At 68.5% G+C, this 57,671-nt stretch carries 45 protein-coding genes (2 of these 45 cut by a window edge); 16 read left to right on the top strand and 29 right to left on the bottom strand.

The features are described 5' to 3' along the window. The 4 genes from ISP17_RS02065 to ISP17_RS02050 form a co-directional block, all read left to right on the top strand. Positions 1-10, top strand: the 3' end of a protein-coding gene (locus tag ISP17_RS02065) for a GatB/YqeY domain-containing protein (RefSeq protein WP_404629853.1). 437 nt of this gene lie to the left of the window's left edge; only the last 10 of its 447 coding nucleotides appear in the window; its start codon lies off the left edge, out of view; it ends in the stop codon at positions 8-10. A gap of 111 nt (positions 11-121) precedes the next feature. Further along, positions 122-292 carry a DUF1328 domain-containing protein gene (locus ISP17_RS02060; protein WP_404629852.1) on the top strand — a complete coding sequence of 57 codons (171 nt, stop codon included), beginning with the start codon at positions 122-124 and terminating at the stop codon, positions 290-292. A gap of 138 nt (positions 293-430) precedes the next feature. After that, positions 431-2,164, top strand: coding sequence for a DNA primase (gene dnaG / locus ISP17_RS02055; protein ID WP_404629851.1), 1,734 nt, complete (start codon positions 431-433; stop codon positions 2,162-2,164). A 38-nt stretch (positions 2,165-2,202) separates the two neighbouring features. Further along, the gene (locus ISP17_RS02050) at positions 2,203-2,823 is read left to right on the top strand and encodes a DedA family protein (RefSeq protein WP_404629850.1); all 621 of its coding nucleotides are present in this window, start codon (positions 2,203-2,205) and stop codon (positions 2,821-2,823) included. Between the two features lie 46 nt (positions 2,824-2,869). On the opposite strand, the gene ISP17_RS02045 is transcribed toward ISP17_RS02050, so the two are convergent. Further along, positions 2,870-5,362, bottom strand: coding sequence for a CehA/McbA family metallohydrolase (locus tag ISP17_RS02045; protein WP_404629849.1), 2,493 nt, complete (start codon positions 5,360-5,362; stop codon positions 2,870-2,872). Between the two features lie 189 nt (positions 5,363-5,551). Between ISP17_RS02045 and ISP17_RS02040 the strand changes: the two genes are divergently transcribed. Then, entirely contained in the window at positions 5,552-6,541 is a 990-nt protein-coding gene (locus ISP17_RS02040; RefSeq protein WP_404629848.1) for a bile acid:sodium symporter family protein, read from the top strand. 185 nt (positions 6,542-6,726) lie between these two features. On the opposite strand, the gene mgtA is transcribed toward ISP17_RS02040, so the two are convergent. From mgtA to ISP17_RS01980, 12 genes are all read right to left on the bottom strand, one after another. After that, a complete protein-coding gene (gene mgtA / locus ISP17_RS02035) occupies positions 6,727-9,381 on the bottom strand; it encodes a magnesium-translocating P-type ATPase (protein WP_404629847.1) in 2,655 nt (884 codons plus the stop codon). 156 nt (positions 9,382-9,537) lie between these two features. Beyond that, on the bottom strand, positions 9,538-9,708 hold the full coding sequence (locus ISP17_RS02030; protein ID WP_404629846.1) for a hypothetical protein: 171 nt from the start codon (positions 9,706-9,708) through the stop codon (positions 9,538-9,540). 313 nt (positions 9,709-10,021) lie between these two features. Further along, the gene (locus ISP17_RS02025) at positions 10,022-11,329 is read right to left on the bottom strand and encodes a TolC family protein (RefSeq protein ID WP_404629845.1); all 1,308 of its coding nucleotides are present in this window, start codon (positions 11,327-11,329) and stop codon (positions 10,022-10,024) included. Continuing rightward, positions 11,326-11,637 carry a DUF3240 family protein gene (locus ISP17_RS02020; RefSeq protein ID WP_404629844.1) on the bottom strand — a complete coding sequence of 104 codons (312 nt, stop codon included), beginning with the start codon at positions 11,635-11,637 and terminating at the stop codon, positions 11,326-11,328. The genes ISP17_RS02025 and ISP17_RS02020 overlap by 4 nt, the downstream gene beginning before the upstream one ends. A gap of 10 nt (positions 11,638-11,647) precedes the next feature. Further along, positions 11,648-14,710, bottom strand: a complete 3,063-nt coding sequence (locus ISP17_RS02015; protein WP_404629843.1) for an efflux RND transporter permease subunit — start codon at positions 14,708-14,710, stop codon at positions 11,648-11,650. Between the two features lies 1 nt (position 14,711). Then, on the bottom strand, positions 14,712-15,761 hold the full coding sequence (locus ISP17_RS02010) for an efflux RND transporter periplasmic adaptor subunit (protein ID WP_404629842.1): 1,050 nt from the start codon (positions 15,759-15,761) through the stop codon (positions 14,712-14,714). Positions 15,762-16,160: 399 nt separating this feature from the next. Then, positions 16,161-17,582: a sensor histidine kinase gene (locus tag ISP17_RS02005; RefSeq protein ID WP_404629841.1), complete on the bottom strand. Its 1,422-nt coding sequence runs from the start codon at positions 17,580-17,582 to the stop codon at positions 16,161-16,163. Then, entirely contained in the window at positions 17,566-18,231 is a 666-nt protein-coding gene (locus ISP17_RS02000) for a response regulator transcription factor (protein WP_404629840.1), read from the bottom strand. Before ISP17_RS02000 ends, ISP17_RS02005 begins: the two co-directional genes overlap by 17 nt. Before the next feature lie 21 nt (positions 18,232-18,252). Further along, positions 18,253-19,158 carry a heme o synthase gene (locus tag ISP17_RS01995; protein WP_404629839.1) on the bottom strand — a complete coding sequence of 302 codons (906 nt, stop codon included), beginning with the start codon at positions 19,156-19,158 and terminating at the stop codon, positions 18,253-18,255. Then, complete coding sequence (locus tag ISP17_RS01990) at positions 19,155-20,321, bottom strand: COX15/CtaA family protein (RefSeq protein WP_404629838.1); 1,167 nt, start codon at positions 20,319-20,321, stop codon at positions 19,155-19,157. The genes ISP17_RS01995 and ISP17_RS01990 overlap by 4 nt, the downstream gene beginning before the upstream one ends. Then, positions 20,321-20,917 carry a hypothetical protein gene (locus ISP17_RS01985; protein WP_404629837.1) on the bottom strand — a complete coding sequence of 199 codons (597 nt, stop codon included), beginning with the start codon at positions 20,915-20,917 and terminating at the stop codon, positions 20,321-20,323. The genes ISP17_RS01990 and ISP17_RS01985 overlap by 1 nt, the downstream gene beginning before the upstream one ends. Further along, on the bottom strand, positions 20,914-21,666 hold the full coding sequence (locus ISP17_RS01980) for an SURF1 family protein (protein ID WP_404629836.1): 753 nt from the start codon (positions 21,664-21,666) through the stop codon (positions 20,914-20,916). Before ISP17_RS01980 ends, ISP17_RS01985 begins: the two co-directional genes overlap by 4 nt. 59 nt (positions 21,667-21,725) lie before the next feature. Here ISP17_RS01980 and ISP17_RS01975 point away from each other — a divergent pair, with 59 nt between their 5' ends. Then, entirely contained in the window at positions 21,726-21,941 is a 216-nt protein-coding gene (locus tag ISP17_RS01975) for a twin transmembrane helix small protein (protein ID WP_404629835.1), read from the top strand. Positions 21,942-22,111: 170 nt separating this feature from the next. Here ISP17_RS01975 and ISP17_RS01970 read toward each other — a convergent pair whose 3' ends face one another. From ISP17_RS01970 to ISP17_RS01950, 5 genes are all read right to left on the bottom strand, one after another. Further along, entirely contained in the window at positions 22,112-22,999 is an 888-nt protein-coding gene (locus ISP17_RS01970) for a cytochrome c oxidase subunit 3 (protein WP_404629834.1), read from the bottom strand. A gap of 97 nt (positions 23,000-23,096) precedes the next feature. Beyond that, on the bottom strand, positions 23,097-23,219 hold the full coding sequence (locus ISP17_RS01965; RefSeq protein WP_404629833.1) for a hypothetical protein: 123 nt from the start codon (positions 23,217-23,219) through the stop codon (positions 23,097-23,099). Between the two features lie 48 nt (positions 23,220-23,267). Further along, complete coding sequence (gene ctaD, locus ISP17_RS01960) at positions 23,268-24,881, bottom strand: cytochrome c oxidase subunit I (protein ID WP_404629832.1); 1,614 nt, start codon at positions 24,879-24,881, stop codon at positions 23,268-23,270. Between the two features lie 63 nt (positions 24,882-24,944). After that, positions 24,945-25,883: a cytochrome c oxidase subunit II gene (coxB, locus tag ISP17_RS01955; protein WP_404629831.1), complete on the bottom strand. Its 939-nt coding sequence runs from the start codon at positions 25,881-25,883 to the stop codon at positions 24,945-24,947. A gap of 20 nt (positions 25,884-25,903) precedes the next feature. After that, the gene (locus tag ISP17_RS01950; RefSeq protein ID WP_404629830.1) at positions 25,904-26,386 is read right to left on the bottom strand and encodes a DUF2244 domain-containing protein; all 483 of its coding nucleotides are present in this window, start codon (positions 26,384-26,386) and stop codon (positions 25,904-25,906) included. A gap of 280 nt (positions 26,387-26,666) precedes the next feature. Between ISP17_RS01950 and putA the strand changes: the two genes are divergently transcribed. Both putA and ISP17_RS01940 read left to right on the top strand, forming a co-directional pair. After that, complete coding sequence (gene putA / locus ISP17_RS01945) at positions 26,667-29,906, top strand: bifunctional proline dehydrogenase/L-glutamate gamma-semialdehyde dehydrogenase PutA (protein WP_404629829.1); 3,240 nt, start codon at positions 26,667-26,669, stop codon at positions 29,904-29,906. 105 nt (positions 29,907-30,011) lie between these two features. Then, positions 30,012-31,421, top strand: coding sequence for a coniferyl aldehyde dehydrogenase (locus tag ISP17_RS01940; RefSeq protein ID WP_404629828.1), 1,410 nt, complete (start codon positions 30,012-30,014; stop codon positions 31,419-31,421). A 77-nt stretch (positions 31,422-31,498) separates the two neighbouring features. On the opposite strand, the gene ISP17_RS01935 is transcribed toward ISP17_RS01940, so the two are convergent. Further along, positions 31,499-33,001 carry an OmpP1/FadL family transporter gene (locus tag ISP17_RS01935; protein ID WP_404629827.1) on the bottom strand — a complete coding sequence of 501 codons (1,503 nt, stop codon included), beginning with the start codon at positions 32,999-33,001 and terminating at the stop codon, positions 31,499-31,501. A 270-nt stretch (positions 33,002-33,271) separates the two neighbouring features. Here ISP17_RS01935 and ISP17_RS01930 point away from each other — a divergent pair, with 270 nt between their 5' ends. Continuing rightward, entirely contained in the window at positions 33,272-33,565 is a 294-nt protein-coding gene (locus ISP17_RS01930) for a YcgL domain-containing protein (RefSeq protein ID WP_404629826.1), read from the top strand. Between the two features lie 73 nt (positions 33,566-33,638). Continuing rightward, a complete protein-coding gene (locus tag ISP17_RS01925; protein WP_404629825.1) occupies positions 33,639-37,049 on the top strand; it encodes an ankyrin repeat domain-containing protein in 3,411 nt (1,136 codons plus the stop codon). A gap of 54 nt (positions 37,050-37,103) precedes the next feature. Here the strand turns inward: ISP17_RS01925 and ISP17_RS01920 are convergent, their stop codons facing one another. Next, positions 37,104-38,939, bottom strand: coding sequence for a monovalent cation:proton antiporter-2 (CPA2) family protein (locus tag ISP17_RS01920; protein ID WP_404629824.1), 1,836 nt, complete (start codon positions 38,937-38,939; stop codon positions 37,104-37,106). Between the two features lie 97 nt (positions 38,940-39,036). On the opposite strand from ISP17_RS01920, the gene ISP17_RS01915 reads away from it, so the two are divergent. Continuing rightward, complete coding sequence (locus ISP17_RS01915; protein WP_404629823.1) at positions 39,037-39,822, top strand: glutaminyl-peptide cyclotransferase; 786 nt, start codon at positions 39,037-39,039, stop codon at positions 39,820-39,822. Positions 39,823-39,989: 167 nt separating this feature from the next. On the opposite strand, the gene ISP17_RS01910 is transcribed toward ISP17_RS01915, so the two are convergent. The 6 genes from ISP17_RS01910 to ISP17_RS01885 form a co-directional block, all read right to left on the bottom strand. Continuing rightward, on the bottom strand, positions 39,990-41,492 hold the full coding sequence (locus ISP17_RS01910; protein WP_404631393.1) for a tryptophan halogenase family protein: 1,503 nt from the start codon (positions 41,490-41,492) through the stop codon (positions 39,990-39,992). Positions 41,493-41,539: 47 nt separating this feature from the next. Next, the gene (locus ISP17_RS01905; RefSeq protein WP_404629822.1) at positions 41,540-42,556 is read right to left on the bottom strand and encodes a cupin-like domain-containing protein; all 1,017 of its coding nucleotides are present in this window, start codon (positions 42,554-42,556) and stop codon (positions 41,540-41,542) included. Beyond that, a complete protein-coding gene (locus ISP17_RS01900) occupies positions 42,549-43,253 on the bottom strand; it encodes a SapC family protein (RefSeq protein WP_404629821.1) in 705 nt (234 codons plus the stop codon). Before ISP17_RS01900 ends, ISP17_RS01905 begins: the two co-directional genes overlap by 8 nt. 120 nt (positions 43,254-43,373) lie before the next feature. Then, positions 43,374-46,451: a TonB-dependent receptor gene (locus tag ISP17_RS01895; protein WP_404629820.1), complete on the bottom strand. Its 3,078-nt coding sequence runs from the start codon at positions 46,449-46,451 to the stop codon at positions 43,374-43,376. A gap of 149 nt (positions 46,452-46,600) precedes the next feature. Next, positions 46,601-47,590 carry a porphobilinogen synthase gene (gene hemB / locus ISP17_RS01890; RefSeq protein ID WP_404629819.1) on the bottom strand — a complete coding sequence of 330 codons (990 nt, stop codon included), beginning with the start codon at positions 47,588-47,590 and terminating at the stop codon, positions 46,601-46,603. 88 nt (positions 47,591-47,678) lie between these two features. After that, positions 47,679-48,764 carry an ABC transporter ATP-binding protein gene (locus ISP17_RS01885; protein WP_404629818.1) on the bottom strand — a complete coding sequence of 362 codons (1,086 nt, stop codon included), beginning with the start codon at positions 48,762-48,764 and terminating at the stop codon, positions 47,679-47,681. 133 nt (positions 48,765-48,897) lie between these two features. Between ISP17_RS01885 and ISP17_RS01880 the strand changes: the two genes are divergently transcribed. The 4 genes from ISP17_RS01880 (at position 48,898) to ISP17_RS01865 (ending at position 52,543) form a co-directional block, all read left to right on the top strand. Continuing rightward, positions 48,898-50,250, top strand: a complete 1,353-nt coding sequence (locus ISP17_RS01880) for a GH1 family beta-glucosidase (protein WP_404629817.1) — start codon at positions 48,898-48,900, stop codon at positions 50,248-50,250. Between the two features lie 81 nt (positions 50,251-50,331). Beyond that, positions 50,332-51,351 carry a glucokinase gene (gene glk, locus ISP17_RS01875; protein WP_404629816.1) on the top strand — a complete coding sequence of 340 codons (1,020 nt, stop codon included), beginning with the start codon at positions 50,332-50,334 and terminating at the stop codon, positions 51,349-51,351. A 73-nt stretch (positions 51,352-51,424) separates the two neighbouring features. Further along, complete coding sequence (locus ISP17_RS01870) at positions 51,425-52,108, top strand: HAD family hydrolase (protein WP_404629815.1); 684 nt, start codon at positions 51,425-51,427, stop codon at positions 52,106-52,108. A 93-nt stretch (positions 52,109-52,201) separates the two neighbouring features. Further along, positions 52,202-52,543 (top strand): hypothetical protein, encoded by a 342-nt coding sequence (locus tag ISP17_RS01865; RefSeq protein ID WP_404629814.1) that lies wholly within the window; start codon positions 52,202-52,204, stop codon positions 52,541-52,543. Positions 52,544-52,555: 12 nt separating this feature from the next. Here the strand turns inward: ISP17_RS01865 and ISP17_RS01860 are convergent, their stop codons facing one another. From ISP17_RS01860 to secB, 3 genes are all read right to left on the bottom strand, one after another. Then, a complete protein-coding gene (locus tag ISP17_RS01860; protein ID WP_404629813.1) occupies positions 52,556-55,579 on the bottom strand; it encodes a DEAD/DEAH box helicase in 3,024 nt (1,007 codons plus the stop codon). A 102-nt stretch (positions 55,580-55,681) separates the two neighbouring features. Then, complete coding sequence (locus ISP17_RS01855) at positions 55,682-56,707, bottom strand: NAD(P)H-dependent glycerol-3-phosphate dehydrogenase (RefSeq protein WP_404629812.1); 1,026 nt, start codon at positions 56,705-56,707, stop codon at positions 55,682-55,684. Between the two features lie 7 nt (positions 56,708-56,714). After that, positions 56,715-57,224, bottom strand: a complete 510-nt coding sequence (gene secB / locus ISP17_RS01850; RefSeq protein ID WP_404629811.1) for a protein-export chaperone SecB — start codon at positions 57,222-57,224, stop codon at positions 56,715-56,717. A gap of 325 nt (positions 57,225-57,549) precedes the next feature. Here secB and rpmB point away from each other — a divergent pair, with 325 nt between their 5' ends. Next, positions 57,550-57,671, top strand: the 5' portion of a protein-coding gene (rpmB, locus tag ISP17_RS01845; protein WP_404629810.1) for a 50S ribosomal protein L28. 115 nt of this gene lie beyond the right edge of the window; only the first 122 of its 237 coding nucleotides appear in the window; the start codon lies at positions 57,550-57,552; its stop codon lies off the right edge, out of view.

Genomic DNA, 57,671 nt, shown 5'->3' with positions numbered 1-57,671 from the left:
GGCCGGCTGAGGCGACCGGCCCGTGCACCCTTCTGATGCACGGCCTTCACGGCTGGCCCCGTACAAAGACGCTCGTTGATTCCGTGCCGCCCTGGGCGGCCACCAATTCAGGGAGTGACACATGCTCAAGTGGGCCATCATCTTCGCCATCATCTCGCTGGTTACCGGCCTGCTCGGTTTCCGCGGCGTGTCAGGCGCCACCGCCACCATCGCCAAGGTGCTGTTCGCGATCTTCGTGATCCTGTTCCTGATCGCTCTGCTCGCCTTGATCGGCGTATTCCACATACTCTGACCACGCTCCGTCGCGATGCGAAAAAGGCGCCGCCAGGCGCCTTTTTCGTGGCGGCATGCCACCCGGGTCCGACAAGACCTCGTGGCTCAGGAAAACGGGGTCAACGACGCGCCGCCCAGCGGCTAGACTAGCCAGTCCATGCGCGGCCGCATCCCAGACAGCTTCATCGATGAACTGCTCGCCCGCGTCGACATCGTCGACGTAATCGAGCGGCGCGTGCCGTTGAAAAAGGCCGGACGCGAATGGACCGCCTGCTGTCCGTTCCACGACGAGCGCTCGCCCTCGTTCTACGTCAGCCCGGCCAAGCAGTTCTATCACTGCTTCGGCTGCGGCGTGCACGGCAGCGCGGTGAAGTTCCTGATGGAGTACGAGCGGCTGGAGTTCCCCGACGCGGTGGAGGAACTGGCGCAGTCGGTCGGCCTGACCGTGCCACGCGAGGGCGGCCGCGACGAGCGCCCGCGCGAGGACAAGACCGACCTCTACGCCCTGCTCGACGCCTCCGCCAGCTGGTACCAGCAGCAGCTGCCGAAGAGCCCCGAGGCGCAGGCCTACTGCAAGAAGCGCGGGCTCGACGCCGACACCATCGCGCGCTTCCGCCTCGGCTGGGCGCCGGCCGGTTTCGATGGCGTGATCAAGGCGCTGGGCACCAGCGACAAACGCCTGCAGCTGCTCAACGAAGCGGGCATGGTCGCCAGCAACGAGCGCGGCAACAAGTACGACCGCTTCCGCGAGCGGCTGATGTTCCCGATCCTGGATCGGCGCGGCCGGGTGATTGCCTTCGGCGGTCGCGTGCTGCAGAGCGAGCAGGGTCCGAAGTATCTGAACTCGCCCGAGACGCCGCTGTTCCACAAGGGCCGCGAGCTGTTCGCGCTGTGGCAGGTGAAGCAGGCCAACGCCAAGCTCGAGCGCATCGTGGTGGTCGAGGGCTACATGGACGTGATCGCCCTGCACCAGGCCGGCCTGCCGATCGCAGTGGCCACGCTGGGCACGGCGACCACGCCGGAGCACACCGAGGTGCTGTTCCGCGCCGCGCCCGACGTGGTGTTCTGCTTCGACGGCGACCGCGCCGGCCGCGCCGCGGCGTGGAAGGCGCTGGAGTCGGCGCTGCCGCGATTGCGCGACGGGCGGCAGGCGTATTTTCTGTTCCTGCCCGACGGCGAGGATCCCGATTCGCTGGTGCGCAAGGAGGGTAAGGACGGCTTCGAGAAGCGCATCCGCGAGGCGATGCCGCTGTCGGACTACTTCTTCAACGAGCTTTCGCACGACGTCAACATGAGCAGTCTCGATGGCCGCGCACGCCTGGCCGAGCGTGCCCGTCCGCTGATCGCGAAACTGCCGGACGGCGCATTCCGCGACCTGATGGCGCAGGAGCTGGAGAAGCGCAGCGGTGCGCGCGCCACGTTCGAGACGCCGGCCGTGCAGCGCGCCGTGCAGCGGCCCGTGGCGGTGCAGCGCTCGCTGGTGCGCAGTGCGATCGCATTGCTGCTGGCACAGCCCGGCCTGGCCGACCAGGTGGTGCGACCGTATGGCTTCCTGCGGCTGGACAAGCCCGGCGTGGAGCTGCTCGCCGAGCTGATCGACCTGGCCCGCTCGCGCCCCGGCATCAACCCGGCCTCGCTGGTGGAGCACTACGCCGAGCGCTCGGAGTATCCGGCGCTGCAGAAGCTGATGGCGGCCGCCGCCGTGGGCGAGCCGGAGACGCAGAAAGTGGAGTTCTTCGAAGCGCTGGCGCGAATGGAGCAGCAGGCGGTGGCGCAGCGCCGCGACGCGCTGGTGGCAAAGAGCCGCGAAGGCGCACTGAGCGATGCCGAGAAAACCGAGCTGCGCGAGCTGCTGGCGGCCAAGCGCGTGCCGACGGCCGCGGCCGAGTGATGCGGGAGTGAGGATGCGGTATCGACAAGGGAGTGCCGATGGAACTGCTTGAGCGGCTGATCGGCATCTTCGCCGAGCACGGCTACGCGTCGGTGTTCATCGCACTGCTGCTGTGCGGCGCGGGCGTGCCGCTGCCGGAAGACATCACCCTGGTAGCCGGCGGCGTGATCGCCGGGCTGGGCTACGCCAACGTGCACGCGATGGTGGGCGTGACGATGGTCGGCGTGTTGCTGGGCGATGCGTCGATGTTCCTGCTCGGCCACCACTTCGGCGCGCGCATCCTGCGCCTGCGCTTCTTCGCCTGGCTGCTGCCGCCGGCGCGCTACGCGAAGGTGCAGCTGAAGTTCGAGCGCTACGGCAACCGCATGATGTTCGTGGCGCGATTTCTGCCCGGCATGCGCACGGCCGTGTTCATCACCGCTGGTGCCACGCACCGCGTGTCGTTCTGGCGCTTTCTGCTGCTGGACGGGCTGGCCGCGCTGATCAGCGTGCCGCTGTGGGTGTACCTGGGCTATCTCGGAGCCGACAACCGCGACTGGCTGGCCACCTGGATCCATCGTGGCCAGGGCAGCCTGTGGATCATCGGCGGGGCATTGATCGCGATTGCCGCGGCGCTGTGGTGGCGCCACCGCCGCCGGCAGTGCGACGACCGCTGCTGAAGCGCGTGCGGGAGGCGCCATGGGGGCCTCCCGCACGATGGATCGCTTACCGGGTCTTCACGCTGACGTCGTCGATCACGAACGAGGTCTGCAGCGAGCTGTCCTCCACCCCGTAGAAATTCAGCTGCACGGTCTGCCCCTTGTACGCGCCCAGGTCCAGCGTGCGCAGCACGTAGCCGCTGGACGCGTTGGCATTCGAGTACGTGGCGAGCGTGACGTAGCTGCCGGCGGCGGTGATCAGCTGCACCTTGAGCGTGTCGTAGGCGGTGCTGCCCGACTCGGCGGTGTCGACGTGCAGGTAGAAGCTCAGCGTGGCCGACGTGACGGTGGAAGGAATCGTCACGCTCTGGCGCACGTAATCGGTATGGGCGGAGCCGTAACCGTCGAGCCAGGCCTTCCAGCTGCCGGCGTGGGCCGCTTCGCTGGTGTCGCTGGTGATCACGCCGCTGGTCTGCGTCCACACCGTGGCACCGCTCTCGAAGCCGCCGTTGCCGATCAGCTCGGTCGTGCCGCCGCCCGTGCCACCGGTACCGTTGGACACGCTGAAGCTCACCGTGCTGCTGGTGCCCACGTTGCCGGCCGCGTCATAGGCCTTGGCGACTAGGCTGTGCGATCCGTCGGCGAGCGTGGTGGAGTCGACACTGGCGCTGTACGGCGAGCTGGTGTCGGTGGCCTTCAGCGCACCGTCGACGTAGAACTCCACCTTGGTCACGCCGACGTTGTCGCTGGCACTGGCCGACACCGTGATCGTGCCGCTGGTACCGCTCTCCGACGCGCTCACTGTCGGCGGCGTGGTGTCGCCACCGCCGCCGCCACCCGAGCCCTCGGTCACCCACACCGGTGCCGACCACAGGCGCAGGCCGTCGTCCTGGGTGATCTTCGCGTAGTAGAAGTGATCGCCGGTGCCGGGCGTGGTGGTGGTGGTCGCCGTCTGCGACAGCGTGCTGACCGTGCCGTTGCTGCCCGGCACGCCCTCGAACACCTCCACCCGCTGCACCGTGTGGCCGGAGCTGCTGGCGTAGTTCACGGTGAGCGTCAGCGGGCCCGAGTTGCTGAAGCGCTCACCCATCACGTGGCCGTTCGCGGTGAGCACGATCTGCGCGGTCTTGTCCTCGGTAGCGAACACGCGGCGCGCGCGCAGCGCATCGAGGAAGTTCGACGAACTTAAAGCCGTGCCGCTGGGCAACAGCACGCCGGTGCGGTTGGTGAAGCTGGCACCCCAGTTCGCGCAGTGGTTGTCCTGGTCGGAGCTGGGCGCAACGTGATAACCGCGCTCGAGGATGGTGTTGAAGGCGGTCTCGTAGCTGCTGCGGCTGGTCTCGGTCTCGGTGGTGTTGCTGGAGAACGCCGAGCTGTTGAGCACCTCGGCCAGCACCATCACCGCATCGCCGTCGGCGGTGTAGCCGAAGTTGGTGCCACTGACGATGAACTGGCCGGTGCTGGCCGGATGGTTGAACTGGCCGATCCAGCCGTTCGTGTGCATCAGCGTGTACAGCGAGGCGTAGTCGCTCTTGGCCGTGAACACGTCGCCGATCAGCTGGTTGGAGGAGTTGTACTCCCACTCCAGCAGGCTCGGCGTGTTGAAGATGTTCATGTGGCCGCCGTTGCTGATCACACCCCACTCCAGGCCGTAGATGGCGAGGAAGTTGCTGTGTGCGGCGTTGAATGTGCTGGCGGCCTGCAGGCCCGACTGGAACAGATTGTGCGCAGTGGTCGGACTGGCCGACGTGTTGGTACCGGTCGAGCCGTCGTACATGTGGTTGTGCTCGGACGTCATCAGGAAGTCCAGGCCTTCGTTCATCGCGTACTGGTACGCGTCGGCCGGACCGTACGGTGCACTCTGCGGCGCCTGTGCATCCTTGCAGGTGGACACCACGCCGCCGCCGTCGCTGTGGTTGGTCTGGCTGTGCAGGTTGCCGTAGTAGATCGTGTAAGGCAGGCCGCCGGTGGTACTCACCGACTGCATGGTCGCGGCCTGGGTGGTGACGCCCTGGGTGGCCGGCCGGTGCATCGGCAGCGCGTGGAACGCCGGCATCGCCGGCTTCGCCACGCTGCCCACCATCACGTCGTAGCGCTGCTGCTCGATCAGCTCCGGCGCCCTGGCCTGGGCCAGCGCCAGCGCCTGGTTGGCCAGGCCGGAACCGATGCGGGCGATCACCGTGTCGTCCAGCGCCAGCGCGCGCAGGCGCACCGTGTAGTAGCCCGGCGCCAGCGCGGCGCGCTGGGCATCGCGGCCATCCCAGTTCATTCGCACCAGGCTGTCGCGCGCCTTGGCCAGGGTGGTGCTGCCCCGCCAGTGGCGACGCACCTGGCCGCTGGCGTCGAGCACGTCGACTTCCCACGCAATCGGCGTGCCCGGCGCGGCGCCGGGATATTCGAAGTGCAGGATGATCGGGCGCGCGGCGGTGGCCGAGAACGGCACCTGCAACGCCACGCCGAATTCCTGATGATCCGGCAGCGGCATCGTCGCCAGCGCCGGGGTACAGAACACCGCACCGGCCAGCACGAGGCTGCCGGCTATCCAAGATTTCTTCTGCATGACTCCCTTTCCCCTACGTCAATGTAAGAATTTCCCCCCGCGGCGTTATATGGCAGGCCTACGTGGCGCCGGTATGACCAAAGTTCCTAGGACTCCCGCAAGGGTTTGCGCTTTGGCGCCAGCGCGCGGTCTGCGCGCTGCGCCGACGGCCGGATAGACTCGCGGTTTTGCCAAACGCATCACGAGCGCATGCGCCGCCTTCCCATCGATCCGTTCACCCAGGCTCTGCTGGTCACCATCGCACTGGCCTCGCTGCTGCCGTGCCGCGACGGGTGGGCCGTCGCCTTCGATCGCATCACCGATGCGGCGATCGCGCTCCTGTTCTTCCTGCACGGGGCCAAGCTCTCGCGTGCGGCGGTGCTGCACGGCATGACCCACTGGCGCCTGCACACCAGCGTGTTCGCCTGCACCTTCGTGTTGTTTCCGTTGTTCGGCCTGCTGCTGCGGCCGCTGATGGGCGTGCTGCTGACGCCGGCGCTCACCCTCGGCGTGCTCTACGTATGCACCCTGCCCTCCACCGTGCAGTCGTCGATCGCGTTCACTTCGATGGCCGGTGGCAACGTGCCGGCGGCGGTGGTCAGCGCCTCCACCTCCAGCCTGATCGGCACCGTGCTGACGCCGCTGCTGGTCGGGCTGACGGTAGTTGCGCACAACGGCGGCCACGGCTTCTCGTGGCACGCGGTGGAGAGCATCCTCACCCTGCTATTGCTGCCGTTCGCAGCCGGGCATCTGCTGCGCCCGTGGATCGGCCACTGGGTGGATCGTCATCGGCCGCTGCTGCGTTACACCGACCAGGGCACCATCCTGCTGGTGGTCTACACCGCCTTCAGCGCGGCCGTGGTGGAGGGGCTGTGGAAGACCACGCCGCCGCTGGCGCTGCTCGCGACGCTGGGCGTCGACGCGCTGCTGCTGGCGCTGGTGATGCTGGTCACCTGGTTCGGTTCCGGCGCGCTGAAATTCGCGCGCGAAGACCGCATCACGATGTTCTTCTGCGGCTCGAAGAAGAGCCTCGCCACCGGCGTGCCGATGGCTAAGATCCTTTTCGTCGCGCTGCCCGGCGGGCTGGGCGGCATCGTGCTGCCGCTGATGATCTTCCACCAGCTGCAGCTGATGGTCTGCGCGATGATCGCCCAGCGCTTCGCGCGGGGCGCTCCCGTGGCGGATGCCGGTACGCATTGAGCGAGTGAGTTACGGCGCTGTCGACGCCTCGCCGGCCGCCTTGAGGACGTCATTCCCGCGAAAGCGGGAATCCATTTTGACCTTCAGCAAGAGCAACTATGGATTCCCGCTTTCGCGGGAATGACGTCCGAGAAGGACCGAACACCCTTGGCGTAAATGCCACCATCCAAACGCGCGACCGCGCGCTACAGCCAGCGCCCGTAGCGCCGGATGTACAACCGCTTCACCAGCTGGGTCAGCACGCTGTAGCTGACCAGGGTCAGCACCAGCCAGCCGAAGTAGGCCGGCGGCAGCGGCACCATGCCGAGCTTGGCGCCGACCACGGTGAACGGGATCACCAACCCCAGCGTGATGATCGCCGCGGTGAGCGCCAGCACCGGCGCCGAGGCCATGCTCTGCAGGAACGGGATGCGCCGGGTGCGGATCATGTGCACGATCAGCGTCTGCGACAGCAGACCCTCGATGAACCAGCCGGACTGGAACACCGCCTGGTGCGCCGGCGAGTTCGCGCCGAACACGTGCCACAGCAGCCAGAACGTGGTGATGTCGAAGATCGAGCTGATCGGTCCGATGCAGGCCATGAAGCGGCCGATGTCGCTGGCGTCCCACTTGCGCGGCTTGCGCAGGTATTCCTCGTCCATGCGGTCGAACGGAATCGACAGCTGCGACACGTCGTACAACAGGTTCTGCACCAGAATCTGCAGCGGCAGCATCGGCAGGAACGGCAGGAACGCGCTGGCGATCAGCACGCTGAACACGTTGCCGAAGTTCGAGCTGGCGGTCATCTTGATGTACTTCATGATGTTGCCGAAGGTGATCCGTCCCTCGATCACGCCCTCCTCCAGCACCATCAGGTTTTTCTCCAGCAGGATGATGTCGGCCGATTCCTTGGCGATGTCGGTGGCGGTGTCCACCGAGATGCCCACGTCCGCCTCGCGCAGCGCCGGGGCGTCGTTGATGCCGTCGCCGAGAAAGCCCACCGTGTGGCCCTGACGCTGCAGCGACTTCACCACGCGCGCCTTCTGCAGCGGCGACATCTTGGCGAACACCGTGGTGCGCGCGACCAGCGAGTCCAGCGCCGCGTCGTCCAGCGGCTCGATGTGCTTGCCCTGCGCCGAGTGCTCGACGTCGAGCCCGACCTCGCGGCAGATCTTGCGCGTCACCGCCTCGTTGTCGCCGGTGATCACCTTCACCGCCACGCCGTGCTGGTGGAGCGCGCGGATCGCGGTGGCGGCGGAGTCCTTCGGCGGATCGAGGAAGGCCAGGCAGCCCACCGCGGTCAGCCCGGCCTCGTCGGCCACGCCGTAGGGACGCCCGGCCGCCGGCTGGGTGCGGATCGCCACCACCAACACGCGCAGGCCGTCCTCGTTGAGCTCGCGCGTCATCGCCTTGATCGCGGCGCGGCGCTCCTCGCTCATCGGCTCCACCACGCCGCCGATGCGCGCGTGGTCGCAGATCGCCAGCATCTCCTCCACCGCGCCCTTGCACACCAGCAGGTGGTCGCCGCCGCGATCGCCCAGCACCACCGACATGCGCCGGCGCTGGAAGTCGAACGGGATCTCGTCCACCAGCCGGTACATGCCGGCGGCGGGCTCGAGGTCGCGGTGCTCCAGCACCGCCTTGTCCATCAGATTCTTCAGGCCGGTCTGGAAGCGGCTGTTGAGGTAGCCGAACTCCAGCGCCTCGTCGGACTGCTCGCCGTCGAGGTCGAGGTGGCGCTCCAGCACGATCTTGTCCAGCGTCAGCGTGCCGGTCTTGTCGGTGCACAGCACGTCCATCGCGCCGAAGTTCTGGATCGCGTTGAGGCGCTTGACCACCACCTTGCGCCTGGACATCGCCAGCGCGCCCTTGCCGAGGTTGGCAGTGACGATCAGCGGCAGCATCTCCGGGGTCAGGCCCACCGCCACGCTGAGCGCGAACAGCAGCGCCTCAAGGAAGTTGCCCTTGTCCCACCAGTTCAGCGCAAACACGATCGGCACCATCACCGCCATGAAGCGGATCAACAGCCAGCTGACCGACTTCACGCCGCGGTCAAAGCTGGTCTGCACGCGCTGGCCGCTCAGGCTGTGCGAGATCGAGCCAAGGTAGGTACGCCCGCCCGTGGCCACCACCAGCGCGGTGGCCGTGCCGCTGATCACGTTGGTGCCCATGTAGCAGACGCTGGGCAAATCCAGCGGATTGGCCGAACCCGCGTCGAGCAGGTCGCGGCCGCTGGGCGCGGCCTTCTCCACCGGCAGCGACTCGCCGGTGAGGATCGCCTGACTGATGAACAGGTCCTTGGCGGCGAGCAGGCGCAGGTCGGCCGGCACCATGTCGCCGGCGGCCAGGTGCACGATGTCGCCGGCCACCAGCTCCAGCACCGGCACCTCGATCCGCTCGCTGTGGCCGTCCGAGGCGCGGCGGGTAACGCTGGCGGTGTTGCGCACCATCGCCTTGAGCTTTTCCGCCGCCTGCGAGGATCGGTATTCCTGGGTGAAGCTCAGCAGCACGCTGATGCCCACCATCACCATCACGATGATCGGACCGGTGAGGTCGCTGGCGTCGGTGGCCAGCTGCACCGCGGCCAGCGACAGCAGCACGATGATGAACGGGTTGAGGAACGCGTGCAGCAGCTGCCGCGACCAGTGCGGCGGCTTCTCGTGCGACACCTCGTTGGGGCCGTCGGCCTGCAGGCGCGCCTGGATCGCGTCCTCGTCGAGGCCGTCCAGTCCGGTGCCGAAGGTGGTGAACAGTGCGTCGGTGGCACGCCAGGCTTCGGCCGCGGCGGCGACGTGGAAAGGAGCCTGGGTGGACTTGCCCGCGGTCTTGCGCGCCGCGTGGGAAAGGGGCTGCCGGGTCATCGGGAAACTTCCGTCGTTGCAGGTCTGCGAGGCGCCGGAAGCCGGGAAACGATCAGCTGGCTGGCGGCACGAGGGAATCTGGCCGCGGTCGCAGATGCGATCGCGGCGAGGTAGACCATGGCGGGGGCCAGCCCCGGCGAATGACCAGCGCGCGCATCAGCCCAGGCTCGGCAACGCGGTGGTGGGAGCGCGTTCGTTCGAACGCACAGGCGCGGCATCGCGCGGCGCGGGCACGGTAACGACATAGACACGGCGGTCGCGGCGGCGACCGGCGAACAGCGGCTGACGCAGTGCGCGCCAGCGGAAGGAATCGCGAAGGAGCTTCATCGGCCCATCTCCTCGGTAACGGTGCCTGCTGGCACCGGCAGGAGTGGGCCGGCCTTTCCCTAGTGGAAAGCGCCGGCCGACCGCAGGCGGTCGCCGCAGGCGTTCGACTTGTTTTGCGTCGCCGGCACCCGATGCTCGCGGGTGTCGACGTTGCGACTAGGGTAGACGTCCATATGCCTTGGTTTGGTCGGACTGGGTGTGCCGCATCGGCGCAGCGCGCCGGAGGGCGCGCGCATTGTTGTGCTGCAGCAGGGAGCTGTCAATCCTCGCGACAGCGAAAGTTGTTGCGCCGCGCCGCCGGCGTCGGGCGACCTCACGGCATGGCGGGCAAGGCCGGCAGGTCATGCGGCGTTGTCGCTTCCGCGGCGGCATCGTGATCGTCTTCCCCGTCATGGCGATGCCACATCGCATGGGCGTCCACCTTGACCCGGGTGACTGCCTCGATCGCATCGATCTCGGCGCGCCCGGCAGCGATCGCCGCCTCCTGCGCGGCGCGGCGTGCGAGCAGCACCTCGTCCAGCGCGATCTCGCCCAGCGCATGGCCGCGCTCGGTCTTCTGCGCGTTCGCCTCGGTGGCCGCGCTGGCTTCCTGCTGGCGCTGCCAGATGGTGTAGCTGGCCCGGGCCATCGCCACCGCCTGGCGAGCGTCGCGCGCCACGTCGCGACGGGCCATCGCCAGCTCGGCCTCCGCGCCCATCGCATCGGCACTGGCTGCTGCCGCCTCGGCCGAGCGGTAACTTCCGCCGAGCGGAATGGAGAGCGTCACGCCGAAGGCCCGCTCGCGCCCGCCGCGATCGCTGAGCATGCGCAGGCCCACCGACGGATCGGGCAAGCGATCGGCGCGTGCCCGGCGCGACTGGGCATCCTTCTGCCTCGCCAGCGCGGCCGCGGTGCCGATCTCGTGGCTGCGCTGCACGATCAGCTCGGACCAGGCCTGGTCGCCGCCTTCCAGCGCGACCGGGGCCGGCGGCAGGTGCACGCGGTCCGGCAGCGGCAGCTCGGGGAAGGCGCTGCTCAGCGCCAGGCGCGCCGTCTGCTCGTCCGCGGCGGCCTGCGCTGCCGCGGCGCGCGCCTGCGCCAGCGCGGCGTCGAGCGCGGTGAGGTCGCGCCCCGCCGCATCGCCCAGTTGCACGCGACGCGCCAGGCTCGCGCGCTCGCGCTCCCACAACGCCACTTGCGAATCGCGCAGGCCGACCGCGGTGGCGGCGCGTTGCCAGTCCGACCACAGCGCCAGCAGTTGCCGGGCGGCGGCATGGTGGGCGTCCTCGAATGCGAGGCTGGCCGCCTCGCGTCCCGCCGCGCCGATCTCGCGATCGAGCCGGGCCTTGCCGGGCCAGCGCACGCCGCGGGAGAGATCCACCTCCCACTCGCGATAGCGCCGCTCGCCCTCGATCCGGCGGGTCTGCGGGATCACCGTCAGCTGCGGCTCGTGCGAGCCGACGCGCCGCATGCGCTCCTCCGCCTCGGCGCGGCCCAGCACCGCGGCGGCCGCGCGCACTTCCGGCGTGGTCCCGATCGCGCGCAGCACCAGATCCTGCGACGGCAGCGAGGTATCCGGAGCCGTCTGCTGCGCATGCGCCGCCATGCCGACGAGCAGCGAAAACCACCACAGGCGCCTCATGCCAGTTCTCCCATGCTCTCCACCGGTTCCACCCACCAGCGCAGGCGACTGTGCGCCAGGCGCGCGTCGAGGGCAGCCAGCACGCGGGGTACGTCGTCCGCCGGCAACACCATCCACACCTGCAGGCGATCGATGCGGCCGCGCACGCGTTCGTGCGCCGTGGCCTGGTCGAAACCCTCACCGTGACCGGCCACCATCGCCGTGGTGAAGCCCGGCAAGGCGGGCCGCAGGTCGAGCAGGATCTCGACCACGGTCTCCTCCAGTTCGCGTGCGGCGAGAATCGTCAGCCGCTTGAGCATCTGCGTCATGCGCCCTCCTTCAGGATTCGCCGTAGCGGCGGAACAGCACGGGAAGCAGCAGCAGGGTCAGTGCCGTGCAGGTGACCAGGCCACCGATCACCACGATCGCCAGCGGGCGCTGCACCTCCGAGCCGGGACCGCTGGCGAACAGCAGCGGCACCAGTCCGAACGCGGTGATCGTGGCGGTCATCATCACCGGGCGCAGTCGTCGCAGGGCGCCCTCGCGCACCGCCTCGGGCATGCCCAGGCCCGAGGCCCGCAGCTGGTTGAAATACGTCACCAGCACCAACCCGTTGAGCACCGCGATACCGAGCAGGGCGATGAAGCCCACCGATGCGGGCACCGACAGGTACTGCCCGGTGAGCCACAGCGTGACGACGCCGCCGACCAGCGCGAAGGGCACGTTGCACAGGATCAGCACTGCCTGGCGCATCGAGCCGAGGGTGAAGAACAGCACAAGGAAGATCAGCCCCAGCGCCACCGGCACCACTACCGCCAGCCGGGCCGCGGCGCGCTGCTGGTTCTCGAACTGGCCGCCCCAGGTGACGCGGTAGCCCGCCGGCAGGTGGATCTGCTGCTGCACGCGGGCGCGCGCCTCGTCGACGAATCCGACCAGGTCGCGGCCGGCGACGTTGGCCTGCACCAGCGCGAAGCGCTGGCCGTTTTCGCGGCGCACCTGCACCGGGCCGGTGCCCGGCTCGATCGTGGCGAGCTGGTCCAGCGGCACTTCGCCGCCGTCGCCGCGCGCCAGCGTGAGGCGTTCGAACTGCGGCAGCGTGCGCGCCAGCTCGGCGCTGCCGCGCACCAGGATCGGGGTCCGCCGCTGCGCTTCGAGCACGGTGCCCGCGCCCTGCCCTTCGAGCTGGCCGCGCAGTTCGTCCTGCACCGCGGTCACGTCCAGCCCGTGACGGCCGGCAAGCTGGCGATCGACCTCCACGCGCAGATAGCGCACGCCCTCCTGGGTCTGCGCGATCACGTCCTGGCTGCCCGGGGTCGCCTGCATGATCGCGGCGATGCGGTTGGCGAGCTGGTTGAGCGTGGCCAGGTCGGTGCCGAATACCTTCACCGCCACATCGCCGCGGCTGCCGGTGAGCATCTCGGACACGCGCATCTGGATCGGCTGCGTGAAGCCGTACTCGACCCCGGGGAAGTCGGCCATCACGGTGCGCAGCTGGTCCTCCAGCCAGGCCGTACTGGGCTCGCGCCAGGACGAGCGGGGCTTGAGCTGCAGGAACATGTCGGTCTCGTTGAGGCCCATCGGATCGAGACCGAGTTCGTCCGAGCCCAGCCGCGCGATGACGTGCTCCACCTCGGGCAGGCGCGCCTTGATCGCCCGCTCGATGGCGAGATCCTGGTCGCGCGAGGCCTCCAGGCTGATCGACGGCTGCTTGACCAGCTGCACCAGCATGTCGCCCTCGTCCATCGTCGGCATGAAGGTCTTGCCGGTGCCCAGGTAGGCCAGCGCGCCCAGCAGCAGCACCACGCCGGCAGCGGCGGCCAGCACCCGCGCGTGGCCGAGCGACCAGTCCAGCAGCGGGCGGTAGCCGCGTTCGAGTTGCCGCATCACCCACGGCTCGGCGTGCGCGCGCTCGCGCAGCAGCATCGAGCACAGCACCGGGATCACCGTCAGCGAGAGCAGCAGCGAGGCGCCCAGCGCGAACACGATGGTCAAGGCCACCGGGGCAAACAGCTTGCCCTCCAGCCCCTGCAGGGTGAGCAGCGGCACGAACACCAGGGCAATGATCACCATGCCGGCGGTCACCGGCCGCGCGACTTCCACCACGGCGCGATAGATGCGGTGCAGGCGCGGCAGCGCGGTGGCGCCGGCGCGAGGCGTCAGCTCGCTGACCGTGTTCTCCACCACCACCACGGCGGCGTCCACCAGCATGCCGATGGCGATCGCCAGGCCACCGAGGCTCATCAGGTTGGCGCTCATGCCGAACAGCTGCATCAGCAGGAACGTGCACAGCGCCGCCATCGGCAGGGTCAGCGACACCACCAGCGCGGCGCGCACATCGCCCAGGAACAACAGCAGCAGGATCACCACCAGCACGGTGGCCTCGATCAGCGCATCCTTCACGGTACCCACGGCGCGCTCGATGAGCACGCTGCGGTCATAGAACGCCTCCACCCGCACGCCCGGCGGGAAGCTGGCCTGCAGCTCGGCAAGCCTGGCCCGCACCTGGCCGACCACGCGCTTGGCGTCCGCCCCGCGCAGGCCCACCACCAGCCCCTCGACCGCCTCGCCCTGCCCGTTGCGGGTGACCGCGCCATAACGGGTGAGGCTGCCGTAGCGCACCTGCGCCACGTCGCCCACGCGCACCGCCACGCCATCGCGGCTGGCCACCACCACCTGGCGCAGGTCGTCCAGGCTGCGCAGCGCACCCTCGGCGCGCACGATCAGCGCGTCGTCGCCGTCGCGCAGGCGGCCGGCGCCGTCGTTGCGGTTGTTGCGCTGGATAGCGTCGATCACGTCGCGGAAGTGCAGGCCGCTGGCCGACAACCGCGCGCGGTCGGGCACCACCATGTAGCTGCGCACTTCGCCGCCGAGCGCGTTGAGATCGGCCACGCCGGGCACGGTGCGCAGCGCGGGGCGGATGGTCCAGTCCAGCAGGGTGCGCCGCTCGGCCAGGCTGAGGTCGCCGCCTTCGAGGGTGAACATGTACATGTCCGACAGCGGCGTGGCGATCGGCGCCAGCCCGCCGGAGATGTCCGGCGGCAGCGAGCCGGCCGCCGCCGCGAAGCGCTCCGCCACCTGCTGGCGCGCCCAGTAGATGTCGGTGCCGTCGCGGAAGTCGAGGGTGACGTCGGCGATCGCGTACTTGGCGGTGGAACGCAGCACCAGCGCATCGGGAATGCCCAGCAGCTCCATCTCCAGCGGCGTCACCACGCGCGTCTCGACTTCCTCGGGCGTCATGCCGGGCGCCTTGAGGATCAGCTTCACCTGGGTCGGCGCGATGTTCGGATACGCATCGATGGGCAGCTGCACGAACGCCCAGCTGCCGGCCACCGCCAGCGCCAGCGTGGCGAGCAGCATCAGCAGACGCTGCGACAGCGCGAAGCCGATCAGTCGGCGCAGCATCTCACTGGCCTCCCGCCGCGACCGCATCGAGCGCGCCGGCGCCGCGCACCACCAGCTCGGCACCGGCCGCGAGCGGACCGCGGACCACGCTCTCGCCCTCGGCGGTATGGCTGAGCCGCTCCACGGTGACCGCCGCGAAACCCTTGCCCTGCACCACGTAGACCCGGGCGACGCCGTCGCGCTCGACCACCGCCGACGACGGCACCTGCCACGCCCCGGCCGGCGCCGGCAGCATCAGCGTGGCGCGCGTCTGCTGGCCGATCAGCAACGCGCCAGCGACCACCTCGGCGCGTACGCGCACGCTCTGGCTGGCCGGATCCACGGCGCCGCCGATCTCGCTCACGCGCCCCTCGCCGCCGCCGTCGACACGCACCGGCAAGCCCGGGCGCAGGGCGGCCGCTTCGCGCGCCGGCACGCGCAGCTCCAGCATCACCCGATCGCCGCGTGCCAGCACGTAGGCCTTGGCGAACATCGCCACCGGCTCGCCGAGCTGCACGGCACGCTCCAGCACGCGGCCGTCGATCGGCGCCCGCAGCTCGTACACGCCCGGCTCGGTGCCGGCTGGCGCGTCGGCGCGCGCGGTTTGCAATTCGTGCAGTCGCGCGGCCGCCGCATCGCGGCGCGCGGTACCGGCCTGCGCGCGCGCGTCGGCGATGATGCCCTCGGCCAGCAGGAGACGGTCGCGCTCGGCCTGCGCCTGGGCCACGCGGTATTCGCCGCGCGCCGCGGCGAGGTCGGCGCCCAGCGTCATCGCCTCGCGACTGCGCACGCGCGCCAGCGGCTGGCCGCGGCGAACCGGCTCACCCTCGCGCGCCAGCACCTCCACCACCACGCCGGCATAGGGCGCCGTGACCACCGCACTGTCGCCGAGCGGAATGCGCACGGTGGCCGGCAGTCCGTCGAGCGGCACCCGGGTGGCCGCCTGCACGCGTGCGGTGCGGATATCGAGCGCCTGCCGCTGCGCGGCGGTAAGTACCTTCACGGCATCCGCGGCGATCGCCGGGGACGCGGCGAGTGCGGACAGCAGGATCAGCAGCGGCCAGCGGCGCATGGGATGGCTCCATCCGGGCAGAAAGGTCCTGCGATGGTGGAGCGCGAAACTTCAAGGAGGCTTAAGGATGCCCTGATCAACCAGACGTAGGCGGCATGATGTTCAAAAGGCCGGCAGAGTGTGTCGCGAGGCGCCGGGCAGACTGGCCGTCTGTCCAAGCCTCGCGGCGCAGCATGGCGGCCTTTTGAGCATCACCCTTTGATGATGAAACTCAGCCGGTTTGGGCCGGCTCTGTTTGTCCACAGGCCTTCCTCGCTCCTCAAGGCCGTGACCCTCCATGGTCACTCCCCGCGTGCGGTGCGCCGGCTCAACAGACGGCCAGTCTGCTCTCGCCGTCGCCCCTGTGGCCTGCGAACAAACAGAGCCGGTGACGCCTGCGCCTGATTGATCAGGGCATCCTCAAGAGCCGGCCGCTTCCGGCAGGACCACCGGTCGCAGGGGGCCGAGCGCGGCCCACAGCACGCCCTCGGCGAGGGAAAAGCGCAGCGTCAGACCCAGCAGCTCGGCCAGCGTGACCGACAAGGCCAGCCCCAGCCCACCGTGCTGGCTCGCTTCGCGCGCGGCGGACTTGCGCCAGAAGCGCTCGCCGAGCCGGGCGAGATCTTCGGCGGACAGGCCCGGGGCCGGGTTGCCGATGCGCACCGTCCAGCCGTCCGCACGCGACGCCAGCTCGACCTGCACCACCGCCCCGGATGGCGCGTACTCCGCCGCGTTGATCAGCAGGTTGTCGACGATGCGCTCCAGCAGCGCCGGGTCGGACACGATCCAGCATTCGTCCGGCAGCTCGCTGACCAGCGAAACCCGGCGCTTGGCGGCCGTGCCGGACGCCAGCGCCAGCGCGCGACGCAGGAGCTCGACCAGTTCCAGCGGCTCCATCTGCGCCTGGTCCATGCCGGCCTCGTAGCGCGACAGCGCCAGCAGGCCGTCGATGCAGCGCTGCATGCGGTCGATCGAGCCGAGCGCATCGCGCAGCACCGGCGAAGGCGGCGTGCCGCCGGCCAGCTCCACCGCCATGCGCGTTTCGGCCAGCGGCGTGCGCAGTTCGTGCGCGACATCGCGCGCGAACCGGCGCTCACGACCCACCGCAGCCTGCAGGCGAGCGAAGGCGGCGTTGAGGGTGAGCGCGAACGGGCGCAACTCGCGCGGCAGCTCATCGGCCGGGAGCGGCTCGACGTCCGGTCCGTCGTCGTCGCGGCGGCGCGCGCGATCGGCAAAGGCGAACAGCGGGCGCAAGCCGCTGCGCACCGCCAGGATCGACAGCAGGGCGGCGAGCAGACCCATGCCGATCACGCCGCTGACCAGGGCCAGATGAACGTGCCGCTCCAACTGGTCGATCTGCTCGCGCTCCTCGGCCACCACCAGGGTGGCGTCATCGATGCTCCCGGGCAGGGCGAAGCGCAGGCCCACCGCGCGACCGCGATGCCCGTCCGGCAGGCGCAGGTCGTAGAACAGCGGCGCGTTGGCCGGCACCGCGGCCGGGGGGGGCGCCAGGTTGCGGGCCGTGTTGCTGGCCGAGCTGAGCAAGGTGCGGCCGCGGGCGTCCCAGATCTGCAGGAAGTCGGTGTGGCCACCGGTGGCGTACTCGGGACTGAGCTCATGCAGCTCCTGCCAGGCGTCGTCGCGCGGATGCGCCTCCAGCAGCACCACCACGCCGCGCGCGCGCGCCAGCAGGGTCTGGTCCAGGCGGCCGAAGATCTGCCGGTCGATGCTGTAGTCGAGCAGCACGAACAGCGCGAGCATCAACGTCCCCAGCCCGCCCAGCAGCAGCACCAGCAGGCGGGCGCGGATCGAGCCGAGCAGCACGTTACGCAGCCACGACATACCCGAACCCGCGACGCGTCTCGATCAGTTCGTGGATCCCGGCCTGCGCCAGCTTGGTGCGCAGCGTGCTTATCAGCACCTCGATCACTTTGTCCGAGGCCTCGCTGCGCGCGTCGTACAGGCCCTCGAACAGGGCGCTGCGCGACAGCACGCGCCCTCGATGGGTGAGCAGCATGTCGAGCAGCGCGTACTCTTTGGGCGAGAGCGGCAGCGTGACCTCGCCCACGCGGGCGAGGCGCGCACGTGGATCCACCTCCAGCGCGCCCGCCCGCAGGACCACCGCGGAGGTGTCGCCGCGGCGCATCAGCGCGTGCAGCCGGGCCAGCAGTTCGGCGTAGGCGAACGGCTTGACCATGAAATCGTCGGCGCCGAGATTGATCACGTCCACCCGATCCTCCACCTGCCCGCGTGCGGACAGTACCAGCACGCGCGGCCGCTCAGGCCGGCCGTGCAGCCAGCGCAGCACCGCCCAGCCGCCCACCTTGGGCATCATCAGGTCGAGCGTGACCACGTCATAGCGATACGCGGCCAGGAAGTGCATCGCCTGCTCGCCGTCGACGGCGACGTCCACCACGTGGCCGTCGCGCACCAGCGCATCGCGCAGGTCGCGGCCCAGCGTGGGGGAATCTTCGGCGATCAGCAGGCGCATCGTTCCTCCGCGCGCCGGCGGTCAGCCGGCCGGCTGGAACACCAGGCTCGATGGCGCCCCTGCGGGCAGCAGCCAATGGTCGGCCAGCAGGAACGCGAACAGCGCCATCAGGTAGACGATGGAGTAGTTGAACACGCGCATCGGAAAGAAGTCGTCGGGCGGGTTCAGCAGGCGGATCGCGTAGTACAGGAATACCGCGTCGAGCACGATCGCGCCGCCGAGGTAGACCAGCCCGGTATAGCCGGTGATCGCCGGCAGCAGGGTCACCAGCACCAGCAGCACGGTGTAGAACAGCACGTGCCAGCGCGTGTAGACCACGCCGTGGGTCACCGGCAGCATCGGCACCTGCGCGCGGGCGTAGTCGTCGCGGCGGAAGATCGCCAGCGCCCAGAAATGCGGCGGCGTCCACACGAAGATGATCAGGCACAGCTGCAGCGCGAAGGCATGCAGCTCGCCGGTGACGGCGGTCCAGCCCAGTACCGGCGGAATCGCGCCGGCGAGGCCGCCAATCACGATGTTCTGCGGCGTGGCGCGCTTCAGGTAGGCGGTGTAGACCAGCGCATAGCCGATCAGACCGCCAAAGGTGAGCACGGCGGTGAGCAGGTTCACCAGCAGCGCCAGCACCAGCATCGAAGCCACGCCCAGCAGCACGGCGAATGCCAGCACCTGATGCGCGCTGAGCGCGCCGGTCGCCAGCGGCCGACGTGCGGTGCGCGCCATCAACTTGTCGATGCGCTCGTCGATCAGATGGTTGAACGCCGCCGCGGAGCCCGAGGCCATCCAGATGCCCAGCGTGCCGAACACCAGCGAACGCCACGGCGGCAGGCCGGGCACGGCCAGGAACATGCCGATCACGGCACAGAACACCAGCAGCGCGACGACGCGTGGCTTGGTCAGTTGCAGGTATTCGCGGACGTGGGCAGTCATCCGCGAGATTCTACCAGCGGCGAGCCGTCCGGCCGGCGCCGCTGGGTGCGCGCGAGGGTGGCGAGCAGGGTGAAAAGCAGCACCGCGGCCACGCCATTGTGCGCGGTGGCGACCCACAGCGGCAGGCCGAAGTGCACGTTGCTGATGCCCAGCAGCACCTGCACCACCAGCGCCACGCCGATCGCGATGCCGAGCCCGCGCAGGCCGGCGCGCGCCGTCTTGTGCGAGAGCCAGCCGAGGTAGCAGAACACCACCAGCGCGCCGATGCGGTGGACGATCTGGATCGCGCTGCGCGCGGCCATGTCGAGCACGCCGCCCTCGTAATTCACGCCGATGCCGCGCCAGAGCACGAAGCCTTCCTTGAAATCGGTGGCTGGCATCCACTGGCCCAGGCATTTCGGGAAATCGGTGCCGCAGGCCAGCGCGGCATAGTTCGACGAGGTCCAGCCGCCCAGCGCGATCTGGCACGCCAGCAGCACCACGCCGAAGATCACCGCCTTGCGCAGCGCCGCGTAGCGGTCGTCATCCGCCCCCACGCCGGCGTAGCGCAGCGCCGACCAGGCCAGCAGAGAGAACGTGGTGAGGCCGCCGAGCAGGTGGCCCATCACCACGATCGGCTTGAGCAACAGGGTCACCGTCCACATGCCGAGCATGGCCTGGAAGATGATCACCGCCAGCGCCAGCACGCTGGCGCGCCAGGCGCCGGGACGGCGCAGGGTGAACGCCGCCATCAACGGCAGGCCGATCGCCAGCACCGAGATCACCGACGAAATGGTGTACGCACCGCGCATGTACAGCGCCACGCCCACCGCCGCGAGCACGGCACCGGCCAGCACCGCCAGCGCGTTCCAGCGTTGCCGCCAGGCGGCGATCAGCGCCATCGCGAGCACGGCAAAACCCAGCGTGCCGGCGAGGATGCGATGCACCTGCTCGCGCCAGGCCTTGGAGTCTTCGAACGGGCGCTCGGGGTAGGCCGCATCGGCCTTCGCCACCTCGTGCACCGCGGTGGGCCAGGTCGCCTTTCCATAGCAGGTGGGCCAGTCCGGACAGGACAGCCCGGCGTTGGACAGGCGCACGAAGGCACCGAACATCACCAGGCCGAAGGCGAACAGCGCGGCCAGCAGGGCAAGGCGACGGAGCACGAGAGTGGAGCGCGGCGTCATCAGCGGATCACCTTCTGCAGGTCCTTGCGCAGGCCGGTGGTGTCGAACCCGGCCGGATACAGCGACAGCGCGGTGCCGTTGGATTCGACCAGCACGGCGCTCACGCTGTCAGGCGTGGTGGGCGCGAACGCGGCGAGCTTGCCGTCCACGTCGCTGCCCAGCAGGTAGGAGGCATCCGGATTGGCGCCCAGCGCGACGCGCCCATCCTTCACCGGCTCGTTCGCTGGCGGCGTGCCCAGCAGCAGCAGGCGCAGCCGCGGCATGTTGCGCGCCAGGGTCACGCGGGCGGCGGCCATCTTGGTCAGCGTGTCCACGCAGCGTGCGGCGCACCCGGGTCCGACCAGGGCGATCAGGGTCAGCCGTGGCTGCGTGTCGCGCCAGGCGTAGGCGCTGCCGTCGGCAAGCTTCACCGTTACCGGTTCGGCGACGAAATTGCGCTGCGGCATGATCGGCAGGCCGTTGCCCTTGCCCTGCGGCTGCCAACCGGAGACGGTGAGGATGGCCGCGGCGATGATCGGCGCGGCGAACACCGCGGTGATCAGCAGCAGCTTGGCGCGACTGGCGCGCTGCGCGTGATCGGGAGCAGGGACATTCATGGCGTGCGACTCGTGCTGGAACGCGCCCGGGGGCGGCGCTTGCGGTGGAGCACCAGGAAGATCACCACCGCCGCCACGGCGAAGGTGAACCACTGGAACGCGTAGGCGCGATGCCGCGAGGGCGGCATCGCGGAGAAATCGAGGGTGTGCTTGCGCACGTAGATCGCCGCCGGATCGGGGTCCAGCGCGAGCAGGCGCGGGTAGAGCGGGCGACCCAGATCGCGCGCCACCTGGGCTGGATCGAGGTAAATGGTCTTTTTCGGGTACGTGCGCTGCTGCGCCAGCGCATCGCCGCCCATCTCCAGCGCAACGCCCGGCGGCGGCACGTACAGGCCCTGCACGGTGACGTCGCCCGCCGGCAGCGCCGGCACCTGCGGCGCGGTGTCGGTACCGTTGCCCGGCAGAAAGCCCAGGTCGACCAGCAGCAGTCGTTCGTGCCCGGCCCGTTGCAGCGGCGCATACACTTCGACGCCGCCGAGTGCATCGTGCTTCGGATTGTCGAGCAGGTAGATCCGGCCGGGCAGGTATCGGCCGCTCAAGCGCACGCGCGGATACGCCGTTTCCGGCGGCGTCGAGGCCACCGGATCGAAAGCTTGCAGGGGCGCCGTGGCCGATGTGGCATAGCGCCGCAGAAGCGCTTCCTTCTCGTCGGCTCGATGCAGCTGCCACAAGCCCAGACGCACGAAAAGCAGCGCGCCGGCGACGGTCAGTGCGACAGACCACCACGCGGGACGACGCAGCGCGCTCACTCGGTTGCTCCGAGGGAGCGGGCTATACTCGCAAAATCGTCGTTTTTCGAGTCAGTCACGTGGAAACCGTCTACAAATATGCGCTGGTCATCATGCTGTTCGTGGTGCTGTTCAACCTCGGCCAGGCGCTTTACTTCATGATGACCGACAAGGAAAACAGCAAGCGCACCGTCTGGGCGCTGACGCGGCGCATCGGCCTGTCGGTGCTGCTGATCCTGATGGTGATGTTCGGCATCTGGATGGGCTGGCTGCACCCGCACGACGTCAATCGCTGATCGTTGGCCGCCCATTCTAGCGGGCGGCCTGCATGGGCAGCTCCACTGCGTCATTGCGCCCGTGAATCGCCGCCTCCGCCAGGCTTCCCAGTCTTGGATATCTCAAGAAAAAAGGCCCGCCTTTTGGCGGGCCTTTTCGTTCTCGAACCGATCGCCCGCAGGCCACTGGCTCAGAGGATGTAGACGAACATGAACAGGCCCAGCCAGACCACGTCCACAAAGTGCCAATACCACGCCACGGCCTCGAAGCCGAAGTGGTGCTCCTTGTTGAAATGACCCTTCGCCACGCGGAACCAGATCACCGCCAGCATGATGGTGCCCAGCGTCACGTGCATGCCGTGGAAGCCGGTGAGCATGAAGAAGGTCGAGCCGTACACCCCGCTGTGCAGCGTGAGGTTCAGCTCCTTGTACGCCTCCATGTACTCGTGCGCCTGGCAGTACAGGAACACCGCACCGAGCAGGACCGTGAGGCCGAGGAACACCAGCACCTTGCCGCGATGGGCGGACTTCAGCGCGTGGTGCGCAATGGTCACGGTCACGCTGGAGGTCAGCAGGATCAGCGTGTTGAGCAGGGGCAGGCCCCACGCCGCCACGGTCTGGAAGTGACCGCCGATGGCCTGCGGGCCGTTGCCGCCGGCCGCACCCCAGCCGCCGGTGTAGGCCGGATAGAGGAACTGGTTGGTCAGTACGCCATGGCCTTCGCCGGCCAGCCACGGCACCGAGAACATGCGCGAGTAGAACAGCGCGCCGAAGAAGGCCCCGAAGAACATCACCTCGGAGAAGATGAACCACAGCATGCCCATGCGGAACGAACGGTCCACCTGGCTGTTGTAGTTGCCGGCCAGCGATTCGCGGATCACCGAGCGGAACCAGCCGAAGAACATGCCCAGCACGCCCAGCACGCCGATGGTCAGCACCGTCTTGCCGAAGCTGGTGTCACCCGGCTGGGCGCTGAGCCAGTGGCTGGCGCCGAACACGGTGACGAACATCACCACGGCGGCGACGATCGGCCACGAGCTCTTGGTTGGAACGAAGTAAGCGCCTTGCTGCTGACCCATCGTGAAGGTTCCCGTGGATATCTCTTTCTGACGTCGACCCCGTCGTGCCGCACGGGGAACTGCTCTGTTTCTGGCCGGCCCGCACAGCGCGCCGGCGTTATCGCACCATCTGGAACAGCGACAGCGCGAAGACCACCAGCGCGACCCCACCCATGATGAGCGCGGTGCGCCTGGCGGCGCGGCGACGCTTTTCCATCATGGCCTGCGGCGATTCCTGCATGTCTGCTGCCCCGTCACGCCACCGCCTGGGGGGTGGCATGCAACTTTATCAGTGGTCGGTATGGCCGTGGGCCAGCTCGTCGTCGTTGATGACCGGCGGCACCTCGAAGGTGTGGAACGGCGCCGGTGACGGCACGGTCCACTCCAGGCCCTTGGCACCTTCCCACACGCGGTCGGTGGCCTTCTTCTTCGAGCCCCACACCGCGTGGATCAGCACGCCCACGAAGATCAGCTGCGAGGCGCCGAACAGGAAACCGCCGATCGAGCTGATCATGTTGAAGTTGGCGAACGCGACGTTGTAGTCCGGGATGCGGCGCGGCATGCCGGCCAGGCCCAGGAAGTGCTGCGGGAAGAACAGCACGTTGACCCAGATCACCGAGTTCCAGAAGTGCATCTTGCCCCAGAACTCCGAATACATCCGGCCGGTCCACTTCGGCAGCCAGTAATACGTGGCGGCGATGATCGAGAACACCGCGCCGGTCACCAGCACGTAGTGGAAGTGCGCCACCACGAAGTAGGTGTCGTGGTACTGGAAGTCGGCCGGGGCCAGCGCCAGCATCAGGCCGGAGAAGCCGCCGATGGTGAACAGGATGACGAAGGCGACGGCGAACAGCATCGGCGTCTCGAACGTCATCGAGCCGCCCCACATGGTGCTGACCCAGTTGAACACCTTCACGCCGGTGGGCACCGCGATCAGCATCGTGGCGTACATGAAGAAGATCTCGGCGCCCAGCGGCAGGCCGACGGCGAACATGTGGTGCGCCCACACGATGAACGACAGGAAGGCGATCGAGGCGATCGCGAACACCATCGCCTTGTAGCCGAAGATCGGCTTGCGGGCGAAGGTCGGGATGATCTCCGAGATCACGCCGAACGCCGGCAGGATCATGATGTAGACCTCGGGGTGCCCGAAGAACCAGAAGATGTGCTGGAACAGCACCGGGTCACCGCCGCCGGCGGCATTGAAGAAGCTGGTGCCGAAGTACTTGTCGGTCAGCAGCATCGTCACTGCGCCCGCGAGCACCGGCATCACCGCGATCAGCAGGAACGCGGTGATCAGCCAGCTCCACACGAACACCGGCATCTTCAGCAGATCCATGCCCGGCGCGCGCATGTTGAGGATGGTGGCGATGATGTTGATCGAGCCCATGATCGAGCTGATACCCATCAGGTGCACCGCGAACACCATCGAGGCGACCGAGCCGCCCTGCAGCGCCAGCGGCGGATACATCGTCCAGCCACCGGCCGGGGCGCCACCCGCGGTGAACAGCGTGGACAGCAGCAGCGCGAAGGCGAACGGCATGATCCAGAACGACAGGTTGTTCATGCGCGGCAGCGCCATGTCCGGCGCACCGATCATCAGCGGGATCATCCAGTTGCCCAGGCCCACGAAGGCCGGCATCACCGCGCCGAAGATCATCACCAGCGCATGCATGGTGGTCATCTGGTTGAAGAAGTAAGGCTGCACCAGCTGCAGGCCCGGCTTGAACAGCTCGGCGCGGATCACCATCGCGAAGCTGCCGCCGATGAAGAACATCACCAGCGCGAACACCAGGTACAGCGTGCCGATGTCCTTGTGGTTGGTGGACATGAACCAGCGCGTGAAGAAATTCGACGGCGCGCCGTGATGATCGTGGTGGTCGTGGGTGGCTGCGTGGGCCATGGCCTTGAACCTCTGCCTGATGCGTAATTGCGTGGGACCGCCGGGAGGCGGTCCGCCGGAAAATCAGCCCCGGTTGCCCGGGGCGGGAGTCTTGACCTGCGCGGTGGCCGGAGCAGCGGCGGGAGCCGCCGGCTTCGGTGCACTGGCCGCCTGCTGCTGCGCCAGCCACTGCTCGAACTCGGCCTTGGGCAGCGCCTTGACCACGATCGGCATGAAGCCATGATCCTGGCCGCACAACTCGGCGCACTGGCCGCGGTAAATACCCGGCTCCTTGATGTTGGTCCAGGCGGCGTTGACGATGCCCGGGATGGCATCCATCTTCCAGCCCAGCGCCGGCACCCACCACGAGTGGATCACGTCGCCGGCGGTGATGACGAAGCGGATCTTGGTGCCCACCGGCACCACCAGCGGCTTGTCGACGTCGAGCAGGTAGGTGTTCTCGCCGTTCACCTGCACGGCCTTCGGGTCCATGCCGGAGCCGAGCTGGCGCGTCTCGTTGCTGGCGTCGTCAAGCTTGGACATGAAGCCGACCTTGTCGATCGCCTTGCCCTTGTAGTCGACGTAGTCGTAGCGCCACTTCCACTGGTAGCCGGTGACCTTCACGGTCATCTGCGAGCCGGTGGTGTTGGCGAACGAGGTCAGGCCACCGGTGGCCAGGTAGGCCAGCACGATCAGGATGATCACCGGGATGGTGGTCCACACCACTTCGAGCATGGTGTTGTGGGTCCACTTCTCGGCCACCGCACCGCGCGACTTGCGGAAGCGGAACATGGCGATGAACATCGCGCCGAACACCAGGATGCCGATCGCGACGCACACGCCGAGCGACACGTTGTTGAGGAAATACGGCTCGGACGACCATTCGCTGGCGCCGCGCGTCATGTTGAGCTGCCATTCCTTCGGGTTGGCCGTCGCCGCGCCGCCGAACAGGGCGAGCGCGCCGGCGAGGCCGGTCAACACCGCGCGCTTGATACCGTGAGGCTTGATGCCGCCAGATGTCATGTCTTGCACCTTTGTTGAACCTACTTGCGCCACGTGCCCTTGAGCTCGGCCAGCAGCACCATGAGTTTCCTCGACAGCTCGGCGCGCTCCTCGTCAGCGAGAAAGGCTCCGATCTCCAACTCGCGACCATGCGATGACAGCACCAGCCGCTGACGCCCCTTGCCCGGCGCCAGCCTCACCCGCACCCAGTGGGATTGGAAGTGGATGCGCCGCTGCCCCGGCAGAGCCCGCACCTCCAGCGACGTTTCGTCGAGGGTGATGCGTTCACCGCGCCCGCCTGCCCGCCAGGCCACGCTCAGTGCGACGGCCATGGCCACGGATTCAACCAGGGCAAACAGCGGGGCAAACACGTTCCCCTGCCACGCACCCAGACCGGCGGTTGTCAGCGCCAGCGCTGCCAGCACCATGATCAGTCGACGCAGGCCGATTCGGCTGAGCGTGCGATTGGGGCGAAGCCACAGCGCGCACGGCAGGTTATCGGCAGCAGGTCGAAGCACGATCATGGGGATCCGGCGTGCCTGGAACAGCGGAATGATAGGCCGCACCAGCGCCACGGGCAACAATGACGCAGGCGCATGACCGGGATCAGGACGTCGCGCAGCCCTTTGCGATATTGCGTGACCACGCCATTCGCGAGGCTTTCCGCGGAGTGTGCAGACAACATGCCGTCACCCGCGATGGGTCACTTGCGACACTTTGCCCGGGCACCGCAAACCGTTGTGTCGCCCCCCGATCGCGGCACAACCCGGCGATCGCCGCCATACCCCTCCGCACGTCGGATCCATGGTTGGGTGGCGACTGGGGGCCGCGTACAATGCGCGGCTTGCCCGCCCTCCCCCGCCCGCTACCGCCCGGATCGAACGACCCGTGACCGACGCCATCCTGAGTCCCGAACTCCCCCCGAGCGTCGCGCCGGCCCGCGCGCGCATCACCGCCGCATGGCTGCGCGACGAGACCGAAGCGGTGCTCGACCTGCTCGACCAGGCCAGCCTGCCAAGCGAAGAGCGCGAGCAGGTGGTCGACCGCGCCGCCGCGCTGGTCACCCGCGTTCGGGCGCGCGCCAAGGACCAGAGCGTGGTCGAGTCCTTCATGCGCCAGTACGACCTGTCCAGTGAGGAAGGCGTGCTGCTGATGTGCGTGGCCGAGGCGCTGCTGCGTATCCCGGACACGCGCACCGCCGACATGCTGATCCGCGACAAGCTCGGCGACGCCAACTGGCGCAAGCACCTGGGTCGCAGCGAATCGCTGCTGGTCAACGCGTCCACCTGGGGTCTGCTGCTTACCGGCCAGCTGGTGAACCTCGCCGACAGCACCCGCACCGACTTCACCGGCGCGCTGCGCCGGCTGGTGGCGCGCATCGGCGAGCCGACCATCCGGGTGGCGGTGCGCCAGGCGATGCGCATCATGGGCCACCAGTTCGTGATGGGGCAGACCATCGACGAGGCGCTGGACCGCTCGGTGAAGAAGGAGAACGCGGCCTACCGCTATTCCTTCGACATGCTGGGCGAGGCCGCGCTGACTGCCGCCGACGCCGAGCGCTACCAGCAGGCCTATCGCGATGCGATCGCCGCACTCGGCCGGCGCGGGCCGTTCGCCAGCCACACCGAGGCGCCCTCGATCTCGGTCAAGCTCTCCGCGCTGTTCCCGCGCTACGAGCTGGCCCAGCGCGAGCGCGCCCGCAAGGCGCTGGTCGAGAAGCTGCTCGAGCTGGCCCAGCTGTCGATGAAGGCCGGCATTGCGCTGTCGGTGGACGCCGAGGAGGCCGATCGACTGGAGCTGTCGCTGGACATCATCGGCGACGTCTTCGCGCACCCGTCGCTGGAGGGCTGGAACGGGCTGGGCATCGTGGTGCAGGCCTACGCCAAGCGCACCCCGTTCGTGATCGACTGGGTGGTCGAGATGGCGCTGGCGCACAACCGCCGCTGGTACGTGCGGCTGGTCAAGGGCGCCTACTGGGACGCCGAGGTCAAGAAGGCGCAGGAGCAGGGCCTGTCCGGCTATCCGGTGTATACCCGCAAGCCGAACACCGACGTCTCCTACCTGGCCTGCGCACGCCGCCTGTTCGCCGCCGGCAGCCATCTGGTCTACCCGCAGTTCGCCACCCACAACGCGCACACCATCGCCGCCGTGCACCACATCGCGCAGGGCCGGCCGTTCGAGTTCCAGCGCCTGCACGGCATGGGCACCGACCTCTATGCCGAGGTGATCGGGCCGAAGGATTTCAACGTGCCCTGCCGCGTCTACGCGCCGGTCGGCACGCACGAGGATCTGCTGCCCTACCTGGTGCGACGCCTGCTGGAGAACGGCGCCAACACCAGCTTCGTCAACCGCGTGGTGGACGAGGACATGCCGGCCCGCGAGCTGGTCGCCGACCCGTGCGAGACGGTGCGCGCGTTCGACTCCATCCCCCATCCGCGCATCCCGCTGCCGGCCAATCTCTACGGTGAACTTCGGAAGAATTCCATGGGCGTCAACTTTGCCAACGACAACGAACTGACCGCGCTCGCCGAGGCGGTGAACGCCTTCACCGGCCCGTGGACCGCCGGCCCGCTGGTGCCCGGCGCCGCGAGCAAGGGTGCGCTGGTCGAAGTCACCAACCCTGCCGATCGCCGCCAGCGCGTGGGCAGTTACCTCGCCGCCGATGACGCCACCGTGGAAAAAGCGCTGGCCAACGCGCACGCCGCGCGCGAGCGCTGGAACAATCTGCCGGTGTCCAACCGCGCGGCCATGCTGGAGTACGCCGCCGAACAGCTCGAAGCGCGCCGCGGCGAGTTCATCGCGTTGTGCGTGCGCGAGGCCGGCAAGACGCTGCCCGACGCGATCGCCGAGATCCGCGAAGCGGCCGACTTCCTGCGCTACTACGCCACCATGGCGCGCCGCCTGTTCGCAGAGCCGGAAGTGCTGCCCGGCCCCACCGGCGAGAGCAACCGGCTGTTCCTGCAGGGCCGCGGCGTGTTCGTCGGCATCAGTCCGTGGAACTTCCCGCTGGCGATCTTCGTCGGCCAGGTCAGCGCTGCGCTGGCGGCGGGCAATCCGGTGATCGCCAAGCCGGCCGAGCAGACCAGCCTGATCGGCTACCTCGCCACCCGCCTGCTGCACGAGGCCGGCGTGCCCGAGGACGTGCTGCAGTTCGTGCCGGGCGACGGCGCCACCGTCGGCGCCGCGCTGACCCGCGATCCGCGCGTGGCTGGCGTGGTGTTCACCGGCTCCACCGAGACCGCCTGGGCGATCAACCGCGCGCTGGCCGCGCGCAACGCGCAGATCGCCGCGCTGATCGCCGAGACCGGCGGCCAGAACGCGATGATCGCCGACTCCTCGGCGCTGCCCGAGCAGATCGTCAAGGACGTGATCGCCTCGGCGTTCCAGTCGGCCGGCCAGCGCTGCTCGGCCGCGCGCGTGCTCTACGTGCAGGACGACATCGCCGACAAGGTGGTCGCGATGCTGGCCGGCGCCATGAAGGAGCTGAAGGTCGGCGACCCGGGCCTGCTCTCCACCGACGTCGGTCCGGTGATCGACGAGGACGCCAAGGCGATCCTGGTCGAGCACGCCGCGCGCATGGACGCCGAGGCGAAGAAGATCGGCGAGGTGCCGATGGACGCAGCCGCCACGGCGCACGGCACGTTCTTCGCGCCGCGCGCCTACGAGATCCCGTCGCTGTCGGTGCTCACCCGCGAGATCTTCGGCCCGGTGCTGCACGTGATCCGCTGGAAGGCCAGCGAGCTCGACCGCGTGATTGGTGCGATCAACGCCACCGGCTACGGACTCACGCTGGGCATCCACAGCCGCATCGACGCCACCATCGACTACATCAGCCGCAACGCGCGGGTGGGCAACTGCTACGTCAACCGCAACCAGATCGGTGCGGTGGTCGGCGTGCAGCCGTTCGGCGGCGAAGGCCTCTCCGGCACCGGCCCCAAGGCCGGCGGCCCGCACTACCTGCTGCGCTTCGCCGGCGAGCGCACGCTCACCATCAACACCACCGCGGCCGGCGGCAACGCCTCACTGCTGACCATCGGCGAATAAGTCGACCCGGGCGCGGGCGGCGTATGCCGCCGCCCGCGCGCATCCCGTGGCAGCTGTGCCACCATCGCCGGACGTTTTCGACCCACGAGGCGTGCGGGGATGACCATGACTTCAGCCAGTGACCTCTCCGACCTGCTGGCGCGCCAGCGCGAGGCGCAGGGCCGCGACCCGATGCCGGGCTGGCCCGCCCGTGCCGCACGATTGCGCGCGCTCGATGCACTAATACGCCAGCACCGCGGCGAGATCGCCGAGGCGATCCATGCCGATTTCGGCTGCCGGCCGCGCGAGGAAACCGACCTGCTGGAGGTGTTCCCGAGCCTCTCGGCGATCCGTCACGCGCTCGCGCACGGCAGGCGCTGGATGCGCCCGCGCCGCCGGCTGGCCGACCTGGCGTTCCTGCCGGCACGCACCGAATTGCGCCCGCAGCCGCTGGGCGTGGTGGGCATCATCGTGCCGTGGAACTACCCGCTCTACCTGGCCGCGGGTCCGCTGGTGGACGCGCTGGCTGCCGGCAATCGCGTCATGGTGAAGATGAGCGAGTACACGCCGCGCTTCTCCAGCCTGTTCGCCGAGCTGGTCGCCCGCCACTTCCCGCGCGAGGAGGTGGCGGTGGTCAACGGCGACGCGGAGGTCGCGCAGGCGTTCTCCGCGCTGGCGTTCGACCACCTGCTGTTCACCGGCTCCACCGCGGTGGGTCGGCACGTGATGCGCGCAGCCTCGGCCAACCTCACCCCGGTGACACTGGAGCTGGGCGGCAAGTCGCCGGCGATCATCGGGCCGAACGCGGATTTCCCGCGTGCGGTGGAGCGCATCGTCTTCGGCAAGCTGGTCAACGCCGGGCAGACCTGCATCGCCCCCGATTACGTGCTGCTGCCGCGCAACCGCGTGGGCGACTTCACCGCCGCCGCCCGCGCCGCGGTGGCGCGCTTCTACCCGGACATCGCCCGCAACGACCAGTACGCCAGCATCATCTCTGACCGCCAGCACGAGCGGCTGACCGGGCTGCGCGATCAGGCCGTCGCGGCCGGCGCACGGGCCGACGTGCTGGGCAGCGGCAGCGACCCGGCCCAGCCGCGACGCCTGTTGCCGACCCTGCTCACCGGCGTGCAGGACGAGATGGCGGTGATGCAGGAGGAGATCTTCGGACCGCTGCTGCCGGTGGTGACCTACGACACGCTGGACGACGCGATCGCCTACGTGTCGGCGCGACCGCATCCGCTCGCGCTGTACCTGTTCGAGCGCGACCGCGGCGCGATCGAGAAGGTGCTCGCGCGCACCATCGCCGGCGGCGTCACGGTGAATGACACGCTCTACCACATCGCCCAGCACCACCTGCCGTTCGGCGGCGTGGGGCCGTCCGGCAGCGGCGGCTATCACGGCGAGGCCGGCTTTCGCACGTTCTCGCACCTCAAGCCGGTGTTCCGCCAGGCGCGCCTCAACGGCACGGGACTGCTCAATCCACCCTACGGCGCGCGCTTCCGCCGCATGCTCGACCTGCTGCTGCAGCGCGGCTGAGCCCGATCCCTTGCGGGCATGAAAGAAAACCTCCCCGCGCGAGCGGGGAGGTTTTTTGTTGGGGCGACCGCGGCGACTTAGAACTTGTAGACCGCCGAGAGGCTGAGCAGGTTGCCGTAATCGTTGAACTTGCCGGTGACCACGTCGCCGGTCGAGCTGGTGCTGTCGATGTGCGCCTGGTTCACGAAGATGTGCGCGTACGAGGCGTTGATCTCGAAGTGCTCGCTCGCCTTGTAGCCGATGCCCACGGTCGCCAGCTTGCGGGTGGAATCGGGCACGCGCACGTCGCGCACCGAGTTGTAGGTGGGCGTGGTGTCCACCGCGACGCCGGCACGCAAGGTCACCTTGTCGTTGAGGTAGTAGTCGCCACCGACGGACAGGTAGACCGTGTTGCGCCAGTTGAACTCCTCGACGCTGTCCGGCTGGGCGGGCGCGGTGCCGTACTTCACGCGCAGCTCCTTGAACACGTCCCACTTGGTGTAGGCAAAGTCGATGCCCAGGCCGAACTTCTCCGCCTGGTGCCAGTAGCTGGCACTGATCACGGCCGGAGTGGTGAAGTCGGCGCTGCCGGTGGTGTTGGCGAACGGCGGGATGCTCGAGGCCAGCGCTGGGTTGGTGAGCAGCAGGTCATAGCCGGCGGTGGTGGTGAAGTTGCCGGTGCCCTGCAGGCGGTGGCTGATCTTGGAGCGGTAGTTCAGCGCGAACTTGTCGTTCGGCGTGAGCTTCCAGAAGCCGCCGACCTGGTAGCCGTAGCCCCAGTCGTCGCCCTTGATGCGCGCATAGCCGTCCACGCCCTGCGGGGTCAGCGCGGCCACGCCGGCCGCCGCGGCCTGGCCCTGCTGCACGGCCTGCTGGATCAGCGCACCGGCCTGCGCCGGCGAGATCTGGCCCGCGGCCGCGGCCGCCTGGATCTGCGCCACGCCGGCCGCCGTCTGCGCCGCGATGCCCTGCTGGATGCCCAGGCCCACGGCGTTGAAGTTGATTGCGCTGGTCAGCTCGGCCGAGGTGCGCTGCGCGATGGCGCTCACGCCCAGAGCGAAGGTGTCCGACACGTCGTAGGACGCCGAGAAGGTGGCATCGAGCGACTGGAACTTGGACTTGATGCCGTTGTAGCGGCCGACCCAGTCGCGGTCGTACTCGGTCTGGAAGCCGAACGGCACCGAGAAGCCGAAGCCCAGATGCACCTTGTCCGACACCTTGCTTGACAGGAACAGCGCCGGCACGGGCAGCGTGGTGCCGCCGTCACCGCCATTGCCGCCGCTGATCGGGCGGCCCAGCACGTCGTGCGCGCTGCCCTCGAACTTGGCGCTGAAATTGATGGCGGTCACGTCCGCCTGGAAGTAGGTGCCGTCCAGCTCGCTCATTGCGGCGGGATTGTTCGCCACCACCGAGACGTCGCCGCCGGCGGTCGCCGAACCGGCATAGGCGCGGCCCAGGCCCTTGGCGCTGTTTTCCTTGAGCTGGAACGCGCTGGCGTGGGCGGCGTTGGGCGCCACCAGGGCGCCGGCAATGGCCAGGCTCAGCGCGGCAAACGCGAGCGGCCGGGCGGCTGCCTTGAAGGGACGGATGGACATCTGCATCGGTGGCTCCTGCTGGTCGTGAATGCGGCTCGGGACGAGTGGCGGAGACAGCCCGGCGCTTGTTTTCATACGCGCGTTTGATGTCCCCGCGCGGCACTGTGCCGACTGCTCCGGACCCAATGCAAGTGCGGTTGCAGCAAATTCCTAACATTCGGTCGCGAGCCGCACCGCCGCTGCCTCCCGTACGAGGGTGGCCGCGCGGTGACGCGCTGATAAGCTCTGCCGGCCGCCGCCGCGCGGCGTCTCCCGCTCTGCACCACGGTCGCCTTCATGCATTGCTACATCTACGCCAGCCTGCGCAAGGCCGACAGCTATCTCTGGCTGGCCGAGCGCGACGCCTTCGCCCGCCTGCCGCGCGAACTGACCGAACTGCTCGGCACGCTGCGTTTCGCCATGGAGCTGGAGCTGGACGAACAGCGCAAGCTTCCGCACGAAGACGCCAAGCAGGTGCTCGACAACCTGCGCAGCCGCGGCTGGCATCTTCAGCTGCCGCCGGCAGAGCGGCTGGCGGCGGCGAATCATCTTGCCTACGGCCATGCCCCGCGGGACGGCCAGACGCGCTAGGCAACGCGCATTGAAAAGCGCCGGTTAACGCCGGGTTACCGTCTGCTTCTTCTCCGATTTCTATACTCGACCCATGACCCTGCCCAAACTGCGTCGCCGCCCGCCTCCCCTCCTGCAAGCACTGGCCTGGTTCGTCCCCGGATGGGTCGCCGTCGCAATCGCCGCCACCAGTACGCACCCGCTGGTGCTGATCCCGCTGCTGCTGGGCAACGCACTCACCATGGCTGCGGTCTGCCACGCCATCGGCTTCGATCCGGAGCCGCGCTTCGGCCGCACCGTGCTGCGCCGGGGCGCGGCGCATCTGGTGATGTTCAGTACCTACGTGGCGGTGGTATTCGTGCTGATCGCCTGGCCGATGCTGCGCCTGAGCCAGGCACCCAGCCTCAGCGGTGTGCTGCTGCTCGCCGCGGCGCTGGTGATTGCGCTGGTGCTGCTGTGGCGGCTGTGGCCGGCGTTCGGGCTGGTGTTCGTGTGGGACGATGCGTATCCGGCGCAGAGCGATGGCTCATGGATCTTCACCGCCACCGCGCGCAGCATCGCCTTTGGCCGCCACCTGTCGCGTGAGGAGCGGTTCTTCACGCACTTCCTGCCGGCAGCTTTCTCGCTGCTGGTGCTGGCCTTTCTCGCGCTGGCGCTCACCGGCCTGTACGGCGTGCTGCCGCAGGAAATGCGCACCGCCGCGGTGGTGCTCTATGGCCTGGTGCTGATGCCGCTGGGTTGCCTGGTGATTGCCAACCGCACGCTGCGCGCGCTGCTGTGCGAGCGGCATCGCCCGCGCCTGGCCGGCGGTGCATTGGAGACTCCCGCACGCGCACCGGCCGCGCCGCTCACCGAGGCCGAGCGCACCGCCGGCACGCCGGAACAGGCCGCGGCGCTGCTGGCGGCGATTCGCGAGGCCGACGTGGAACGCGCGCTGGCCCTAGTCGAAGCCGGCGCCGATCCGAATACCGCCCCGCAGCCGGACGACCGCGACCAGCGCCCCGCTCTGCTACTGGCTGCGCTGCTGCCGGACACGCGCCTGCTGCGCGCGCTGATCGCCCGCGGCGCCGACGTCAACCGCAGCGCCGGCGGGCTCACCGCGTTGCTGGCCGCCACGCGCGACAGCCTGCAAGGTCGCGCCGAGGCGGTGATGACCCTGATCTCCAACGGCGCCAATCCGCTGGTCGCCGACACCGAAGGCAACACCGCGCTGCACGGCGCCGTGCTCAGCGACGAGCCGATCGTGGCGGCGATGCTGCTGGACGCCGGCGCCGACCTCAATGCGATCAACCGCGCTGGCCTGACCCCGCTGGCCAGCGCCTGCCGCGCCGCCAACTGGCCGCTGGCGAAGTTCCTGCTTGAACGCGGCGCCAAGACCCAGCTCGCCGACGCCGAGCCGGCCCTGGTGGCCGCCGCCAGCCTCGCCGATGACGATCCGGAAGGCATCCGCCTGCTGCTCAAGCATCGCGCCGCCATCAACGCCGTCGACGCACGCAAGCGCAGCGCGCTGATGACCGCCGCCGCCGAGGGCCACGAGGAGATCGCCCGCGCGTTGCGTGCCGCCGGTGCCGACGTGAACCTGGTCGACCAGCACGGCAGCACCGCGCTGATGGAAGCCGCCCGCGCCGGTGCGGTGGCGATCGTGCAACTGCTGGCCCAGGCCGAACCGGACGCCGCGGTGCGCGACCAGCACGGCCGTGACGCCCTCACGCTGGCGTGCCAGTCGCCGCGCGCACACGCCGAGACCGTGCGCGCCCTGCTCGGTCTGGCTGTCGATCCGAAGGCGCCCGGCAGCGATGGCCGCAGCGCGCTCGATCACGCCGCGGCCGCCGGCCGCTGGGATCTGGTCGCCCTGCTCGATCCGGATACGCCGCTGCCAGCCAGCCTCAGCGTGGATGCACTGGCCGCCGGCGAAGACACGCCCGGCCACCTGCTCGACGCGCTGCGCTTCGGCCACTGGGCGGTGGTTTCCACCTTCAACCAGCGCGTGCGCGAGTGGTCGCCGACGGAGCTGGCGCGGCTCTACGTCGAGCTGAGCGCGCCCGGCCTCGGCGCGGCGCGGCGCTGGCTGCTTGAACACGGCCTGTCCGCCGAAACGCATCTGGAAGGCAACGACGGCCAGCGCGGCGCGCGTCTGTTCGACGCCCTGCTCGATCACCTGCCGGCCGCCACCGAGGCGATCGACGACCTGCTCCAGGCCGGCGCCACGCCGGCCGGCGCCGGCCTGCTGGCGCGCGCGCTGAATCACCTGGACGGCGATGCGCAGAGCGTCGGCCTGCCACTGGCCCTGCTCGAACGCGGCGCCGATCCGTTCGGCCCCGACGAGCGCCTGCGCACCCCGCTGCATCTGGCGGCGGCGCACGGGCAGGTCGCGCTGGTTGCCGCCCTGCTGGCGCGTGGCTGCAATCCGAACGTGCGCGACGTCAGCGGCCGCACGCCGCTGTTCGCCGCGCTGGAGTGCGGCGCGCGGGCGCCCGAGGTGGTGCGCGCGCTGATCGCGCACGGCGCCGATCCGGAAGCCAGCGACGCCAACGGTGAGACCCCGCTCGGCCTGGCGATGGAACATCCCGAACTCAAGCACTGGCTCGACTGGGGCCACTGGCCACGGCCGGCCCGCACGCTGCGCGCCGGGGACCTGCCGGTCGCCGCCGCGGCCGGCGCCGTGGTGGCGGTGGAGCGGCTGCTGGAACTGGGCATGCCGGTGGACACGCGCGACGCGCAGGGCGCCACCGCCTTGCTGCACGCCTGCGGCGCGGGCCAGCGCGAGGTGGCGCAGCGCCTGCTCGATGCCGGCGCGGACACCTCGGTCACCGCACAGAGCGGCATGACCGCGCTGGCTGCCGCCGTCGCCGCACGCCGCGAGGCGCTCGTCACCCTGCTGCTGGAACGCGGCGTGGCGGTGGATCTGCGCCTGCCTGGCGAGAGCACCGCGCTGATGGTGGCCGCGGCGATGGGTTATCCGGAGATCGTCGAGCGGCTGCTCGACGCCGGCGCCGAGGTGAACGCCACCGACGCCCGCGGCCGCAACGCGCTGCACGCCGCGGCGCAGTTCGGTTTCGAGAGCCAGGACAGCCTGCGTGCTCGCCGCCTGTTCGACGCCCTGCTCAAGCGCGGCGCCGACGTGAACCACACCGACGCCGAGGGCAAGACGCCGCTGCTGATGCTGCTGGGCGCGCAGTTGCGCCCGGGCAGCGCGTGCGACGCCACCCACATCGGTGCGCTGGTGCCGGTGTTGCTCGACGCCGGCGCCCGGCTGGAGCATGCCGACCAGCGCGGCGTCACCGCGCTGCACGCCTGCGCGATGCACGCCCTGCTGCCGCCCGCCCGCGTGCTGCTGGCGCGGGGCGCGGATCGCCACGCCGCCGACGGCTTCGGTCGCACCGCGGCCGACGTGGCCCGCCACCTGGGTTACGTCGACATCGCCCATGAACTGGCCGCGCGCAGCGGCGCGGCGATTCCCAGCGTGCGGCAGACGCTGCGCCAGCCGGCGCAGCCGTCCGAATAACCCAGGGTCGATCGGCAACGCCTGCGGGCGTTGCCGGCGTGAGGCGGCCGGCGATCAGTCCGGGTCGGCCGCTGCGACCGGCGCCGCGCTCTGGCGCTCCTGCGCCGCCTCGGGCGCCATGTCGGCATCGAGCAGCTTCTGCAGGTCGCTCAAGGCTTCGAGCGAGGTCTGCACCAGCCGGGTCTCGTCGTCGTAGACCAGGTACTGGGTCTTGAGCAGTTTCTCGTCGTGGCGACGGAAGCGCTCCACCCGGTCCACCGCCTGCTCGTGTGGCATGCCCAGCGCTTCGAGCGTCTTGCGCGTCATCTTGAGGCTCGAGTGGAACGTCTCGCGCACCGGCTCGTCCACGCCCAGATCCATCAGGCGGAACGCGTGCTGACGATTGCGCGCGCGGGCCACCAGCTTGAGGTGGGGAAACTGCCGGCGCACCAGCCGCGCGATGCGCAGGTTGGCCTGCGGGTCGTCGGTGGCCAGCACGAACACCTCGGCCTTGTCCGCCTGCGCCGCGCGCAGCAGGTCCGGCCGCGCCGGGTCACCGAAGAACAGCGAGGTGTTGGAGAAGCGGCGCAGCGTGTCCATCTGCTCCACCGACGATTCCAGCGCCACGAACGGGATGTTCTGCGCGCGCAGCATGCGCCCGACGATCTGGCCCATGCGACCGAAGCCGGCGATGATCACCCGCGGCGGCGCGTCCGGAGCGATGGTGTCGTACTCGCGCTCGGGCTTCTTCGCCTGCACGTCGAGTAGCTTCGCCGCCAGCACCACCAGTAACGGCGTCAGCGCCATCGAGAGCGTGATCGCCAGCACCAGCACGCCGTGCACGGTGGCGCTTACCAGTTGCCGCTCGGCGGCCTGCTTCAGCACCACGAAGGCAAACTCGCCGCCACACGCCAGCAGCACCGCCAGGCGCAGCGCGTCATTGCCGTCGAGCCCGCCCAGCGTGCGTCCCAGCGGCCACAGCAGCAGGCCCTTGGCCAGCAGCAGCGCGGCCACCAGGCCGAACACCAGCAGCGGCATGTGCCGCAGCAGGCTGAGATCCATCGACATGCCCACGCTGATGAAGAACAACCCCAGCAGCAGGCCCTTGAACGGCTCGATGTGCGATTCCAGCTCGTGCCGGTACTCCGAATCGGCCAGCAGCACGCCGGCGAGGAAAGCACCCAGCGTGGTCGACACGCCCACTTCCTCCATCAGCCACGCGGTGCCCATCACCACCAGCAGCGCGGTGGCGGTGGACACCTCCACCGCATTGGCCTTGGCGACGAAGCGGAACACCGGCCGCAACAGGAAGCGCCCGCCCACCATCACCACCACGATGATGCCCACGGTGCGCGCGATGCCCAATAGATCCACGCCGTGGCGTGCAGACGAGGTCGCCAGCAGCGGCACCATCGCGATCAGCGGAATCGCCGCCAGATCCTGGAACAGCAGAATGGAAAACGCCTGCCGCCCGTAGGCCGAGCCGGCTTCCTTGCGCTCGGCGAGGATCTGCAGGCCGAACGCGGTGGACGACAGCGCCAGGCTGCCGCCGACGATCACCGCCGCCTTGCCCGGCAGGCCCACCAGCAGGTAAGCCACCGCGCCGATCACCAGCGCACTGGCGATCACCTGCAGCGCGCCGGTGCCGAACACCGAGCGGCGCATCACCCACAGCCGCTGCGGCGAGAGCTCCAGGCCGATCACGAACAGCATCAGCACCACGCCGAACTCGGAGATCGTGGCCACGCCGTTGGTGTCGCTGATCAGCCCGAGCAGCTGCGGTCCGATCACCACGCCGGCGCCGAGGTAGCCCAGCACCGCGCCCAGGCGGAAGCGCTTGGTCAGCGGCACGGCGATCACCGTGGCGACCAGGAAGACCAGCGCGGTCTGCAGGAAGTGCGGGCTGTCCAAGCGGGGCGCTCCGTGGGGATCGGCGCGATTATGTCACGCAGCCTTTCGACCACTGTGACCGCTGCCATGCCGTGGGCAAGTGTGGAATCATCGCCGGATGAAAACGCCTGCCCTGCCCGCCCTCGTCGCCGTGCTCATGATCGCCCTGAGCCTGCCAGCATGCGCTTCGCCCGCAGCGGTGCCGGTGTACGGCTACCGCGTGGTGCACAGCTATCCGCACGACACCCACGCCTACACCGAAGGCCTGTTCTATCGCGACGGCTACCTGTACGAGAGCACCGGCAACGTGGGCGAGTCGACCATCCGCAAGGTCGACCTCGCCACCGGCCACGTGCTGCAGCAGCGCGACCTGCCGCCGCCGGACTACGGCGAAGGCATCGTGGCGTGGCGCAACACGCTGGTCGAGCTGACCTGGCAATCGCAGAAAGGCTATACCTACGACCTGGACAGCTTCCGCCCCACCGGCAGCTTTCGCTATGCCGGCGAGGGCTGGGCGCTCACCGCGAACGATCGGCACATCCTGATGAGCGACGGCACGCCAACCATCCGCGTGCTCGATCCGCAGACGCTGAGCCAGGTCTCGGCGATCTTCGTCACCGCGGACGGCGCTCCCGTGCAGAACCTCAACGAGCTGGAATGGGTGAAGGGCCAGCTCTACGCCAACGTGTGGCTGACCTCGCGCATCGCACGGATCGACCCGGCCAGCGGCCACGTGGTCGGCTGGATCGATCTCACCGGCCTCGGCCCCAAGCCCGACGAAACCGCCGACCCCACCAACGACGTGCTCAACGGCATCGCGTGGGACGCCAGGGGCCAGCGCCTGTTCGTCACCGGCAAGCGCTGGCCGAAGGTCTACGAGATCGAGCTGATTCCGCCGAAGTGAGCGCGCCGGAACGCCGTGGCATCGACGCAAAGCCGTGCTAAGGATCGCGCCCCCCGGGCCTCAGGCCTGCTGCAGGAGCCCGCTCGCGGGCGCGATGCTGTGGCCTTGATGTGCATTCAGAGCACAACAACATCGCCCGCGAGCGGGCTCCTGCAACGGAGGCGTGGCTAAACAGCGGCGGTCGCCGCCGGCTCCTTCATCGGGCAATAGCTGCGGATGTAGTCCATGTGTGCGGGCAGTCGCGACACGGTGTTACTCACGCTGCCACTGATGGCATCCAGAAACCGCTTGAGTTCGGGATCACCCATGAGATCGGGTGCGGGATGCCGGTGCCGCGGCGTGATGCCCTGCCCCATCATGACCTGTATCCAGGAATTCTCGGCGAACAATTGGTTGGTGAGGTTGTAGACCTTGCCGGTTTCGGCAAACAGATCGATGACGTGACGCAGCGAGGACGGCACGCTCATTTCGGCGCATTCACGCCAGAACCCGGTATCGCGCCGGTCGGTCACGTGGTAATGCAGCACCACGAAATCACGGACATGCTCGAGATCCTCCCTCATTCGCGAGTTGTACTCGTCGATCTCGACCTGGTTGACGATCTCCGGAAAGGCCTGCAGCAGGCGCGTGATGCCGCGCTGGATCAGGTGGATATTGGTCGACTCCAGCGGCTCCAGGAAGCCGCTGGCCAACCCCAGCGCTACGCAATTGCGTTCCCAGCAGCGCTTGCGCTGACCCGGTTTGAAGCGGATCAGGCGAGGCTCGGTGCGCGGCACGCCCTCAATGGTGTTCATCAGGATCTTGCGCGCCGTATCGTCGTCCATGTAGCGGCTGGCGTATACGATGCCGTTGCCGGCGCGGTGTTGCAGCGGAATGCGCCACTGCCAATCCGCGCCGCCGGCGATACAGCGCACGTAGGGCACCGGATCGCGCACCGACTCGGTCTGCACGGCGATCGCACTGTCGGTGAGCAGCCAGTGCGACCAGTCCTCGTATTCCACGCCCAGCGCTTTGCCAATGAGCAGCGCGCGGAAACCGGTGCAATCGATGAACAGGTCGCCTTCGATGCGAGTGCCATCGTTGAGGACCAGCGCCTGGATATCGCCGTTCTCGGCCATCGCAACTTCTTCGATCACGCCCTCCACGCGCCTCAGGCCATAGCGTTCGCTGAAGCGGCGCAGGAACTGCGCATAACGCGTGGAGTCGAGGTGGTAGGCGTAATTGATGCCGTTGTTGGGAAGATGCGAGAACCTGCCCTGCATGGCAGCACTCAGTTCCAGGCAGTACTCGCCATATTCGCCCGCCAGTCCGCGTTCGCGGCCCTTCAACCAGAAATGCTGGAATCCGGCGGACCAATGATCGCGCCCCGTGGTGCCGAAGGAATGGAAATACGTGTGGCCAACATGGCGCCAGTTCTCGAACTGGATGCCCAGCTTGATGGTCGCATGGGTGGCCGCCATGAACTCCTGCTCGTTGATATCGATCAACCGATGGAAGGTGAGCAAGGTGGGAATGGTTGCCTCGCCGACGCCGACCGTGCCGATGTCGTCGGACTCCACCAGGGTGATATCGATGTATTTACCGAGCGTGCGCGAGAGCGCAGCGGCTGCCATCCATCCTGCCGTACCGCCGCCGGCAATCACCACGCGGCGGACGCGGTTGCGCTGCATGTCGGGACTGGAACTTGATGTGGCGTTCACTGGTAGATCTCCTGCGCTTAGCGTTTCAGCTGGTTCGTGAAGCTCTCTACGAGACTGCTCCGTATGTCGCGCGCACGCTTTTCCTCCATCGGCGCAAGCATGCCGCGCGCCCCCTCCGGAATGTGATCGTGCGTCGCCTCTCCAGGCTCGAAGATGTAATGTCGGAAAATCTCCTGCCAGACGCGCCGTTGCTCCGGCGGCAGGTCCCGGATGTTGAGCATGGCAAGCTTGAGGGTGTTGAACGGCGAGTCCATATACGCCGGTTCGTCGCGCCACCAGAAATTGACCAGTATGTTGAGCGCTTCGAGGGACTCGACGTGGTGCCACCACATGCTGGGCAAGACCAGTGCATCACCGGGTTGCATATCGGCGACTAGGGCATGCTCCAGGGCTTCGCGAAATCTTGGAAAGCGCGCGTAGTCCGGGTCATGGAAGTCGACGAGGCTGATCGCGGGGCCGGCGGGCGTGAACTCGATCGGCCCCACGTAGAGGTTGGCCAGTTGGTCGGGCGGAAAAAGGGTAAACCGGCGCCTGCCGGATACCACGCAGGCCAGGTTGATCGGCAAATCCCGATGTGCGGCGATCCGCGTGCGATTGCCGATCCAGATACTCGCCAGCTCCTGGAGTTCAGCCGTCTTTTCGAACACGTTTTCCGCGCGAAATCCTGGCAGATAGACATCCAGCAGGGACGATCCGATGTAGATGGCGGGCGCACTCGGATGTGAAGCCCTGAGTATCTGCTCGAGCGTGGCGCTCATCGGGCCGTGGTGATAGGTGAAATTGAAACCCGTCAGATCCTCGTTGTAGAAGAACCGGCCTTTCACCTTGGGCGGCGCGGTCAGATAGGTCACGGGGCGCTTGCTGTCGAACCGACGCAGGTAGTCCACCACGGCACGATCGGACTCTCGGGCAGCCTGAACGACCGGCCAGGACGACATCAGGCCACGGAGCAACACAGGCTCGGTGCTTCTCAGCAGATCATCCGGCAGCGACTCCGGATCAAGCCCGTGCACCTCCCTGACCGGCTCAGCCATGGGCGTACCTTCTGTTGTAGCGCTCGACCAGATCGCGCATGTGGTTCAGCGAAGCCACGGCCATGAAGGTCGGCTCCAGGTGATCCGCTCTCGAGAGTTCTTCCAGAGCGTTGCCATCGAGCTGGTGCAGGCGATCCTGGTTGATGGTGTGGTAGCCCACCAGACGACTCTGGCTGTCTTCGTTGAACTTCACGTCCACCACGAACGATTCGAGCAGGTCGTGCTTGAGCAGCGCCTGGATGTAAGCCTGGGTGCTTTCGACCCCCGCGTGCAGCATCCCCAGAACATTGCTGATGTGCTCGAGAAATTCGGTCGGACCGCCATGATCATGAAACAGCGGCTGCCCGGTTTCATCGCCCACCCGCGGATGATCGAGGTCGATGTGGACCTGCCCGCCGGTGGCGGTGCGGCCGATCAGGAAGGGCTCGCGCTGTACCGACAGGGGGATGTAGTGGGCGTCCCAGCGGGAGCCCTCCAGGAAAAGGTTTTCCCCGCGCTGCAGACCGAACAGCGCGACCGGCTGGAAGCCGCCCTGATCGTCCTGCTGGAACACGATGGGATAGTAGGCCTGGACGTTGCGGAACTCTTCCGGAAACGTCAGTGCCGACATGATGTCGTCACCGTATTCGGCACCCCGGGCCACGCTCACGCGCAGGTCGCGGTGCTGGACATTGTTGAGGATGGCATGTTGGGTCATGGATCGATTCTTTGCAGGTACTTGAAAGCCGACCGCTAACAAAAGGGGCCGCTGGCAGCCAGCGGCCCCACTAAAGCCATTCTTGCCACCGGCAGACGCCGGTGGCAAGAAACCTGCACGTCAGAACTTGTACAGCACGCCGAACATGTAGCGCGGCCCGGTCTGTGCGAGGTAGATCAACTCGTGGATGTTGCGCGTGTACAGGCGCTGGGTCCGATTGGTCACGTTGATGCCGTCCAGGGTGACCGAGAGCTGATCGTTGATCTTGTAGCCCGCGCTGATGTCCCACTGGCCGTACGGCGCCGTGTAGATCGGATTCACAATGCCCAGGCTGTCATTGGTACCGGTCAGGAACTTGCCGCGCCAGTTGTAGGCCACGCGAGCCTGCCACGGCCCCTTCTCGTAGAAGCCGACGAAGTTGGCCGAGTTGCTCAGGCCCACCAGGAAGCTCTGCTGCCCGTAGCTGAAATTGTCGTAATGCAGCGGGGACTTCACGACGGTGTAGTTCAGCTGCGTACCGAAGCCGGTATCCCCGAGCATCTGCTGCAGGCTGAACTCCCAACCGTGCAGGGACTTCTTGTTGGCGTTGTAGGGCTCGGAGATCGTGAATTGCGTCACCGGATCGCCCGGCTGGCCCGTGATGGTGCCCGTTGCGGGGTCCACGCCCGGCTGTCCGCTGAGGTTGGTCAGGATGTAGTTTCTGATGCAGACCGCATCGTTCGTAGCGCACCCGCCTGAACCGACGGCTTGGTTGTAGTAGGCGCCACCGATCGGGGTGGGCAGGTTGAAGGGAGTTGCGGTGACCTGTCGGGTTCCGATGTAGTTGGAGATGTTCTTGCGGAAGAAATCCACCGATACGTAACTGCCCTTTGAGTAATACCAAGCCCAAGACAAGTCGAAATTGTGCGACAGGAGCGGCTTCAGGCCTGGATTGCCCGAGCTGCCGGTGCCGCCACCGACACGCACCGTGGAGCTGAGCAACTGTCCACCCGAGATATCACCCCAATTCGGGCGACCGATGGTCTCGCTATAGGCGGCACGCACCTTCATGTCGTCGGTGACGTCGTAGGCCGCATTGATTGCCGGCAGGAAGTACTTGTACGAACCCTTCAGGGTCGTGAAGCCCGACGTGCCGCTGGAAATTAGATACAGCTCGTTGGCCGCCGCCCACGAGACGCCCGACCACGTCGGAACGAGGGCACTGGAGGTCACATCGGTCTTCTCGTAGCGCACTCCCGCCGACACGCTCAGCGGCCGGTCCGCCACGTAATACGTCTGGTCCCAGCTCACGAAAGCCGACTTCGACTTCTCGGTGGTTCGCTCGTCCGTTGCGTTCGGACCGGTGTAGTTGGTCGGCGCCGCGAACGTGAAAGCCCCCAGGGTTCCGGCATTGGCATTCCATGCTTGCTGGGCAGCCGCGGCACCCTGGGCAAAATTCCACAGGTAGAACTGGTCAGTGAACGAAGGCGCATTGTGGCCGCTGAACTGGCCGAAGTACTGCCCCATCCTGTCCGCATGGAACAGCGAATCCGCGTAATCGGCGGGCGACGTACCGGGAATGCCACCCCAATAGTTTTCCTGGGCGAAGTTGTAGGCCGTGCGGTTGCGCACATTCGTCGATGCAACACCGAAGTTGAGCTCCGATTCGTCCGCGAACAAGAACTTGCCGTCCAAATGGATCTGGTCGATGGTGTTCTTCATCCGGCTGTTGCGGAACGACGCACCCGTGAAGAGCAATTGCGACGGGCTGAGCTGCGTTCCTGACGGCGCATAGTCGTTGGTCAGGATCGGGAAGCTGCCCGAGAAGTTGCCCGTAGTGGTGCCGCGGACGAACGCGACGGCGTCCAGGGTCGAGCTATTGCCGAAGGGGCTGTCTGGACCGTTTTTCGCGGTGGAGTGGGCCGCGTCCAGCGTGAAGCTCAGCCTGTCGGTGACCTTCCACTTGGTGTTCCAGCCAATCGAGTTGAGGGTCTGCTTGCTCCCGGACTGGCCAGCGGCAAAATCGAGATCCTGCGGGGTACCGTAGGTCTCCGAATACACCAGCGGCGCCGCGATGGGCCCATCGGTCCAGGCGCTGTAGTTGGGGTAGCCGGATGCGAACCAAGCCGACAACTGCTGGTAGCGATTCTTGATCTTGTATTCGGAATACGTGTAGTCCAGCGTATTGACCAGATTGTCCGACGGCTTGAACTGCAGGACCATCTGGCCGTTGACGCGCGTGGACTGGCCGGCGTTGAGCTGGTAGCGCAGCGCCTGCGGGAACGCATAGTCGGAGCCGGCTTTCGGCGCATTGACGGAATCGGGCGCCGGAGGCACCACGCCACCACCCCAGGAGCCGCCGTACGGCACGTTGTCGCGATAGGTCTGCCAGCCGTCCACGAAGGCGCTGTTGTAGCCGAAATTGCGCTTCTCGTAGCTGCCGTTGATGCCGAAGCCCCACTCGCCATCGGCACTGGTGGTGCTGAAGATGCCATTGATGCGCGGCGCCGTGGCGCTGCCGTACTTCAGGGAAGACGGCAGGTTGTTGTTCGAGTCGTCCCAGACACCCTGCAACTGGACGGCCCCGTGCGTGCCAGGGCGATCCAGCGGGCGAGCGGTCTGGATGTTGATCGTGGCGCCCATGCCGCCCGGGGGCGTGCTGGCCGAACCGGTCTTGTAGACGTCGATCTCGGACACGGCACTGGACGAGAGCTGCGCGAAGTCAAACGAACGATCCGTCGAGGCGCTGGTGTCGTTGATATTGGCTGTGGGCATCTGACGCCCGTTCAACAGCACCAGGTTGAACTGGGGACCGATGCCGCGCACTGTGACGCGCGCGCCCTCACCGTTGACGCGGTCGATGGACACGCCCGGAATGCGCTGTATCGATTCGGCCAGGTTGGTGTCGGGGAACTTGCCGATGTCCTCGGCGACGATGCCGTCGACGATCCCGTCGGAGTAGCGCTTGATGTTCGCCGACTGCTCCATCGAGCCGATGATGCCCTTGACGACGACCGCCTGGAGGTTGGCGGCGTTCTGCTTGTCCGCCTTGGCCTTTTCCCTGGCATTCGCGGCCTGTTTCGCCGCGCCGTCCGATGTCGCACTCGACGTGTCCTGCGCCGGCGCAGCGGCCGCCTGAGCAGCCATAGAACCGGTCAGTGCCAGCAGCACGGCCGAGGCAATGAGCCGCTTGCGCGGCGTGTTAGCAACCTGCTTCATTAATCAAACCTCCCCCATAAGCCCGAAAATTCAGGAACTGCCCCTTGGCACGCGCAACTACCGCTTTTGCCATAGCGGCGTTATCGCAAACGATGACAGCGCTGTCATCCTGCGGCGCAACATAAAATTCACGTGTGCTGTACGCGGCCTCAGTCGCCGCGCAGCCAGCGCGCGGCGTCGATCGCGAAGTAGGTGAGGATGGCGTCGGCGCCGGCGCGCTTGAAGCAGGTGAGCGTCTCCAGCACCACCGCTTTTTCGTCCAGCCAGCCGTTCTGGCAGGCGGCCTTGAGCATCGCGTACTCGCCCGACACCTGGTACACAAAGGTGGGCATGCCGAAGGCGTCCTTCACCCGGCGCAGCACGTCCAGGTACGGCAGGCCCGGCTTGACCATCACCGCATCGGCGCCTTCGTGGATGTCCAGTTCCACCTCGCGCAGGGCCTCGTCCGAATTGCCCACGTCCATCTGGTAGGTGTGCTTGTTGCCCTTGCCGAGGTTGGCCGAGGAGCCCACCGCATCGCGGAACGGGCCGTAGAAGCTCGACGCGTACTTGGCCGAGTAGGCGAGGATGCGCGTGTGGATGTGGCCGGCCTCCTCCAGCGCCTCGCGGATCGCGCCGACGCGGCCGTCCATCATGTCCGACGGCGCCACGAAATCCATGCCGGCCTCGGCCTGCGCCAGCGACATCTTCACCAGCGCCTCGATGGTCGGCTCGTTCATCACGTAGCCGTGCTCGTCGATCAGGCCGTCCTGGCCGTGGATGGTGTACGGGTCCAGCGCCACGTCACCAATGAGGCCAAGCTGCGGATACTTCACCTTCAGCGCGCGGGCGGCGCGCTGCATCAGGCCGTTCGGATTCCACGCCTCGGCGGCGTCCTCGGTCTTGGGCGCATCGGTGATCGGGAACAGCGCCAGCGCCGGAATGCCCAGCGCCACGCATTCGCCGGCCAGTTCCAGCAGCAGGTCGATCGACAGCCGCTGCACGCCCGGCATCGAGGGGACGTCCACCCGTCGGTTTTCGCCCTCGATCACGAACGCCACCATGATCAGGTCGCTCGCCAGCAGCGTGTGCTCGCGCATCAGCGCGCGGGAAAACGCGTCACGGCGCATGCGACGGGGGCGGATGGCGGGATAGCTCATGGGTCAGTCCGGCGGTGAAGTTCAGCGCGTGATTGTACGCCGCGCCCCCTCAACCGCCTGCCCCGCTGCGGCGATCGGTGACGCGTGCCTACGGCTCCAGGCGCGCACCATCGCGGGCATCGAACACGTGCAGCATCGCCGGATCGGGCACGAGGTGGATGAGGTCGCCCGGCTGCGGCACCACCCGCGGCGGCAGGCGCACCACCAGCGGTTTCTCGCCGCTGCGCAGGTTGAGGAAGACCTCGTTGCCGACCGGCTCGACCACATCCACCCGCGCGCTCAACGCGGCGGGGCCGGCGGCGTCGACAGGATGCAGATCTTCCGGGCGCACGCCGATCACCACCTCGCGCCCGGCCCAGTCGGCCGGCCAGGCCACGCCGGGCAGTGCCAGCGTGCCGTGCGGGCCGACCAGTTCGGTGGTCGTGTCGATGCGCACGGTGCCGGACAGGAAATTCATCGCCGGGCTGCCCAGGAAACCGGCGACGAAGCGGTTGGCCGGACGACGGTAGAGGTTCATCGGCGTGTCGATCTGCTGGATCACGCCGCGGTCCATCACCACGATGCGCTGGCCCAGCGTCATCGCCTCGATCTGGTCGTGGGTGACGTAGATCATCGTTGTACCCAGGCGCCGATGCAGCCGCGCGATCTCCACGCGCATGTGCAGGCGCAGGCGCGCATCGAGGTTGGATAGCGGCTCGTCGAGCAGGAACACCTTCGGATCGCGCACCAGCGCACGTCCCAGCGCCACGCGCTGCTGCTGGCCGCCGGACATCGCGCCGGGGCGCGCGTCCAGCAGCGGCTCCAGTTCGAGAAGCTGCGCCACCTCGCGCACGCGCCGATCCACCGCGGCGCGATCCATGCCGCGCAGGCGCAGGCCGAAGCCGAGGTTTTCTGCCACCGACATGTGTGGATACAGCGCGTAGTTCTGGAACACCATGGCGATGTCCCGGTCCTTCGGCGGCAGCTCGTTGACCACGCGCCCATCGATGAGCAGCGTGCCGGCGCTGATCGACTCCAGGCCGGCGATCATCCGCAGCAGGGTGGTCTTGCCGCAGCCGGACGGACCGACCAGCACCAGCAGCTCGCCGCTGGCGATCTCCACGCTGGCGTCGGCGACGGCGACGTATCCGTTGGGATAGACCTTGCGCAGCGCGTCCAGCCGAACCACCGCCATCGAGACCTCCGCATGAGGGGCGCACCCGTCCCCGCGCCATCATGCGCGATGGTGCATCGGAGGAGAGCATTCGGCTATTCTCGCGATGTAATCGTTTACATCAAGCCGCGCCGCGGCAACCGGACCTCCAGCGATGACAGGACGCTTTCTCTTCCCCGCGGATTTCGTCTGGGGTGCCGCCACTTCCGCCTATCAGATCGAGGGCTCACCGCTGGTCGATGGCGCCGGGCCCAGCATCTGGCAGCGCTTCGCGCACACGCCGGGGATGATGGCCAACGGCGATCACGGCGACGTGGCCTGCGACCACTACCGGCGCTACCGGTCCGACGTGCAGCTGATGAAGGCGCTGGGCCTGCAGAGCTACCGCTTCAGCATCAACTGGGCGCGCGTGTTGCCCGAAGGCACCGGCCGCATCAATCCGGCGGGGCTCGATTTCTACTCGCGCCTGGTCGACGAACTGCTCGAACACGGCATCACGCCGAACGCCACGCTGTTCCACTGGGATCTGCCGGCCGCACTGGATGATCGCGGCGGCTGGCTCAACCGCGACAGCGCGCGCTGGTTTGCCGAATACGCCGAGATCATGTTCAAGGCGCTGGACGACCGCGTGCCGATGTGGACCACGCTCAACGAACCCTGGGTGGTAACCGACGGCGGCTACCTGCACGGCACGCTGGCGCCGGGCCATCGCAATTTGTACGAGGCGCCGATCGCCGCACACAACCTGATGCGCGCCAGCGGCGCGGCGATCCAGGCCTACCGCGGCGTGGGCCGGCACCAGGTCGGCGTGGTGTTCAACATCGAGCCGAAGTACCCGGCCAGCGAGCGCGCCGAGGATGTCGCCGCCGCCGCGCGCGCCCACGCCTACATGAACCAGCAGTTCGCCGACCCGGCATTGCTCGGCTCGTATCCGCCGCAGCTCAAGGAATGCTTCGGCGACGCCTGGCCGGTGTTTCCCGCCAGTGATTTCGGCCTGACCCGGCAGAAGGTCGACTTCGTCGGCATCAACTACTACACGCGCGCCGTGGTGCGCGACGATCCGGCGCAGCATCCGCTGCGCGCCACGCCGGTGCGCCAGCCAAACCGCACCCACACCGAGACCGGTTGGGAGGTGTACGAGCAGGGGCTCATCGACACGCTCGCCGCGTTCAAGCAGCGCTACGGCGACATTCCGCTCTACATCACCGAGAACGGCGCGGCGTTCTACGACCCGCCGGTGGTCGAGGGCGACCAGTTGGAAGACCCGCTGCGGGTGGACTACCTGCGCCGCCACCTGCGCGCGCTGCACACGGCGATGGCCGCCGGAGCCAATGTGAAGGGCTATTACGCCTGGTCGCTGCTGGACAATCTGGAATGGTCGCTGGGCTTCGCCAAGCGCTTCGGCCTGGTCCACGTGGACTTCGCCACGCAGCGGCGCACGCCCAAGGCCAGCGCAAGGTTCTACGCGCAGGTGATCGCCAGCGGCGGCGGGGCGCTCGACCCGTGAGCCAGCGCCCTGACCCGACCACTGGACGTGCGCGCGGGTGCAGGGCACCCTTGTCTATTCGCTTGTGCTGAAGGTTTTCGCATGTCGGTTGACGCCCCCGCTTCCGTTCCCACCCTGCTGGTCGACCTTGGCGGCACCAACGTGCGCTTCGGCGTGGCCGATCCGTCGCGCGCCGATCCGCTGCTGAAAGACAGCATCCGCCGCTACCGCGTGGCCGAGCACGAGTCGCTGGTCGCCACCGCAAAGCAGTACCTGGCCGATACCGGGCTCACCGTGAAGCGCGCCATCGTCGCCGCCGCCGGGCGCATCGAGGACGGCGAGACCGTCAAGGTCACCAACAACCCGTGGGCGATTTCGGCGCACCAGACCGCCGCCGCGTTGAATCTCGACGCCGTGCACCTGGTCAACGACTTCGCCGCGCAGAGCATGGCCGTGACCCTGCTCAAGGGCGACGACCTGGTGCGCGTGGGCGAACTGCCACTGCCGGTGATCGGCGAGGACGATGAACAGACCTTCGCCATCGTCGGCCCCGGCACCGGCCTGGGCGTGGGCGGCCTGCTGGTGCGCCAGGGCCACTGCAGCGTGCTGCAGACCGAGGGCGGACACGCCGGCTTCGCCGCGCACTCGCCCGAGGACATCGCCATCCTCGACTACCTCAACCACAAGTACGGCCGCGTCTCCAATGAGCGGCTGATCTGCGGCCAGGGCCTGGTCAACCTGTACGACGCGATCTGCCACATGGTCGGCGCCACCGCGCAGCCGTTCAAGCCGGAGGACATCACCGCCCGCGCGAAGGACGGCAGCTGCCCGCTGTGCACGCGCACGGTGGAAACCTTCGCCGGCATCTTCGGCAGCGTGGCGGGTGACCTGGTGCTCACGCTCGGCGCATGGAACGGCGTCTACCTTACCGGCGGACTGATCCCGATCCTGTTGCCGTGGCTGGAGCGCGGGCGTTTCCGCGAGCGCTTCGAGGCCAAGGGTCGCTTCCGCGACATCATGCAGAAGGTGCCCACGCAGGCGATCATGAATCCCGAACCGGGCCTGCTCGGCGCCGCTGCGCTGGCGGTGATGGAATCGGGCCGGCCGCTACTGGGCCGCTGATCCTCCGCACCGCGCACACGCGCGGCCGTCACACGGCCGGTGGCACGGTTCCCGGCTCCACTGGAGAACCTGCATGCCGCGTAGCGATACCGCCTTCCTGTTCGATCTCGATGGCACCCTGGTCGACAGCGTCTACCAGCACGTGCTGGCCTGGAAGGAAGCGCTCGACGCCGAGGGCGTGGAACTGTCGGTATGGCGCATCCACCGCAAGATCGGCATGAGCGGCGGCCTGTTCGCCAACATGCTGCTGCGCGAGACCGCACTGGACATCACCGAAGACCGGCTCGAGCGACTGCGCCGCCGTCACGCCGAGGCGTTCAACCGTCACCACACGCAGGGTTCGGTGAAGCCGCTGCCCGGCGCACGCGAACTGCTGGCCTTCCTCACCGACCAGCAGATTCCGTGGGCGATCGCCACCAGTGGGCGCATGGAAACCGCCGCGCACAACCTGGAGGCACTGGGCGTGGATCCGTCGAAAGTGCCGGTGGTGACGCGCGACCAGGTGCGCCACGCCAAGCCCGATCCGGACCTGTTCCTCACCGCCGCGGCGCGGCTGGATTTCGACATACACCACGCGCTGGTGGTGGGCGACAGCGTGTGGGACATGCTGGCAGCCAAGCGCGCCCGCGCGCTCGGCATCGGCATCCTGGCGGGCGGCTACGGCCGCGAGGAACTGCAGCAGGCCGGCGCGCTGCGCGTGTACGACGATCCGGCCGACCTGCTCGCCCACGTGGACGAAGTCGCCGCGCGCGACTGACCACGCAACGGGATTTTTGCACGCCGCTGACACGGCTTGAACGTGGCCGGACTAGCCTGAAGCGCTCGACCCTGTGCCTGTCCGGACCTTCGCATGCGCCTCGCTCCCACCCACATTTTTTTCGCCGCTGCGCTGGCCTGCGCGCTCGCCGCCTGCTCGCCATCCGAACCGCCGCCTGCGCGCGATGCGCCCACGCCACGCGCACAGGTTGAAGCACCCGCCAACCCCGCGCTCGGCTCGTCCGAGTGGTACGCCTGGGTCGATCGCACGCTGGGCATCACGGACAATGGCCACGGACCGGATCGCGGGTCGGCGGAATGGAATGCCGCCGTGCAGCACCAGCTCGGCCAGGAAGCACCGCAGGCCGCGCCCGGTTCGCCCGAATGGCAGCAGGCGGTGGACGCCCTGCTGCGCACGCGCGCCACGGTGCCCTGAGAAACCGGTGTCTCAGCCCGGCGCGAGCAGCGCGTCGAGGTCGGTCTGGTCGAAGCTCAGCCGTTCGCGCGTGCCACCGCCTTCCAGCACCGCGTCGGCCAGCTCGGCCTTGCGCAGCTTGAGCTCCTCGATGCGCTCCTCCACCGTGTTGGAGGTGATCAGGCGGAACACGAACACCGGCTTGTCCTGGCCGATGCGGTGCGCGCGGTCCGAGGCCTGCGCCTCGGCTGCCGGATTCCACCACGGGTCGTAGTGGATCACCGTGTCTGCAGCGGTGAGGTTGAGGCCCACGCCGCCGGCCTTCAGCGAGAGCAGGAACAGCGGCACGTCGCCTTCCTGGAACTGCTTGACCGGCTCGGCGCGATCGCGCGTCTCGCCGGTGAGCGTCACGTAGGGAATGCGCCGGCGGTCGAGTTCGTTGGCGATCAACTTGAGCATCTCGGTGAACTGCGAGAACAGCAGTACCTTGCGGCCTTCGGCGAGCAGCGCCGGCAGCATGTCCATCAGCAGCTCGAACTTGGCCGAATCGCGCACGCCGCGCGCGGCTTCGAGTTTCACCAGACGCGGATCGCAGCAGACCTGGCGCAGCTTCAGCAGCGCATCGAGCACCACGATGCCCGAGTGCGCGATGCCGCGCTGGGCGATCACCTGGCGCAGTTCGTCGGCCAGCGACAGGCGCAGGCTTTCGTACAGCTCACGCTGGCGACCGTCGAGCACCACGCGGCGGGTGATCTCGGTCTTCGGCGGCAGCTCGGAGGCGACCTGGCTCTTGGTCCGCCGCAGGATGAACGGCGCGAGGCGACGGTTGAGCCGGGCCTGGCACTCCTCGTCGCGCTGCTTCTCGATCGGACCGCGGTAGTGGCGGCGGAACGCGCCTTCGTCGCCGAGCAGGCCCGGCACCGCCAGGTCGACCTGCGACCACAGCTCGCCCAGGTGATTCTCCAGCGGCGTGCCGGTGAGGCAGATGCAGCGCGGCGCGCGCAGGCTCAGCACGGCTCGGCGCGCCTGGGTGCGCGGGTTCTTCACCTGCTGCGCCTCGTCCAGCGCGATCAGCGCGAACGGCTGCTTGCGCAGGGTCACCACGTCGCGCGGCAGCAGCGCGTAGCTGGTCAGCACGATGTCCTGGGCGCCGAGCTGGGAGAAGTCGCCGCCGCGCTGCGGCCCGTGCAGCGCCAGCACCTTCAGCGACGGCGCGAAGCGGGCGCACTCGGCCTGCCAGTTCGGGATCAGGCTGGTCGGCACCACGATCAACGCCGGTTGCGCCAGCGCACCGCGCTCCTTCAGCGCGAGCAGATGGGTGATCAGCTGCAGCGTCTTGCCCAGGCCCATGTCGTCGGCCAGCACGCCGCCCACGCCCGCCTCGGCCAGCGCGTTGAGCCAACGCAGGCCTTCGCGCTGGTACGGGCGCAGTTCCACCGTGAGCCCCTCGGGCACCACGTCGCTGGCGCGGTCGGCGGCATCGCGCAGGCGCGCGGTGAAGCCGCGCAGTTGCTCGGGCGCCTGCAGCTCGCCGCCGGCCGGCAGCGCGTCGACCAGTTCTTCCAGCCGACCGGCCTGCACGCGCGGCAGGTGCAGTCGCTTTTTCGGCTTTTCCAGGTACTCGGCCAGCGGCGCGAGCAGGCCGCGCAGCTCCTTCAGCTTCACCGGCACGCGGCGGCGGTCGTCGACCGGCGCGTACCACACAGCGTCTTCAGGTTCGTTCGGCACCGGGCTGAGGTTGAGCTGATGCTCGGCCAGCGCCTGCGCCACGGCGGGCAGCAGGTTGTGCCGCTTGCCCTCGACCTCGATGCCGATCTCCAGGTCGAAGGCGTGATCGTCGGCGTCCTCGGTGGCGTTGCCGTACCAGCGCACCGGGCCTTCCAGCACCTCGAACGGAAAGCTGGGCGCGTACTCCACCGCGTAGCCTTCGGTTTCCAGCTTGGCGCGCAGCGCCAGCCAGCGCGCCGGCGTGTTCACTTCCAGCGCGCCGGCGTAGCCCTTGCCCGGAAACAGCCAGGCATCCTCGGGCAGAGTGTCGGCCAGATCCCACGGCAGGCCTTCGGTGTCCACGCCGGGCGTCAGGCCGGCGCGCTCGAGCTGCTCCATGGCGGAGAGTTCGTCGGCGCGGCGGCGCACGATTTCCACCAGCTGCCCGTTGCGCACGCGCCGCACCAGCGGCTCGCCGCCGCGGCCGGGCAGGCGCTCACCGGCGTAGTCGAAGGCCAGCCGGGCGTAAGCCAGCGGCGGCGTGCCGGCGGCGAGGCGCGCGTGGCGGGTGAGCGCGTGCAGGGTCAGCACCGGCTTGGGCGCCAGATCCTCGCGGCGCATGTCGTCGAACACCTGCGGCAAGGGCACGCGATGGGCCAGCCGGCTGCGCGGCAGTGCGGCCCGCAGCCGGTGGCTGTCGTCGTGCTTGAGCGGCGGCAGGTCGAGCCAGGCGGTTTCTTCGGCGGGCGCCTCGAGATGACCCAGCTCGGCGCGTTCGGCGTCGAGGTACCACAGGCCATCCAGCCGCAGCAGGCGCTGCCCGGCCGGCAGGGAGGGCAGCAGTCGCTGGCTGCCGTCGGCTTCCAGCTGCCAGTGCCAGTTGAGCTGGTGCGACTTGCCGCGCGACAGCCGCAGTCCGCCCAGCCCGCCGAGGAAGCACGGTGCGGTATCGAGGATTTCCGCCAACAGGGCGTCGCCGACGTGGCCGGCGAGCCGCGCATAGCTGCGGCTCTTGCGCAGCGTCTGCGGCAGGCCGAGCACGGTGGCGGCCAGGCGCTGCTCGTGCGGTTCGAGCAGGGCGTGCACCAGATGCTTGCTGTCCAGCGGCGTGGGCCGGGCGAAGCGGCCGTGTTCGGCCACGGCCAGCACGGCCGGGGCCACGTCGAGCCGGCCGGCGCTGCTGCCGTCCTCGTGCACCACGTCGAGGAAGAACCCCAGCACGCCGCGCTCGGGCGGCGCAGCCGGCAGCGGCGGCTCCAGCACCCGGCGCCATACCGACGGCAGCGCGGGCTCGGCCACGCCGCGCGCGACGGGGGGATCGCCAGGCTTTCGGTCGTCCGTTTGCTGCATGGGCATGCGTCCGCTGGGCGATCAAAACCCTGAGCTTAGCAAGCACGGTCGCACATGCCCACGACGGCGGCGGCCCGGCACGCGGGTCGTGCGCGAGCCCGCTCAGGTACCGGGGAACAGGCCCTGCGGATATTCCGGCTTCTGCTCGCGCGCCATCAGTGCACGCAGGCCTTCCACCGGGGTGACTTCGCCGTGCAGCACGGCACGCACGCCGCTGGCGATCGGCAGGTCCAACCCGTGCTTGACGGCCAGCCGGGCGACTTCGTCGGCGGTGAGCACGCTCTCCACCACCTGGCCGATCTGGCGCACCGCCTCATCCAGCGCGACGCCCTTGCCCAGCGCCAGGCCGAGGCGGCGGTTGCGCGAAAGGTCGCCGGTGCAGGTGAGCACCAGATCGCCCAAGCCGGACAAACCCATCAGGGTTTCCGGCTTGGCGCCGAGCGCCAGGCCCAGCCGCAGCATCTCGTTCATGCCGCGGGTGATCAGGCCGGCGCGGGCGTTGAGGCCCAGCTGCATGCCGTCGGCCACGCCGGTGGCGACCGCCAGCACGTTCTTCATCGCGCCGCCAAGCTCGGCGCCGAGCACGTCGCTGCCGGTGTAGGCGCGAAAGTTCGGCGCGTGCAGCATGCCGGCCAGCTCGCGCGCGAACGGCTCGTCATCGGAGTGCACGGTGACCGCGCTGGGCAGGCCGGCGGCCACTTCCTTGGCGAACGACGGCCCGGTGACCACCGCCGCGGGACGACCGGGCAGCTTTTCGGCCACCAGCTCGTGCAGGAAGCGGCCGGTGCCCGGCTCGAAACCCTTGCTGGCCCAGGCGATCGCCGCGTCGGCGTCGAGCAGCGGGGCGATCTCGTCCAGCATTGAGGCGAACGCATGGCTGGGCACCACGATCAGCACGACCTTGGCGCCATGCAGCGCCGCGGCCAGGTCGCGTTCGTAGTGGAGCTCGGCGGGCAGTTCGAGATCGGGCAGGTAGCGCTGGTTGCGATGGGTCTGCGCCATCGCCGCCAGCGCCTGCGCGTCGCGCCCCCACAACCGGGTGGGCACGCCGTTGCGCGCCGCGAGCGCCGCCAGTGCCGTACCCCAGGAACCGGCGCCGAGGACCGCCAGGGTCGGTCGGGTGCTCATCGGTGGATCAGCTGTTGAGCGCCGGCGCGGCCTCACCACCGCCCATCGCGCTGCGGCGCATCTGCTCGGCGTACAGCGCGTCGAAGTTGATCGGCTGCAGCAGGAACGGCGGGAAGCCGCCCTCCAGCACCAGCGAGGAGATCACCTGGCGCGCGTACGGGAACAGCAGGTTCGGGCAGTAGCTGCCGACGATGCCGGCGTGGTCTTCCGGGCTGAAGCCGGCGATGCCGAACAGGCCGGCCTGGTGCACTTCGGCCAGGTAGGCGGTGCGCTCGCCCACGGTGCAGGTCAGGGTGAGGCTCAGCACCACTTCGTACAGGTCGTTGCCCAGGTCGGTGGCGCGCTGGCCGAGGTTGAGCTGCACCTGCGGCTGGTCGCCGGTCTCGCTGATTTCCTGGAACATCTGCGGGGCGTTCGGCGCCTCGAAGGAGACGTCCTTCACGTAGATCTTCTGCAGCGCGAGCTGCGGCTGGTTCGCCTGGCCGTTGGCCTGGCCGTTGGTGGTGACGTCTGCCATGGGATGTCCTCGTCGAATGAAGCGCCGGCCCGCGCTTGCGGGCATGCACAAAGTGCAAAGAGCGCGATTGTTCCATACAAGTCCGCGCAGCGTCACTCGGCGGCGCCAGGTGCCACTGGTCAAGGATTGCGCAACCGGCGGAATTTCCGCGATAATACGCGGCTCGATCCATGCCGCCCGGGTAACCCGGGCCGTCCGCGACGCGATGCGGACCTCACGGCAGGGCTCGAAAGCTCCACCCTCCAGCATTGCGTGGCGCCCTGGCGCCGCTGGGCCGAAGTCGCCCTGGCCAACGGGCGTTACATCACCAAATACGGAGGTCATCATGGCCCGTGTATGCCAAGTCACCGGAAAGGGTGTGCAGACCGGCAACAACGTCTCGCATGCCAACAACAAGACCCGTCGCCGCTGGTTGCCCAACCTGCATGAGCGTCGCTTCTGGGTTCC

It is taken from the genome of Dyella ginsengisoli (assembly GCF_044904665.1).
Classification (GTDB): Bacteria; Pseudomonadota; Gammaproteobacteria; order Xanthomonadales; family Rhodanobacteraceae; genus Dyella_A; species Dyella_A ginsengisoli.
Note: the sequence above shows the minus strand (reverse complement) of the source record. Positions and strands in the feature narration are given on the sequence as shown.

Coding starts and splice junctions, on each gene's coding strand:
- ISP17_RS02060 (WP_404629852.1), top strand. CDS start 122: ATGCTCAAGTGGGCCATCATCTTCGCCATCATCTCGCTGGTTACCGGC.
- dnaG (WP_404629851.1), top strand. CDS start 431: ATGCGCGGCCGCATCCCAGACAGCTTCATCGATGAACTGCTCGCCCGC.
- ISP17_RS02050 (WP_404629850.1), top strand. CDS start 2,203: ATGGAACTGCTTGAGCGGCTGATCGGCATCTTCGCCGAGCACGGCTAC.
- ISP17_RS02045 (WP_404629849.1), bottom strand. CDS start 5,362: ATGCAGAAGAAATCTTGGATAGCCGGCAGCCTCGTGCTGGCCGGTGCG.
- ISP17_RS02040 (WP_404629848.1), top strand. CDS start 5,552: ATGCGCCGCCTTCCCATCGATCCGTTCACCCAGGCTCTGCTGGTCACC.
- mgtA (WP_404629847.1), bottom strand. CDS start 9,381: ATGACCCGGCAGCCCCTTTCCCACGCGGCGCGCAAGACCGCGGGCAAG.
- ISP17_RS02030 (WP_404629846.1), bottom strand. CDS start 9,708: ATGAAGCTCCTTCGCGATTCCTTCCGCTGGCGCGCACTGCGTCAGCCG.
- ISP17_RS02025 (WP_404629845.1), bottom strand. CDS start 11,329: ATGAGGCGCCTGTGGTGGTTTTCGCTGCTCGTCGGCATGGCGGCGCAT.
- ISP17_RS02020 (WP_404629844.1), bottom strand. CDS start 11,637: ATGACGCAGATGCTCAAGCGGCTGACGATTCTCGCCGCACGCGAACTG.
- ISP17_RS02015 (WP_404629843.1), bottom strand. CDS start 14,710: ATGCTGCGCCGACTGATCGGCTTCGCGCTGTCGCAGCGTCTGCTGATG.
- ISP17_RS02010 (WP_404629842.1), bottom strand. CDS start 15,761: ATGCGCCGCTGGCCGCTGCTGATCCTGCTGTCCGCACTCGCCGCGTCC.
- ISP17_RS02005 (WP_404629841.1), bottom strand. CDS start 17,582: ATGTCGTGGCTGCGTAACGTGCTGCTCGGCTCGATCCGCGCCCGCCTG.
- ISP17_RS02000 (WP_404629840.1), bottom strand. CDS start 18,231: ATGCGCCTGCTGATCGCCGAAGATTCCCCCACGCTGGGCCGCGACCTG.
- ISP17_RS01995 (WP_404629839.1), bottom strand. CDS start 19,158: ATGACTGCCCACGTCCGCGAATACCTGCAACTGACCAAGCCACGCGTC.
- ISP17_RS01990 (WP_404629838.1), bottom strand. CDS start 20,321: ATGACGCCGCGCTCCACTCTCGTGCTCCGTCGCCTTGCCCTGCTGGCC.
- ISP17_RS01985 (WP_404629837.1), bottom strand. CDS start 20,917: ATGAATGTCCCTGCTCCCGATCACGCGCAGCGCGCCAGTCGCGCCAAG.
- ISP17_RS01970 (WP_404629834.1), bottom strand. CDS start 22,999: ATGGGTCAGCAGCAAGGCGCTTACTTCGTTCCAACCAAGAGCTCGTGG.
- ISP17_RS01965 (WP_404629833.1), bottom strand. CDS start 23,219: ATGCAGGAATCGCCGCAGGCCATGATGGAAAAGCGTCGCCGCGCCGCC.
- ctaD (WP_404629832.1), bottom strand. CDS start 24,881: ATGGCCCACGCAGCCACCCACGACCACCACGATCATCACGGCGCGCCG.
- coxB (WP_404629831.1), bottom strand. CDS start 25,883: ATGACATCTGGCGGCATCAAGCCTCACGGTATCAAGCGCGCGGTGTTG.
- ISP17_RS01950 (WP_404629830.1), bottom strand. CDS start 26,386: ATGATCGTGCTTCGACCTGCTGCCGATAACCTGCCGTGCGCGCTGTGG.
- putA (WP_404629829.1), top strand. CDS start 26,667: ATGGTTGGGTGGCGACTGGGGGCCGCGTACAATGCGCGGCTTGCCCGC.
- ISP17_RS01940 (WP_404629828.1), top strand. CDS start 30,012: ATGACTTCAGCCAGTGACCTCTCCGACCTGCTGGCGCGCCAGCGCGAG.
- ISP17_RS01935 (WP_404629827.1), bottom strand. CDS start 33,001: ATGCAGATGTCCATCCGTCCCTTCAAGGCAGCCGCCCGGCCGCTCGCG.
- ISP17_RS01930 (WP_404629826.1), top strand. CDS start 33,272: ATGCATTGCTACATCTACGCCAGCCTGCGCAAGGCCGACAGCTATCTC.
- ISP17_RS01925 (WP_404629825.1), top strand. CDS start 33,639: ATGACCCTGCCCAAACTGCGTCGCCGCCCGCCTCCCCTCCTGCAAGCA.
- ISP17_RS01915 (WP_404629823.1), top strand. CDS start 39,037: ATGAAAACGCCTGCCCTGCCCGCCCTCGTCGCCGTGCTCATGATCGCC.
- ISP17_RS01910 (WP_404631393.1), bottom strand. CDS start 41,492: ATGCAGCGCAACCGCGTCCGCCGCGTGGTGATTGCCGGCGGCGGTACG.
- ISP17_RS01905 (WP_404629822.1), bottom strand. CDS start 42,556: ATGGCTGAGCCGGTCAGGGAGGTGCACGGGCTTGATCCGGAGTCGCTG.
- ISP17_RS01900 (WP_404629821.1), bottom strand. CDS start 43,253: ATGACCCAACATGCCATCCTCAACAATGTCCAGCACCGCGACCTGCGC.
- ISP17_RS01895 (WP_404629820.1), bottom strand. CDS start 46,451: ATGAAGCAGGTTGCTAACACGCCGCGCAAGCGGCTCATTGCCTCGGCC.
- hemB (WP_404629819.1), bottom strand. CDS start 47,590: ATGAGCTATCCCGCCATCCGCCCCCGTCGCATGCGCCGTGACGCGTTT.
- ISP17_RS01885 (WP_404629818.1), bottom strand. CDS start 48,764: ATGGCGGTGGTTCGGCTGGACGCGCTGCGCAAGGTCTATCCCAACGGA.
- ISP17_RS01880 (WP_404629817.1), top strand. CDS start 48,898: ATGACAGGACGCTTTCTCTTCCCCGCGGATTTCGTCTGGGGTGCCGCC.
- glk (WP_404629816.1), top strand. CDS start 50,332: ATGTCGGTTGACGCCCCCGCTTCCGTTCCCACCCTGCTGGTCGACCTT.
- ISP17_RS01870 (WP_404629815.1), top strand. CDS start 51,425: ATGCCGCGTAGCGATACCGCCTTCCTGTTCGATCTCGATGGCACCCTG.
- ISP17_RS01865 (WP_404629814.1), top strand. CDS start 52,202: ATGCGCCTCGCTCCCACCCACATTTTTTTCGCCGCTGCGCTGGCCTGC.
- ISP17_RS01860 (WP_404629813.1), bottom strand. CDS start 55,579: ATGCAGCAAACGGACGACCGAAAGCCTGGCGATCCCCCCGTCGCGCGC.
- ISP17_RS01855 (WP_404629812.1), bottom strand. CDS start 56,707: ATGAGCACCCGACCGACCCTGGCGGTCCTCGGCGCCGGTTCCTGGGGT.
- secB (WP_404629811.1), bottom strand. CDS start 57,224: ATGGCAGACGTCACCACCAACGGCCAGGCCAACGGCCAGGCGAACCAG.